This is a genomic window from Emticicia fluvialis (genome assembly GCF_024793945.1).
GTDB classification, from domain to species: domain Bacteria; phylum Bacteroidota; class Bacteroidia; order Cytophagales; family Spirosomataceae; genus Emticicia; species Emticicia fluvialis.
Genome location: NZ_JANUSD010000004.1, coordinates 1 through 56,533 on the forward strand (window position 1 = coordinate 1; position 56,533 = coordinate 56,533).

Sequence of the window (56,533 nt, forward strand, 5' to 3'; positions counted from 1 at the left end):
AATGCCAAGGTAAAGGCTTTCAGAAGCCAATTCAGAGGTGTGAAAAACATCCCATTCTTTTTATATAGACTTACCCAAATCTATGCTTAGATATAACTACCCCACAGGTTTTAGCCTTGATCCCTATTCTGCTTTTGTAGTTTTTTTAACAAAAATCCACTGATAAATATCTGAGAATAAATCGGGCTGAAAGCCCAGCCCCAGGCTATAATACAGCCCATTGTAGTTGTTTTGAATGTTTCTTGAAACAAGCGCATACCGGTACCCGGCCTGAACTGATATACCCACCCAACGTGTGGCTTTCCATTTGGCATATAAACCAGTCTGAACCGGCATGAAAAAATCTTTCCGGTTCCATATCTGTATCTCCGTAAACAAATTTGTACCTTGATTTTTGGTAGCGCCTATGCCAACTTCAACCGGCATACTTACTCTCCACCGCTTGTTTTCGATAAAGTTTTTCCAGTACATCAGGCTGAAAAAGTATAGGTCTGTTTTGGTGTAGTAGTCGAGATTAACTCTTCTGGAAGCTGTTCGGCGAAAATCCAGCAGGCGTAGATAAGAGTTGAAATTGAGCCAGTAATAACCAACTGTAACCTGATTTCTTTTTTTTCCGAATATAATTCCGGAATTAACACCCCATATATTTACCCGCTGCTGTTTGATAATTGAGTTGCGGGCGTCCCAGTTAAGCGCAAATCCCACACTTTTTCTTGGGGCTTCGGTTGGCTTAACAAGTACCGAATCAGGTAATTCAAGAGTACTTTGGGCAAAAGATTCAGCCATTGGCAACCAGACAGGAATAACAATCATCATGATGCAATTCCTTATAATTCGGCTATTTTTTATGGCAAGGCTGAAGCACATCTATTCACATTACGTACACTTTATATGGCTGTCTTTACTGTCTCGATTTTTTCTTTACATCTTCTTTTTTGTCGATGTAAGCCTTATACTGTTCGGGCGTAAGTATTTTCTCTAACTCTTTGTTCTGTTTTTCGTCAAGTGCAGCCATTTTGGCTTTGGCATCTATTATTTGCTGCGGGGTGGGTTTGGTTTGCCCAAAATCTTTTTTTATCCGCTCATACATATCCTTTCTCTGATAAGCATAGTCTTCATTCAGCGACGATACCAGAACTTCCTGCTCTTCTGTTAATTTCAGCTTTTTTACCATCCATTTGGTTTCTTCTTTGGCCACTTCGTCAGGGTCAAGCGGAGCCTTAGGTTTGGGATTATCAAAATCATTGCCGAATCTGCTAAATCCGCCACCATATCCCGAGTTTCGTCCGTACCCCGGATAATACTGTGCTTCAGCATAAGAAGCAGAGAACAATAAAAAAACAACCAGAAAGAGAGCGAAATTTATGGTTTTTGAAGCGCTAGACATCATAGAATAAGGTTTTAAAGAATACAAAATTAAGAGTTTTTAGTAAAACGCAATCTTTAGCCACCGTATTTTATAACAATTGTCCTTTATAAGCTGGTAGTATGTGCAACCTCAGCAGGCAATTGGTACGTCTATCTTGATGCTACGATTGTTGTGTTTTTTAAAATCCGTACAACCTTATAAGCATAAGGCATGAAATATCCTCTATTTACAACGTTATGTCTTTTGATTTTTTTTTATAAATCTGCCACGGCACAGTTTTCAACCAGAAAAAGCGCATCGAATGCTTTTTATATAGAGGCCCTCGGCATGGGCGGCTATGGGTCAATTAATTATGAGCGTTTACTTTTCAATAAAAAGCAATGGCATGTGGGTGTAAGGCTTGGGGCCGGCACTTACCGCCTCAGAGATTTTGAAACTAATCTGAATCCTGATATCACCATCCCCTTGGCTTTTAATGCCTATTATGGTTATGTGCATCACTTTGAGATAGGTTTGGGCCAGACAATTACAAGTATTGTTAAGGCCAGCCCTGTGAATTTTAAAGTGATGAGAGAGAATTCTGTCAGTTCTAATTTTAATATCGGATACCGCTATCAGAAAAACGCCGGAGGCCTCGTTTTCAGGGTTAACTATAACCCGATAATTTCAAGAGACAGACTTTTCAAAAACTGGTATGGCGTATCTTTTGGTTATGCTTTCTGACACCCAAACTTAAGGTTATGAAGAAAATCTGCACAATGCTGTTCATGCTGAACCTTGTTTCATGTAAGGACGACCACGTTATTTTTGAAATTGACAACCTGAACCGTGACATGATTACGGTTTTAGGCCACGGAGGCATGGGGATTGGGTCTACTTATCCAATGAATACCTTTGAGTCAATAATTAACTGTATAAATCTGGGGAGTGACGGTTCTGAAATAGATGTGCAAATGACAAGCGACGGAGTATTGGTGGCTTTTCATGATTTTGACTTATCGGTAAAGACTAATCTGCAAGGGGTTGTTAATGCCCATACCTGGGAAGAACTCAGGAATGGATACTATAATGAAACGCCGTATATGAGGTATGCACTGGTGTCGCTCGACCAGATTTTTAGTAACATTGAAAACGTAGAAAATTATAAATTTACATTTGACTGCAAGTTGTACAGAGAAACAACAGCCGATGATGCCTATTTTGCCAGGTTTGCTGATGCCATTATTGCCATTGCCGAAAAGTATGGGTTGCAGCGCAGAATTTGTATTGAGTCGAACGATAAGAACTTTCTTGGTATTATACAGCAGAGGGCTGTCCGCTACAAGCTGTTTATTTATCCTGACGATTTTAATGAAGGGCTGGCTATTGCCAAATCAATGGAGTTGTATGGTATAACGGTTTCTACCAATCAGATTTCGGCCGAAGACGTGAAAGTGGCGCATGAGGCAGGTGTAAGAGTAGCGGTGTGGGATGCCCGGAGCGAACAAGAAAACCGGGATGCAGTGCAGAAGAACCCGGATTTTATTCAGACTGACAACGTAAAGTATCTGGTGAATTTGCTCGGCCCGACAATTGACCTGGCACTGGAAAGAAAAGCCGCCAGACAAGACTCATTACTTAACAGAAAAAAACTGACACCGGCAGATACTTCAAGCCAGATTATCAGCATGCAGCCCATTCTTTAGCCTGCTTTTTTTTCTATAAACTCCTTAAAGGCTTTTCGGTAGGTATCACTAATAGGCAGAAAGCTACGGGCAGGGCTGCCTGTCTGGTATAAAACGGGTAGAATCTGCACTTTTTCTTTTTCTATGGCCTCAATGGCATCAAAAGACACAATATATGAATTATGAATACGAATAAACTGGTCGGCCGGTAATTGGCTCTCAAACGATTTCAGCGTTTGAAGCGGTACAATTCGTTTGTCTTTCGTATAAATAATTATATAGTCTTTAAGACCTTCTACATACACAATTTCGCTTAGTTTTATTTTTACCAGTTTGGTTCTGTCTTTAACAAAAATAAACTGCCGGGTAGTGGGTGTATTGTCCGGCACGGTAAGTCTGGCGGTTTGCAGCCGGTTTTCGGCTTTTTCAATTGCCTGCAAAAATCTTTCAAAGGTTACGGGTTTCAGCAAGTAATCCATTACATCAAGCTCATAACCTTCCAGCGCATACTCCGGATACGCCGTCGTGAGTATTATCAACGGTTTTACAGGTAGTACTTTCAAAAGGCTTATGCCGGTCAGCTCCGGCATCTGAATATCAGAAATCAGTAAATCAATGGTATTACCTCTCAAAAAAGCAAGCGCTTCCAGAGGGCTGGCAAAAGACTGCACTAGCTCCAGGTAAGAAATTTTTTGTACATATTGCTCCAGCAAGTGCCGGGCAAGGGGTTCGTCTTCTACTATTATGCACCTAATTGTCATCACAAATCAATCTTTAGCTGAATACTATGCATTTTGTTTTTATTTTCAACACTTAGCTTATGCTTGCCCGGGTAACTCAACTCAAGGCGCCTTCTCAGATTCTGCAGGCCAATGCCAGAACTCTCCTTTATTGTATTAATGGAATGCAGCCTGCTGTTTTCAACGGTATAAATGCAGGTATTCCCTTCAATTTGTAATAATACTTTTACCCATGAGCTCGGGTCGTTGCCGTTTACGCCATGTTTAAAAGCATTTTCAAGGAAAGTAATCAATACCAAAGGTACAATCATAACCTGGCTTGTGTTGCCTTCAACAATAAAATCAATAGGTATCTGCTGGTTTAGCCTGAGTTTTTCAAGGCTGATATAGTTTTCTATATATTCTATTTCTTTGGTGAGCGGCACCTGTGCATGGTTGGAGTCATACAACATATACCGCATCATTTTTGATAATTTAGCTATAACCTCAGTTGTATTAGGCGAATTTGAAAAAGCCAGTGAATAAAGATTATTAAGCGTGTTGAACAAGAAGTGAGGGTTGATCTGTGCTTTTAAAAACCTTAATTCGGTAACCAGTTTTTCATTTTCTACCTCTTTTTTCTGGCCTTCCAGTTTAAACCAGTCTTCCAGAAACTTAAGCATACCAACAAAAATAACTATGAATATGGCGCTGATAAAACTCTTTACAAAAAACTTTGAGCTATTGACTACCTCAATTCTGCGGATGTCGCCGCTATCGGCATAAATTTCTCGTTTAATGTAAATCAGAAAAATATGCAGAAATATAAACGGAATAATAAACTCAATGATATAACGCCAGAAGTTTTTATGTTTCAGAAACCGCGGCAAAAAGTAAAAGTAATTCATATAACTGGCTGCAGCAATAACCGACACATGCGCTATGGCATCGGCCAGCAGGCGCAGATAACTCCCTTGTTCGTCGTCCTGAAAACTGATCTGGTAAAAGAAAAATGAGAAATAAGCACACCAAAAAGCCAGATGGACTATCAGGATTCGATGACGTTGTACAAAAGACTGAAAGGGCATGTTATTTTGCTAAAATTTAAACGAAATAAATGCTTATTCATTAATTATCAAACGCAATTGCCTGCTTTAGCGCATCCTTTTATATAGTTGAGCCACAATAAACGACCTACTGTAAAAAAAACTCGATAAAATTGCTCACTTGTCGACCAAATCTGCCCAATGGTATAATATGTGTTTGAACATACACTTAATGTTATTTTTTTTGTCCCAGAGTTAAGAGTAAATCAACTTTCAAAAAAATTAAATAGTTATTAAAACTTAATTCAGTTGAAACCTGTTTAAGTATTTTTGCGTCTTTATAAGAAATCAGATGGCGTGGGCCAACTGAGTGTGATACTTTTTAATGAGATTTTCCGTGTCTTTTTCTTAAAAACAGGATAAAGATTTTTAATATAAAATTAGGTTAATAAAAAGGCTTGTTGCTTTGCGACAAGCTTCTTTTTTGTAATTTTGATTACAGTGCTATTGACTTTCTTCCACACGTACCGAATCCGATTGTGATTCAGTTTTTACTTCAGATTGACTTTATTCAATTCAAAAATTAAACAAAACTTTTATGAATCAGGAGATTATTAATTTGTTTGATGAATACACCCACAAGCCCCTTAGCCGTGAGGTTTTTATGAAGCGCCTGGCAAAACTGACTGGCAGCACTGCCGCGGCTTTGGCCGTATTGCCATTGCTGGAGGTAAACTATGGACACGCTGCCACCGTGAGTGAAAATGAAGAAGATTTAATAATTGAAAATATTACCTACACCGGCGAAGATGCCACTATGAGGGGTTATATGGCAAAACCTAAAGCAACCAATAGTAAGCTAGGTGCCGTGGTGGTTATTCATGAAAACAGAGGGTTAAATCCGCACATAAAAGATGTGGCCCGGCGTGTAGCCAAAGCCGGTTACCTGGCAATGGCTATTGATGCTTTGTCGCCTTTTGGGGGTACTCCGCCCAACGAAGATGAGGCACGGGCATTGTTTGCAAAATTAGATAATCAGAAAAATATTAGTAATTTTTTAAAAGGGCTGGAGTACCTGCGTGCAAGACCAGAAAGCATCGGGAAAGTTGCTTGTGTAGGTTTTTGCTGGGGTGGCGGATTAGCCAATCAACTGGCTGTGCACGACCCAAAGCTGAATGCCGCGGTTGCCTATTACGGCAGGCAGGCTGATGCCGCCGATGTACCTAAAATTAAAGCCAGACTACAGTTGCATTATGGTGGATTGGATGAAAGAGTGAATGCCGGAATACCTGCCTACGAAACTGCTCTGAAAGCAGCGGGTACCCAATATGAGCTTTACGTATATGAAGGGGCGAATCATGCCTTTAATAATGATACCGCACCTACGCGGTATAGCCCCGAAGCTGCGAAACTTGCCTGGGAACGAACGCTGAGACTATTTAAAGAGACCTTGTAATGAAATGCCTTACAGGGTTTTGAGCGAAGATTCGCGGATAAGTAATTCAGGGGGGAGTATGATTTTTTCAAATCTTGCTTCCCCATCTTTTTCTACGTTTTGTGTATTCAGAAAAAGTTGGGCGGCTTCTCTGCCAATTTCGAAGCTTGGCTGCGAAATAGTGGTGAGCGAAGGCGTAATATAGGCAGAGGAAGGGTCGTTATCAAAACCAACCACGGCGATATCACCGGGAATTTGTAACCCTGCGGAGCGGATAACCGAGATGGCGCCAATAGCCGCACGGTCGTTTACGGCAAAGATGCCGTCAGGCCGATTGGGGTTGTCTAATAGCGTTTTTGTAGGAAAAATGGCCCGGTCTGACAGAAAACCTGCCGTTTGTATCAGGTCTTCATCAATGGGTATGTTATGGTTTTTTAGGGCGTCAAGATAACCGGCAAGTCTTTTCTCTGAAACCGAGGTGCCACTTGGGCCTTTCAGATGGGCAATTCTTTTACAACCCATTTTTATCAGGTGCTCAACTGCAATGTAGGCGCCTTTGTAATCGTCAATCACAACACGGCTCGACTTAAAACCCTCGTAGTCGCGGTCTATAAAAATCAGACTTTTGTTGGCATTTATGATTTTGTCGAAATGCCCGTAAAAGCCCAAGTTATAGGTCTCCTGGCTCACAGACAGAAAAATGGCATCTACCCGGCTTGCCAGCAACTGCTCAACATTCTGGGCTTCAATTTCATGGCTTTCCTGCGATATAAAAATACTGATGCTATATCCCAGCGGTTGTAATACAGACTGAAGCCCCTCAATAACTGAGGCTTCAAGGTTACTATATTTAAGCGAGGGGATAATTACACCTAAGGAGTAGGTCTTTTTGTTGAGAAGGCTTAGCGAAACCTGATTCCGCTGATAATTCATTTTTTTTGCGTATTCCTGAATGGTTTTACGCGTTTCAATATTGATGGCGTCGTGGTCATTCAGCGCCCTCGACACGGTCGAGGGCGAACATTTGAATTTTCTGGCAATATCTTTAATGGTAATTTGAGACTGTCCACTCATATACCGAGGTTCTTTTTTATGTAATTTCTTGCAATCAGGGCATACTCTAAAGGATTGGCCTTGGCAGGGTCTTGTTCAGCCTCTACTATTGCCCAGCCTTTATAGTTATTCTCTTGCAAGATAGAGAATATTGCCGGAAAATTAATACATCCTTCAATATCTCCCGGCACAGTGAACACACCGTTTTTAACAGCCGTCAGAAAACTCCACTTTTCATCATGAACCTGCTGTAATACTTTTGGGCGGATGTCTTTCAGGTGCACGTGGCCTACACGACCAATATACTTCTTCAGTGCTGTAACGGGGTCTTCACCTGCAAAGTAAAAGTGTCCGCAATCATAATTCAGATGCACGTAGTCAGGATTGGTATTTTCAAGAAATTTATCTGTTTCATCAATTGTCTGAATAATAGTACCCATGTGATGATGAAAAGATAGCTTAAAGCCTCTGTCTGATGCTATCTTGCCCAGCTCGTTCATATTTTCGCCGTATTTTTTCCAGTCGGCTGCCGAATGGAGCATGCCTTTACCTTCAAAAACAGGCACATTTTTACCCTGGCAGCTATTGCCTGTTTCTCCACCACCTACAATGGTGCAACCCATTGCTGCTAGAAAATCAAGCAGTTTATTGAATTCAACCACGTTTTCCTGTAACGATCTGGTGGTGAGTTCATAACTGAACCACTGGTTGGCAATCTGCAGATTACGCAGATTCAGCGCTTTTTTAAGCACTTCTGTATCGCGCGGGTATTTATTGCCGACTTCGCAGCCCTCAAAGCCTGCAAGGGCCATTTCGCTGATACACTGTTCAAATGTATTTTCTGCGCCCAACTCAGGCAAATCGTCGTTGGTCCAGTTAATGGGGGCTACTCCTAATTTTATGTTACTGTTACTCATTGCCTTTACAGATTATTACGTTGAGCTGCAACGTTTAATGGTTTTATAAATAAATTTTCTGGGTCTTTTTGTTGGTTTGGTAGGTCTCATACGCCTTTTGAACGCTTTCAGACTCCGACACCTCTGCAATCGGTACTTCCCACCAGGCGTTATAACCTTTCACGGTTCTGTAAAGGCTGGTTTCAATGTATATAACTGTTACCCTGTCTTGCGTTTTTGAATCTGCCAACGCTTTTTCTAAAGAGGCCTTATCGGTTGCTTTAATAACAACTGCACCCAGGCTTTCTGCATTCTTGGCTAAGTCAACCGGAAGAAAATCACCAGCCAACTGGCCAGAGTGTTCATCGCGATAAACATATCTTGTACCGAAGCGCTCGCCACCAATACTTTCAGACAAACCACCAATGCTGGCAAACCCATTATTGTTTAATAATAAAATTGTGAAACGATACCCCTCCTGAATGGCAGTGATAATCTCGTGGTTATTCATCAGATAACCGCCATCGCCGCACAGAACATAAATCTCACGCGAGGTATCGGCCATCTTGGCACCCAAACCGGCGGCAATTTCATAGCCCATAGTTGAGTAACCGTATTCCAGGTGGAAGTTTTTCGGGTCTGTAGCACGCCATAGTTTATGTAAGTCGCCTGGAGCAGAGCCAGAGGCATTAATCATGATGTCGCGGTCTTCCATAAAACTATTCAGAGTGCCTATTACCACTGCCTGATCAATTGGCGGCACAGTACCGTTACCTTCGGCATAAATCTGGGTTACTTCTTCATCCCATGCCTTGTTCATTTGGGCAATGCGCTCTCTGTATGTGGCCTCAACTTCGTAATCACCGAGTAAATCTGCCAGTTCTTCCAATGTTACTTTGGCGTCGCCTACCAAAGGCAAGGCAGCATGCTTGAAAGCATCAAAATCAGAAATATTAATGTTAATAAATTGTACCTCAGGGTTCTGGAAAATAGATTTAGAAGCCGTGGTGAAGTCGCTGTAACGGGTACCTATACCAATTACAACATCGGCTTCATTGGCAATCTCAATGGCATATTTGGTGCCGGTTGCGCCTAAACCTCCTAATGCGTAAGGAGCATCGTAACGCACTGCCCCTTTGCCTGCAAAGGTTTCGCCTACGGGTATGCCTGTTATGGTAGCAAACTGGTGCAAAACTGCATTGGCATCGCTGTAAGTAGCACCACCACCAGCCACTATCACTGGGGCTTTGGCATTTTTAATCAGCTCTGCCGCTTTTTGCAAGGCGGTTTTATCTGGTCTTGGGCGTGCAATGTGCCATATTCGCTTTTTGAACAGTTCTTCCGGATAATCGTAGGCGTGCGTCTGAATATCCTGCGGCATAGAAAGGGTAACCGTGCCCATTTCTGCCTGAGAGGTAAGCACACGCATTACTTCAGGTAATGAGTAAATCAATTGCTCTGGTCTGCTGATTCTGTCCCAGTATTTAGAAACCGGTTTAAAACAATCATTTACCGAAATATCCTGCGTGCTAGTGCTTTCTAATTGTTGTAAAACCGGATTTGGTTCTCGGGTTGCAAAGATATCGCCGGGTAATAAAAGCACCGGCAGACGATTGATGGTTGCTAAAGCTGCGCCCGTAAGCATATTGGTAGCGCCCGGCCCGATAGAACTGGTGCAAACCATAGCGCCCAGGCGGTTTTTGACTTTGGCATAAGCCACAGCGGTATGCACCATCGACTGCTCGTTTCGACACTGATAATACCTGAAATCAGGATTTTGGTGCAAAGCCTGACCTAATCCGGCTACGTTTCCATGTCCGAAAATGCCGAAACAGCCGCCAAAGTAGGGTTGCTCAACGCCGTCTCTTTCTATGTATTGATTCTTTAAGAATTTTATAGTTGCCTGGGCAACGGTTAGTTTAATAGTATTTGCCATGTCTGTAATTAATTAGTGATTGAGTGAATTAGTGATTGAGTGATTATTTTTTATCGCACAATTATCTAATTCCAAAATCTACACCTTTGCCTGTGGTGCCAAAATCGTCAAATTTATTCAGCATGAATTTTACGTATTCTTCCATTAACACTTTACCCGGTGTTGTAGGAGCAAACTGGTCGGGGGTGTCTCTGAAAAACTCTCTTACTACCCTTGTCCATAGCAAACGGGTATCAGTTGCAATGTTAATTTTACAAACGCCCAACGTTATGGCTTTCTGAATTTCGGCCATTGATACACCCTGTGCATCATCTTTCAGGGCGCCACCAGCGTTATTAATACGACGGATTTCATCAGGGTTAACAGAAGAACCACCGTGCAATACCAGCGGAAACTCCGGCAGGCGTCTTTGTATTTCTTCCAGAATATAAAATTGAATGCCTTGTTTGCCTTTAAACTTATAGGCGCCGTGGCTGGTGCCAACCGCAATGGCCAGGCAGTCGCAGTCGGTCGCATTTACAAACCTTTCTACATCGTAAGGGTTGGTGTACGAAGATTTACCGGCTTCAACAATAAGGTCATCTTCAATACCTGCCAATACACCCAACTCTGCTTCTACGCTAATGCCTTTGGCGTGGGCTCTTTCCACCACCGCCTGTGTTCGGGCTACGTTGGTATCAAAATCATCGTGCGAGGCATCTATCATTACAGAAGTGTAGCCTCCGCTGTCAATGGCATCGTAAATATGGTCTTCCACGCCGTGGTCTACGTGCACGGCATACACTACTTTAGGGTATATTCTGGCTGCGGCCTCTATCATGGCCAGCAACATTTTGGGGTGCGCGTAGTCGCGGGCAAAAGGGGTGGTTTGCACAATAAAAGGCGCATTGGCTTTTTCGGCAGCTGCAAAGAGGCCGTGGACTTCTTCCATAAAAAACACGTTTACGGCCGGAATCCCGTATTTGCCATAGCTCTTCCTGAATATCTCTTTGGTTGTCAGAAGCATTGTAATAATATTTAATTGTGGGGCAAACTGTCAATTCGCCTATTGTAAATAGATCAATCTTACCAGAAAGCGGTGTATAAAGCTGTTAAAACACCGCAAATAATAACACTGTAAATGATAAAGCCAACTGTAAAGTCTGGTTTGGGAATACCTACATCCATGCCTTTTGAGTTGTCTTTATTTTTAGACATCAGGCTAAGAATAACCATGATGGCTACGAGTATCAGAAATATGATTCCCATGCGGTCAAGGAACGGGATTTCTTCAAACCAGATTTTAGAAGCCAGCGATAAAGGGATAGTCAGCAAAGCAGCAACCAATGCAGCTGTACCGGTGGTGCGTTTCCAGAATAAACCTAAAAAGAAAATGGCAAAAACGCCCGGAGTTATAAAGCTGGAATACTCCTGCACAAACTGATAGGCCTGGTCTAGTACCCTGAGTTGGGGCGCAATAAGCACGGCTATACCCATGGCTACCCAAACTGCTATGCGGCCCACCCGAACCAGGTGTTTATCTGTGGCATCGGGCTTGATATAAATCTTATAAATATCTAAAGAGAAAATGGTTGAAATACTATTGGCTTTACCGGCCAGTGAAGCCACAATGGCAGCGGTAAGAGCCGCAAAGGCAATGCCTTTTAAGCCGGAAGGTAGCAGGTTCAACAATACAGGGTAGGCGTGGTCTGGTTTTACTACGCCTGCTGCATCGAGCATTTCTTTCTGAAAAACGCCGTTCTGGTACAGCACAAATGCGGCAATACCCGGTATTACTACAATTAACGGAATCAGTAATTTCAGAAAGGCGGCAAAGACAATACCCTGACGGGCCGTTTTTAGGTCGGCTCCTAAGGTACGCTGCACAATGTATTGGTTACAGCCCCAGTAATTGAGGTTGTTAATCCACATGGCACCTATAATTACAGTTAAACCCGGAAGATCTTTATAATAAGGGCTTGATTTGGGCAGAATCATGTGAAAGTGCGAGTCTGCCTGAGTTTTTAAGGTACCAAACGCACTTAAAAGATTGGGTGTGTTGAAATGCTTGGCCACCATATCCATAGCCAGGTAAGTAGTAATTAAACCACCTAGCACCAGCACCACTACCTGAATAACATCTGTATACCCAATTACTTTCATGCCACCAATAGTAATAACAATGGCGAACACTGCCAGTGCAACGATTGACACATTAAAATTAACCCCTGCGGTTACTTCCAACGCCAAAGCACCCAGATAAAGAATTGAGGTAAGGTTTACAAAAACATACAGCAACAACCAGAAAATGGCCATGGTAGTGGCTACCAGCGGATTATATCTCTGGCGCAGAAACTGCGGCATTGTGAATATTTTGTTTTTAAGATACACGGGTAGAAAGAAAACAGCCACTACCAGCAGGGTAGCAGCCGACATCCATTCATAAGAGGAAATGGCGAGGCCAATGGCAAAGCCAGACCCCGACATACCTATAAAGTGTTCTGCAGAAATGTTTGACGCAATCAGCGATGCCCCAATGGCCCAGAACGTGAGCGACCCTTCAGCCAGGAAGTATCCGTTTGCGGTGTTGTTATCAGCGCTTTTTTTACGATACACCCAGTAGCCATAGCCACTTATCAGCACAAAGTAAAAAAAGAAAACCACGTAATCGAGCGTATGCAAGCCGGGAGATTCCATTCGAATAATAGTAAAGGTTTAGGGGTGAATCAGGTGATTGGTGTTCTTCAGAATTAAGCCGTAATGGCGCTTAGTATCTCTTCTATTTTTACGGGTCTGTCTTCCATATAAGATTGCTTGGCAGCCATGGCAATAGCGGTGGCCATCAGGCCATCATGTGCATTAACCGGCACGTTTTCGCCTGCCAAAACGCTAGAAACAAACACATTTATTTCATTTACATAGGCCTCGGCATATCTTTCAAGAAAGAAATTCAACGGCAACGATAAATGACCACCTTTGTCGTTGTAGTATTCGTGGGTATCTGGTGTGTTATTCTTGGTTTGTGTCATACCGCCCGAGCCGAAAACCTCAATACGCTGGTCGTATCCATAAACGGCTTTTCGGCTGTTATCAATAACACCTATTGCCCCATTGGCAAAGGTTAGTGTGGTAATGGCCGTGTCGATATCACCCTCTGCGCCAATGCGTGGGTCTACCAGCACCTTTGCTTTGGCGTAAACCTCGGTCACTTCGCTATTCATTACATAACGGGCCATGTCAAAATCATGAATGGCCATATCAAGAAAAAGTCCGCCCGAAGACTTTACATATTCAATTTGCGGCGGGTTAGGGTCACGGCTGGTTATTTTAAGAATGTGAGGGTCGCCCACCAAACCTTCGTGCACCATTTCTTTTACTTTCAGAAAATTGGCATCAAATCGTCTGTTGAAGCCCAGCATTAACTGAACGTTAGCCAACTCAACGGCTTCTTTTGCTACCAGAATCTGTTCAATGCTCAGGTCAAGCGGTTTTTCACAAAAAATATGCTTGCCGTGTTGTGCTGCCAGTATGGTGTAAGGCACATGGGTAGGGGTAGGTGTACAGATAACCACGGCCTCTACATCCGGATGGGTCAATACATACTCAGGGTTGGTAGATACATTCTCAACGCCATGTCTTCTGGCAAAATCTAACAGACTCTCGGTTATATCGGCAGCAGCAACTACTTCTGCGTTTTTTACCCGGGTGGCAATATTGGCTAAATGGATTTGCCCGATACGACCCAGACCTACGATGCCGATTTTTAAGGTATTCTTCATTCAGTTTTAATAGGTAAGTATATGAATAGTAAAGTTTTATAATATAAAATCAGAATTTACGTGTCCATTCTTTCAGCCATCGTTCAATTACTACCTTGGTTTGGGTAAAGAACTCAACCGAGTGCATACCTTGGCCGTGCAGGTCTCCGAAGAAGCTGTCTTTCCAGCCTGAGAACGGAAACTGCGCCATTGGAGCCGCTACGCCAATATTGATACCGATGTTTCCGGCATCTGCATCATGTCTGAATTTTCTGGCACTGGCGCCACTACTGGTAAAGATACAGGCCGCATTGCCGTAGTTGCCGCTATTAATAAACCGGATAGCCTCGTCTACATCATTGATGTGCATTAATGACATAACAGGGCCAAAAATTTCGGTTTGTGCCACATGGCTGGTCAGCGGTATATCTTCAATAATGGTAGGCAAAATAAAGTTACCGTTTTCATAACCGGCCACTTTTGCATGGCTGCCGTCTACCAACAGGCGGCCACCATCCTGCACACTTTGCTGAATCAGCTGTTCAATACGGTTTTTGCTTTCAGGGGTTATAACTGGACCCATCAGGCTTTTATCATCCAGTCCAAAACCGGTGGTGCGTGCTTTGGCGGCTTCAACCAGACTCTCGGTAATATCTTTGTGGTCTCCGACAGTAATGATGGTCGACGCCGCCAGGCAGCGTTGGCCTGCACAGCCATATACACTGTCGGTAATAATCTGAGTGGTCATTTCAATATCGGCATCAGGCAGTACCAGTACCGGGTTTTTTGCCCCGCCCTGTGCCTGCACTCTTTTGCCATACAAGGCCCCTTGCGAATATACGTAGCGCGCTACATTACTTGAGCCAACAAAGCTGATGGCTCTGATAACCGGATGCTGCAACAGGCCATCTACTACTTCTTTTGTACCATTTACAAGGTTAACCACTCCGTTCGGCAAGTCCAGCTTTTCCATTAGTTCTACAACTTTGGTCATGGTAAGTGGTACTTTCTCAGAAGGTTTAATGATATAAGTATTACCGCAGGCAATGGCATAAGGCAGAAACCAGAAAGGAATCATACCCGGAAAATTAAATGGTGCAATACAGGCACAAACCCCTACCGGCTGGCGAATCATGAATTCGTCTACCCCTCTGGCTATATCTTCCGAGAAACTGCCCTGCATCATAGTTGGTATGCCGCAGGCGTTTTCAACGTTTTCAATAGCACGCTGCATTTCTGCTTTGGCTTCGCCGAAAGTCTTGCCACTTTCTAATACTATAGTTTTTGAGATGTCGTCAATGTTATCTTCAAGCAGGGTTTTCAGCTTGAACAAATATTGCACGCGACGATGCGCCGGAACGTTTCTCCATTCAGGAAAAGCCTTCGCTGCGGCTTCAGCAGCTTGTTGCACATCCTGCACCGAACCTTGCGGTACTAGCGCTATTACCTCCTGGCTGGCAGGGTTTACTACATTCAGTGTGGCATCTGAGCTGCTGTTTACCCACTGTCCGTTTATATAGTTCCTTAATTTTGTCATTATGTTTTAATAGAATTTTTCTGATTATTATAAACCTCCTTTGCTGTCGGCGAAAGCCATCGCTTCTTCAAGTGTTGCCATAAAGTTGGCGCACCCATGTTTGGTTACCATTATGGCCCCGGTGGCGTTGGCCATACGAACTGCTTTGTACAAACTCCAGCCTTGCAGGTAGCCGTACATAAATCCGGCTGCAAAAGAATCTCCTGCCCCCAGCACATTAATTACCTCAACAGGAAAACCTGGTACTTTCACTTCTTCCTTACCAGGTTCAAAAATAGAAGCACCATCGGCTCCTCGTTTTACTATCAGGGTTTTTACCCCTTTGTTCAGAATCTCCTGAATGGCGTTGTCTATATTACCTCTGATTTCAGGCGCTGAAATCTGCTGATGTTTAATTTCTAATTGTTTTGGGTCGGTCATAAACGCAGCCAGTATCTCTTCTTCAGTGCCCAATACATAGTCCATGTAAGGCAGGGCGGCTCTGATGGTTACACCAAAGGCGAGTGGATCAAACCACTGGTCGGCTCTGAAGTCAATATCTAGTGCAGTTACGGCATTGTTCTTTTTTGCCTCTTCAATGGCATAAAACATGGCTGTGCGGCTGGGGTCTTTGCTAAAGGCTGTACCTGAAAACATTACCGAGCGATATTGTGAAATACCGGCCTGCCGGATATGCTCCAGATTAATGTTGATATCGGCACAATTATCACGGTAATAAACCAGCGGGAATCTGTCCGGAGGTTCAATGCCCAGAATAACTGCCGAACTTCGCGGGCCTGTTAAAGTTGGAATGACGGAGGTATCTATACCTTCTTTTTCCAGAAAATGAAGAATAAATTTACCAACCTGGTCATTACCAACGGCTGTCAGAAAACGGGTTTTCAGGCCGAGCCTCTGGCAACCTACTGCAATATTTAAAGGCGAGCCGCCAACAAATGCACCAAACGAATTGATATCAACAAAAGGAGAACCAATATCGTTAGAATACAAATCAATTGACGAACGCCCGATTGTCAGAATATCATATTTTTTAATAGTATCTTGCATGTAGAGCTTGGTTAAACGTTCATGTCGGCGGTTACAAGTGGTAGCCTGGTATCCTGTGTTTTCCAGGTGCCGTAAATCCACTCGTGGTCAGGGTCGTTGGTAGCAGTCAGAACCTGGTCGCTTCCTGCCAGAAAATTAAGGTAATAGGCATGGTAGCCATGACACGCAGCCACCGGATGGTAACCCTTCGGAACCAGAACGGCTTCGTTGTTTTTTGCTCTTACAATTTCATCAAGGCTGCGGTCATAGGTATAAACCTGCTGAATAGCGTACGCCTGTGGCGACTGAAACTTGTAAAAATAAATTTCTTCCAGTTCGGCCTCTATTAATTTGCCGTCTGCATCAATAATCCTTTCGTCATGCTTGTGAGCAGGGAAAGAACTCCAGTTGCCTGAAGGGGTGTACACCTCAACACAAACAATTTTATCGCAGGCAAAACCGGGCTGGATAAGACTGTTTATCTGCCGATTGGCGTTATCGCCTCCGCGAAGCTCAATGGCTGCTTCATGCGGTTGTTTCAGGTAAGGCGGAAAATCTCTTTCACTTGCTACCCATGAGTAAGCAATATCTAATGTTTCGCTGGTAGCAGTAAGTGTGAATTTAGTATGACGGGATAAGTAAAGCGTATGAGCAATACCACTGAAAACATCTTTGCGCCCGTTGGTTATTTCCCAGTTGCCTTTGTCAGATTCAACCCTGAAATTACCGCCAAGCACGACTATGGCCATTTCATGTTCTGTGGTATCAAATTGCCAGGTTTCACCTTTCTGCATCAGGCGGGCACCAAAGTTGAGGTGTTTCCAGCCGGCTTCTTCTGCAGTAAAATTCTGATATACCGGGTTTTGTTGCGGTTTAACTAAAAGGTTGCTGATTTTCATACTCCACACTACAGCTAAGAAAATTATTAAGATTATATTATAAGAACTTGTATAGACAAGTGGCGCTAAATTTAATGTATCTGCCTTGTATAGACAAGCGACTGCACCAGAATAATTGTTACCATTACAAATGCCTGATGCAATAGTATTATATAAAGACTTAATATAAAAATATTTATTTTTGCAAACGTTTCAAATTGTCATGCAAACGTTTTAAATTGTTAAAAATAAAAGCTCCTCTATTGTTGGTATGTGTCAGATTTCTGGTGGCAGGCTTTTAAACATATCTTTAAAGCCATAATCTTCGTATTATTGAAAAATGCCGAGAAAATTTTGGTTTATGTCTACTCATTTTTTTCTGTCACAGATTGCATTACATATTTGTCTGGCCAAGGGCTTGTTTATTGTTATGTTAATTCAGTAAAAATCCCTTGCAGATAAAATAAATGTATATACATTTGTTATAATCAATTCACTATTATTAATTTAATCATTTAAGACTAATGAAAAAAGCAGTTGTTTTGGTACTATGCCTATTTGTTTCAATAGGTTCATTTGCACAAAAGTGGGTAGCAGACAAAGCCCACGCAAAAGTGAACTTTACTGTAACACACTTAATGTTGTCTGAAGTGGATGGCACTTTCAGAAATTTTGATGCCAGCATTACCTCTTCTAAAGAGGATTTTTCTGATGCAGTATTTGAATTGACAATTGACGCCAAAAGCGTAAATACTAATCAGGATAACAGAGATGCACACTTGCAAAAAGCTGATATGTTTGATACTGAAAAGTACCCGACCATTACCTTTAAAAGCACATCTATTAAAAGTGTAGGGGCTAAAAAATACCAATTGGGTGGTAACCTTACTATGAAAGGTGTAACCAAGCCGGTTACCATTGACCTGACTTTAATTGGAACAACCACTAACCGTCAGGGTAAAAAAGTAGTAGGTTTCAAAGCCGCAGGTACCATCAACCGTACTGACTTTGGTGTGGGCGCTATGCCGTCAGCCGTGGTGAGCGAAGAAGTTGAACTAAGAGCCAGTGGCGAATTTGTAGCTAACTGATACCGATAAATTTTAAAAGAGACTTTCTGAATACCGGAAAGTCTCTTTTTTATTACATTTACTTTTAGAATAATAAATCTATTACAAACATCTATAACAATGAAAAAAACATCTTTACTAGTTTCACTACTGACAATGCTTGTCTTTAGTTTCAGCAGTGCCTTTGCACTTGATAAAGACCAGATGCTGAAAGAATGGGAGCGGGCCAAAGCCTATACCAAAGTATATCTGGAAACCATGCCGGAAGACGGATACGACTTTAAGGCTTCTCCGGATATCCGTTCTTTTGCACAACAATTGTTGCACCTGGCCGACGCCAACTATAGTTTTGGCTCTTTGGCCAGTGGCGTAAAAAGCCCGGTAGAAAGAGGCGCCTGCGAAAAAGCAGAAGATAAATCGAAAGCGGCCACTACCAAAATGGTTTTAGACAGCTACGACTTTGTTATCAATGCCCTTAAAGGTATGACAGACGCACAGCTGAAAGAAATGGTAACCTTTGGCAACAGAGGTGAAATGAGCAAAGAACTGGTATTTGCCAAGGCGTTTGAGCACCAGACTCATCATCGCGGACAAACCACCATTTACATCCGTCTGAAAGGTATAAAACCACCAAATGAAATGTTGTTTTAACGATTAGCGAACCCGTTCAGAATCAAGCCTGAACGGGTTTTGTTTTTTTAAGATGCCCGAATAATTCTAAATATTGCTGAACAAAAACGGCTTTCCGGGCGTTCTGTTATTAGAAAAATACAAAACGGCTTCGGCTATTGATATACTATGGAACCTAATATTCCGGATACTTCTCAGAAACGCATCGTAATTGTAGGCGCTGGTTTTGGAGGCCTGGCATTGGCACAGAAACTCGAAAAAAACGATGTTCAAATCGTATTAATTGACAAAAATAATTACCACCAGTTTCAACCTCTCTTTTACCAGGTGGCTATGGCAGGGTTAGAGCCCAGCTCTATATCTTTTCCTCTCCGGAAAATATTCCAGAAGAAAAAAAACATTCATATCCGTATTACAAGCGTAACAAGAGTAGTGCCGTCAGAGCAGAAGATAGAAACAGAACTGGGCGATGTGCATTACGATTACCTGGTTTTGGCAATGGGTGCAGGTACCAATTTTTTTGGTATGCAAAACATGATAAACAATGCCATACCCATGAAATCGGTGTCGGAGGCAATCTACTTAAGAAACCGGGTATTGCAGAATTTTGAAGATGCCTTAACCGCCGAAGACGCCGAAACCCGTGAAGGCCTGATGAACATGGTGGTGGTAGGTGGCGGCCCGACAGGTGTGGAGGTATCCGGGACATTGGCAGAAATGAAAAAAATGATTTTGCCAAAAGATTATCCCGAGCTTGATTTCAACATGATGAAAATCTATCTGTTTGAGTCTTCGCCTCATGTATTAGAAGTGATGTCTGACGAGGCCTCGGTTAAAGGAAAAGAATATCTTGAGCGGTTAGGTGTAATTGTAAGGGCTGGTGAAAGAATTGTAGATTTTGACGGTCAATTTGCTTACACGAGTAACAATGAGAAAATCAGAACCCATAATGTGGTTTGGGCTGCGGGTGTAAAAGGCAATACTATTGAAGGTTTTGCTCCGGAAGTGTATGGAAGAGGCGGGAGAATGAAAGTTAATCAGTTTAACCAGGTAGACGGCTATCAGAATATTTTTGCGGTGGGCGATATTGCTTTAATGAGCGGAGATGAGAAATTTCCGAACGGGCACCCACAGGTAGCGCAACCGGCTATTCAACAAGGTAAACTACTGGCAAAGAATATACTTAACCTGATGAAAGGCGAAGATTTGAAATCATTCAGTTATAAAGACCTAGGTTCAATGGCAACAGTGGGCAGAAACCTGGCTGTGGTAGATTTACCTTTCTGGAAGTTCCAGGGGGCATTTGCCTGGTACGTCTGGATGTTTGTGCATCTGATGTCTATTCTCGGCGTTAAGAACAAAGTGATGGTATTCATTAATTGGGTTTGGAGCTATATTACTTATGATCAGTCGCTGCGATTAATCATCAGGCCTAAAACCAAAGTCAGTAATTAGCGAATCATCAGATATCACAAGGGAGAATGAGAATTCTCTCTTTTTTTATTATAAATTTGCTTTAATCGGAAGGCGCAAAGATGTTAAGGTTTAAGGCATTATGAAAATAAACAGATATTCCATAACTTTCAAACTCATATTCAACGATATAACCTGTCTAAAACTACCTATGATGAGAAAGACGTTTCTACTGCTTTTTTTGAGCGTATTTGCATTCGCTCAAAAAAATACTTCTTTGCCCAGAAGCACCCCTGAAGCTGAAGGGGTTTCAAGCGAGGGCATTATTCAGTTTCTGGAAGCCGCCGGAAAAAGCAAACTTGAGTTTCACAGCTATATGATTCTACGTCATGGGAAAGTGGTGGCTGAGGGCTGGTGGAATCCTTACAGAGCAGACTTAAAACATACCATGTATTCGTGCAGCAAAAGTTTTACAGCCACCGCTGTAGGTTTTGCAGTTGCCGAGAAACGGTTAACGGTTGACGATAAAGTGATTTCCTTCTTCCCGGATGATTTGCCAAAAACAATAAGCCCTAATCTGGCTGAGCTACGCGTAAAAGACCTGCTAAGCATGAGTGCCGGACAAGCCCCAGACCCCACCGGCCCTGTTGCAATCAGCGACAATTGGGTAAAAACTTTTCTCAGTAGTCCTATTGTTAATAAGCCCGGTACTAAGTTTCTGTACAACTCTGTAGCAACTTACATGCTCTCAGCCATTGTACAGAAAGTGACAGGGGAAAAAATAGTAGATTACCTGAAACCCAGGTTGTTTGACCCGCTTGGTATTGAGGGCATTGACTGGGAGGTTGACCCGCACGGAATTAATACCGGTGGTTGGGGATTAAGATTAAAAACTGAAGACATGGCCAAATTCGGCCAGATGTTTCTGCAAAAAGGCAAATGGAAAGGCAAACAGATTTTACCCGCAGCCTGGGTAGAGGAAGCCTCAACCATGAAAATAATGCAAGACCCTGATGCCCCTCAGGCCAAAAAAGATTCAAGCGACTGGCTGCAGGGCTATTGCTACCAGATGTGGCGTTGCCGTAATAATGCTTATCGTGGAGACGGCGCTAATGGTCAGTTTATAATAGTTATGCCTGATCAGGATGCAGTAGTTTTACTAACAGCAGAAGCACCCGATATGCAGTCAGAAATCAACCTGGTCTGGAAATACATTCTTCCGGCATTCAAGCCTGAAAAATTGCCTGCCAATGCCAAAGCGCTTGCATTGTTAAAAGAAAAATCGAAACAACTGGCATTGCCTATTCCTCAAAAGAACGCAGGTTCAGCTTTAGAATCTAAGATTTCAGGCAGAACTTTTGGCGTAATAGCCAAAGACAAATCACTTGCCAGTGTCGAGTTTGAGTTTAAGAACAATATTTGTTATCTAAGTTTAGAAACTGACTCAGTAACTCACCGGATTCCGTTTGGTGCAGGCAAATGGGAGTATAGCGAAACCACCAAATTTGGGCCCTATCTGGTTGCAAGGGCTAAAGCCAATCGTTCTAATATACCTACTTTTAAAGTGGCAGGCAGCTATACCTGGAATGGCGATGATAACCTGGAATTAACCCTGAGATACATTGAAAGCCCTCATACAGAAACCCTGAAATTTTCCTTTAATGGCGACAATGTGGGTATTGAAATAGCCAGTATTTTCGCTAAGATTAATAAAAAAGGTGTTTTAAGAAACACAAGAAACAATGCACCTCAATTGATTGTGCGAGGTGACGACATGGGCTATTCTCATTCTGGCAATGAGGCTTTAATCAAATGCTTTAGAGAAGGAATAGAGACATCAATAGAGGTTATCGCGCCATCGCCCTGGTTCCCGGAGGCGGTAAAATTATTAGACCAAAATAAAGGTATTGACGCAGGTCTGCATTTTGCCATTACCAGCGAATGGGACAATGTAAAGTGGAGACCATTGACAGACGCCCCTAGCTTAAGAGATAAAGACGGCTATTTTTATCCGATGTTATTCCATAATAACAATTACCCGCAACAGGCAGTGATGGACAATGCCTGGAAACTTGCTGATATTGAGAAAGAGCTTCGCGCGCAGATACAGTTAGCGCTGAAATATATTCCTCGGTTAAGCCATATATCAGGCCACATGGGTAGTGTGGCGTTTACGCCTGAGGTAAAAGAAATGGCCAAAAGAGTGGCTAAAGAATATAATCTGGCTTTGGTAGATGCCGATAGTCAGAAAGATTTTGGTATCAGCTACACCGGTTTTGATTTCAGAAATAAAACTACTACCGAACGAATAGATGCATTTATCAGCATGCTTGATAAATTGGAAGAAGGCAAAACCTATGTGTACGTAGAGCATCCTGGTCTGGATAATGATGAACTGAAAGCCATTCACCATATCGGTTATGAAGATGTATCACAGGGCCGGCAGGATGTAACCCATATTTTTACCAGCGAAAAAGTTAAAGAAGCCATTGAACGCAAAGGCATTAAACTGGTAAGCTACAAAGAGGTTATTCAGCCAAAGAAATAACCATACAGGTTGCAACAATAGCCAATGCTGTTTTCAGTGTTGGCTATTGTTTTTTGATTTATCAGTGCTCTTACATTCGTTTTTTCTGAAATTCAATTAAATTGGTATTCAAATCAATCAACAATACTATTTTGTGCCAATGAAAAAACTTCTACTACCAGCGGCCTGTCTGGCGTCGCTTATGCTTGGCGCTTTTATAACAAAACTGACCGATAACCGCCCCATTACGGTTGCGGCAATTAACGAAGCAGAGAAAATTCTGGGTATTGACTTTACTGAAGCAGAGGCTGACTCCATGATTAGTGATTTGAATGATAACCGAAAAGATTTTGAGAGCATCAGAAAAATTCCGTTAAACAACAGTGTAGCGCCGGCTTTATACTTTAATCCTCTGCCGGTGGGTTTTAAATTTGAGAAGAAATATGAACCGTTCAGTGTCTCACAAATTGGCAACGTCAGCTTACCAGCCAATAGAGAAGAACTGGCTTATTATTCGGTAAGAGCATTGGCAGAGTTAATCAGAACAAAGAAAATCTCTTCTGTTGATCTGACAAAGTTCTTTCTCGACAGGCTCAAAAAATATGATGCCCGACTGCATTGTGCCATAACCATAACCGAGGCGCTGGCCTTGAAGCAGGCCCTACAAGCCGATACAGAAATAAAAGCTGGTAAATACCGTGGCTTGCTGCATGGCATACCCTATGGCGCCAAAGATTTATTGGCTGTAAAAGGTTATAAAACAACCTGGGGTTCTGTACCATATAAAGAACAGGTAATCGACCAGGATGCTGAGGTTATTAAGAGATTAGAAAAGGCAGGAGCCATTCTTTGTGCTAAACTTACTTTGGGAGAACTGGCCATGGGTGATGTATGGTTTGGTGGTAAAACCCTTAATCCGTGGGATTTGAACCGGGGTTCAAGCGGCTCCTCTGCCGGGTCGGCATCTTCAGTGGCAGCCGGATTATTGCCATTTGCCATTGGTACTGAAACGCTGGGCTCAATTGTGTCGCCTTCTACCGAATGCGGAACAACCGGGCTAAGACCCACATTCGGAAGAGTACCACGTACTGGTGCCATGGCTTTAAGCTGGAGCATGGATAAACTTGGGCCCATTTGCAGAACTGTGGAAGATTGTGCCATTGTGTTTAATGCCATTCAGGGGCCTGATGGGCAAGACTTTACCTGTATGCTGGCCCCGTTTAATTATGATGGCGCCAAAGGCTTAAAAGGAATAAGGATAGCCTACCTGAAAAGCGACTTTGAGCGAAAATATCCAACCCGAACAATGGATTCGCTTACATTAATAACTCTGAAAAAATTAGGTGCAGAGCTGATACCGATGGAGCTACCCAACCTGCCATCTAACGATATCAGTTTTTTATTGAGTGTTGAAGCCGCCGCCGCCTTTGATGAACTCACCCTTTCAGGCAGAGACGATTTGATGGTAAGGCAGAACAAAAATGCCTGGCCCAATGCTTTTCGCTCTGCTCGTTTTATACCGGCTGTTGAGTACTTACAGGCCAACAGACACAGAACATTGCTTATTCAGGAAATGGAAAATAAACTTAAAGGTATTGATGTGTATCTTTCTCCGTCTTTTGGCAGAAACCTGACATTAACCAACCTGACCGGCCACCCTTGTGTAGTATTACCTAACGGTTTCAGAGCTGAGGGCAGGCCAACCAGTATTACATTTATGGGCAAATTGTTTGGTGAGGCCAAATTACTTCAGGTAGCAAAGGCTTATCAGGATGCCACCAGTTTCCACAAGAAGCACCCGAACTTATAGCCTATTTTCCTGAGCGTTTCCAACTGAACAGGTACAGGCAACCCATTATCATACAGATTATCAGGAAGTTTGAAATGTTCTTGAAAACTTCCTGATAATTGGTTTGCATCAAAGAGGTATCGAGCCTGTCAATGCCAGCAAATATATCTTCCGATTCGCCCGATTCCTTGTCATGAATGGCTTTCCCCAATACCTTTATTTTTATTTTAGACTTAAGGGTGTCATAAGCCTTGTTTTTGGTATTGAAATATATCCAGTAAAAATATTTATCCAGTGCCTGCTGGCCCGAATCTTTAGGTACTACGCGGTACCTGAATTCTTTTTCCTGCAAGGTAAAGTCGCGGTTATGCTCTTCCTTAACATCAGGCGGGTAGAAATCAAAGAAACTATCATTAGCAGGAGACGAAACATTAATAGTCGAGAAATTGCCTCTGCCAACAATCTTAAAACTATAATTGAAGCTTTTGCCAGTGTTTATCTTTCGGGTTTCAATTTCTTCAACCAAATCAAAATTACCTGCTACTACTTTATCTTTCAGTGGGTGGTCGGGCAGGGCAATTACTTTTACTGTAAATGGTTTACTTATAAAGCCTATGCTTTCTTTGTCTTCACTTTTTCTTTTTTGCTGATCCATTTTTAATTCCACCGATGGAATTACCACGGGCTGTGAATTAAGCGGAAAATAAATGGCCTCAAAAAATTTATAAACCAGAAATTTCTTATCGTCAATTGTTCTGTGTTCTTCAACAATATTGGTAATATTGATTCTTTCTTCCAGGCAGTAGGCCGATTTTATTTTCTTGGCAATGGCATCTACCTGTGCATTCAGATTATCAGGGAAACTTATCTGCATGGTATTGGTTTCGGCAATATAAAACGCCAGCGATACCCTGAAACCCTCACTTACATAAACAGTGCTTTTATCGATAGTCAAGGCCAGAAAGGCATTGTCTTTTAAGCTTTCAAAACTGATAACCTCTTTATTTTCTTCCTCATCTTCATCCGGCGCCGCTACTGTAATCATCACAGGTTCAGACTCATAAATTTTCCCATTAACAGTCAGTTCAAAGGAAGATACGCGGTAAGAACCCTCTTTAATGGGCGTATAATTTTGCGTAATGGTATGCTGCTGTCCTTTGGCGTGGGTTATTTTTCTGTCAGTTTTGGTAAAACCCGGTATATCCGGAAAATTGCTTACCACAGATTTGTCGCTTCCTTTAATGATTACATTCACAACCAGGGGTTCGTCAATCATCAGATTCTTCTTCCCGAATTCTATCTTAACATCGTCTTGCGCTGAAGCGAAAAAGCTGATGGGAAAAAAGAAAAGAGTTGAAAGAAATATGTACATTCGTTGCTTCATTTTACAAAAATATACCTCTATTCTGAATGATTGATATGATTAACTTTATTTTTAAGAAAAAACGTTTTTGCCTTTTAATAATTCTATCGGTCAGCACTGCTCAGGCACAATGGGTTAAGCAGAACGCCGGTACAGATGCGTCGTTCCGTTCTATTTCTGCTGCAAGCAGCAAAGTTGTTTGGGCTGGTGGCACCAAAGGCACCATACTGAAAACAATTAACGGTGGGGCAGCCTGGCAGGTAATAAAAGTAGCAGGTGCCGAAACCCTCGATTTCAGAGATATACACGGCGTGAATGAAAAAACGGCCTTTGCCATGAGCGCAGGTGAAGCAGATAAAGGCGCAGCAAAAATATTTAAAACCACCGACGGCGGTGCAAACTGGCGCGTTGTTTTTCAGACTACCGAAAAGGGAGCCTTTTTTGATTCTTTTGATTTCTGGAATGAGAAAGAGGGAATACTGATTGGTGACCCCGTAGATGATAAACCCTACATATTGCGAACGCTGGATGGCGAAAAATGGGATCGGGTATCGCCTGAAAAACTGCCTGCTATTAAGCCCAAAGAAGCTTCTTTTGCGGCCAGCGGCACTTGTGTAAACACCAGAAACAAAAAACTGGCCTGGATAAACACCCAAAGCAGAGTTTTTTACACTACCGATAAAGGCGAAACCTGGCAGGTGGCTGAAACCCCTTTTAAACAAGGTGAAACCTCAGGTATATTCGGCTTACATTTTTATACCGATAAAGATGGCATTGCTACCGGTGGAGATTACAAAGACGACAAGAAAGCCACAGATAATGTAGCTATTACTCATGATGGCGGAAAAACCTGGGCACTGCTTACGCAGGCGAAACCAGATGGACTAAAGGAGTCTGCCTGGATGCTGCCAGACAAAAGCCTGATAGTAGTGGGTACATCAGGCACAGGGGTATCAGCCGATAACGGAAAAACATGGAAAGCCATCGATACCGAGTCTTTCCACGCTGTTTCGTGTTATAAAAATAGCTGTTGGGCCATTGGTGGCAAAGGTAATTTAGCTAAGTGGACAGGCCGTTAAGGCCCGTCTATATTAACTATTCTTTGTTATTGCGGTCTAGCTGCAATTGTATATAGTAAGATACAAGCAGCCCCAAGCCACCAAAGACTAGAATCAGAGCCGGGTAAAGTGCTTCGGCGTCTTCTTTAACACTATCTATCATATTAGCTATAAAAATACCTAAACCTACACCCATAAACAAACAGCCCCAACGTAAAGCAGAGGCAGGGTTAACTTTGGTGCCTTGCTTTTGGGGTGGTGTAAGCCCTTTTTCAATCATAGCCATTTTTTCGTCGTTGTCAAATTTTCTTAATACAACCAGCAGTCCAACGAGTCCAAGAATGGCTGTTACCGGAATTGCAATGGCAACTAATGCTTTGGCGGAATCCATAATAATGTATGTTTTAAAAGTTAAATAATAATTTGGCAATAGGATGCAGGCAATTTAAGTGAGGTTACAGGCTGATATGAAAATAAAATATTTCAGAACAAGTGTAACGTTTAGCAAAATGGCGCATCAAATGTGCTAGTGAACAACGAACATAAAGATATTACCCTACTGAAGCGTATGCAGGCAGGTGATAGGTTAGCTTATAAAGAGTTAATCAATCGCCATAAAGACTATGCATTTACCGTAGCGTACCGGATTCTGAACAGCAGGGAAGACGCCGAAGAGGTTGCTCAGGATGCCTTTCTGCAGGTATATAAACATATCAATGACTTTAACTATGAATCTAAGTTTACTACCTGGTTTTATAGAATAGTGTTTAATGCTGCTCTAATGCAGAAACGGAAAAACCGTGTCTTTACCGAAGACATTGAGACGTCAACCCAGGCTATGATGGTAAGAGCTCAGGCTGATACCACCGAACATATCAGAAGCCAGGAGCGGAGCAAGGCTATTCACAAGGCCTTGCAGAATCTGTCGTCAGATGATGCCTTACTTATAACTTTGTTTTATCTGAAAGAACAAACTCTTGAAGAAATTGCAGAAATTTTAACAATAAGTGCCGAAACCGCCAAGGTAAAGTTGTTCAGAGCCAGAAAGCGGCTGGCCGATGAAATAAAGAAAAAACTAAAAGAAGAGGTGCGAAGCCTTTTGTAAAAGAATAAATACAAAGCAGCTATAAAACGCTTATTTTTACGTTTAGATAAAAAGCAATGTTTGCTTAAACTGGCGTGGAGAGATTGGTTCCACAATAAATATTAAGAATAGAGATGCTGAAAGACGAACAAATATTTGATATTCTGGATGGCACTGCAACTGAAGCTATTTTGCAGCTACATGCCTGCGAGATGAAGCGTTCTGAAAATTACCGGGCGTATTTTATGGAAATGAAAGCCTTGCACCTGGATATGCTGAATATGCCGCTGGAGAAACCATCTGCCAGCTTTACTGAAAGTGTTATGGCTGCAGTTCCTGTTCATCAGCCGGTTTTTGTGGTTGTAAGAAGAAAATCATGGGCAGCCAGGTTACCGCAAGTTATTCTGGGTGTACTTGCCCTGGCAATAATAACTACTATTGCCCTGGCCATGATTTATGCACCAGGCAATAGTGTTAACAATATTGTGGCTATTCCGCGCATGCAGGAGTTACGAGATTTTCTGACGGGAGATTTCATCCGGATTGTTGCCCTGCTGAATCTGATTGTATTGCTGGCAGTTTTTGACAAAAAGGTGCTGAAGCCCTACTTTAATGAGAGAAAAGTAAAATTAGGGTAAGTTTATCAGAAAACTGAATCCATGCTTATTGAAACCCAAGGATTCGTAAAACTGGTGAGCCTGTTCTCTGCGAAGGTTGCTTGAGAGCGACATCTTGTAGCAACCTTTTTCTTTGGCATATTGCAGCGCAAATGCCATCATTTTTTTGCCAATGCCTTGCCCCTGAGCTTCAGGCAGAACACCTACATCTTCAATCACAGCCGAAGGGCTGCCCATGTGTGCCATGTTTTCCATTACCAGCAAGGCAAATGTACCAACGGCTGTTCCGTTGTTTTCAGCTACAAAAACGTGGTAGTCAGGGTACTGGCTTTGTTTTATGAAAATCTCTTTGGCAGCCTCTACCGATAGCACCTTATGATTATCTAATGCCTGTGCATAAATATTTAATAGACTGGGTACGTCGTCAATAGTAGCTATGCGGATGACTAATTCCATGGTTTAATGAACGTTTATTTGACCTTTTAAGTTAATCAACCAACAGAATATATCAAAATTGGGAGGTCAGAAAAATAGTAAAGGCAAAACTGTTTCATCTGTGTTTGCAGAAGAAGATTACTATTTTGAAGGTGGATTTATGGTTTTTACCGAAGTTTACCACAAAAAGAGGGGCTATTGTTGCAAAAATGGCTGTAGGCACTGCCCGTTTGGTTTCAAAAAAAGGTAAATTTGTTTTTTTATTTGAGAAATAATTACGAATTTTGCACTCCCGTTTAAGGAATTCCATTTTTTCATAGAAAATATTATAATACAATGGCAAAGGTTTGTCAAATTACTGGTAAGAGAACACAAGTCGGTAACAACGTATCGCACGCTAACAATAAAACAAAGCGTAAATTTTTCCCGAATCTGAAAACCAAGAAATTTTTCCTGGAGTCAGAAGGTGTATGGGTATCATTGAAAGTTTCGACTTCAGCCCTTCGTACTATCAACAAAAAAGGCTTGGAAGCTACTTTGATTGATGCAGCCCGCAAAGGTACATTGGCGTTGTAAGATATATTCTCGTTCGTAGATAAAAAGCATGGCTGTAGCAGTCATGCTTTTTGTTTTTATTTAGTACCTTGCCTATCTAATAAACTTTCATTGGCAAATGCTTAACCATATTCAGGAGGCCTCAGATTACATCCAGTCACAGACAGACCACTTCAAACCGCAGTTTGGTATCATTCTCGGAACCGGCCTTGGCAAACTGACCGATGACATGGCTATTGAGTTTTCGCTTAACTATTCTGACATACCTTATTTCCCGATATCCACAGTTGAGTCGCATAAAGGTAAATTGTTGTTCGGAACACTCAATGGCAAAAAGGTGGTTTGTATGCAGGGCAGGTTTCATTATTATGAAGGTTACAGTATGCAGCAGGTTACTTTTCCGGTGCGTGTAATGAAATGGCTGGGCATTGAGCGCCTGATAGTATCTAATGCTGCTGGCGGGTTGAATCCGGGATTTAAAGAAAGCGACCTGATGATAATAGAAGACCACATCGGTCTGTTTTTACCTGATAACCCGCTGAGAGGAGAAAATATAATGGGCGACAGGTTTCCGGATATGAGCGAACCTTATGAAATAGAAATGATTGAGAAAGCTTTATTATTAGCCACTCAGAATGGGATAGAAGGTTTGCACAAAGGCGTTTATGTGAGTGTGCCGGGGCCGAACCTGGAAACCAGGGCCGAATACAGAATGCTGAGGCTGTCGGGTGCAGATGCCGTAGGGATGAGTACTGTGCCAGAGGTGATTGTAGCCCGCCAGATGGATATACCGGTTTTTGGTATTTCTGTAATTACTGATATGTGCGTGCCGGAGCTTTTGAAAAAAGCTGAACTTCCGAGAATACTGGAAGCCGCCCGCAAAGCAGAACCAACCATGACACTGATCATTAAAGAGTTAATTGGCAGTTTATAGGCAAACACAGCAAGAAACTAAAAACAGAAAGGGGCTTTGTTGCTTAGCAACCAGCCCCTTTACTGATTAAAACTATTATTTTCAGGCAAATACCAGATTCTTCATATAGGCTGCATTAGCTTCGGCAGCTTTCAAAGGTGTTGTACCATCAAAACGTTCTTGTTCAACAATAAAATAATTTACGCCGTTCTGAGAAGCCACATTTAACAAATGAGGGAAATCAATTCTGCCACTACCAATGGTTGTTGAGAACGAGAACAACGGGTCTTTTACTTTCTCTTTTTCTGTTATTTCTTTTACTTTAGCCTCGCTCAGAATGTCTTTCACATGCACCAGGCGGAAACGGTTTTTATATTTGGTAAGCCATTCTTCGGGATTTTCTCCGGCCGAAACCACCCAGTACAAGTCGGCTTCAAAATCTACCAGAGCAGGGTCTGTGCCTTCAAGCAGAATGGTTTCAGGCATGGTGCCATCTGCAAATTTCTTAAATTCAAAATTATGGTTATGATAAGCTACTCGCAGCCCTGCTTTGGCTGCAATTTCTCCCTGACGGTTCAACCCCTCTGCTGCTTTTTTCCATTCGTCAGCTTTGGTAAGGCTTCCCAAAAATGGATTTATCAGGTATTTCATGCCTATACTTGCGGCGTCGTCAACCAGTTTTTTAAATTCACTTTCAGTCTCCTTTTTCATGGTGTAGTCCGGATTGCAGTGGGTGCTTACCAGGCTACTTCCGATATCGTCCATGAGTGTTTTAAATTCTTTGGCAGTCATTCCCCAGAAAACGCCCTTGTCACCCTGAAAACTTTCAATTTGTTTATATCCATAACTTGCCAGTGCTTTCAATACACCTTTCGGGTCTTTGGCTAAGTCTTCCTTCACGGTCCAGAGTTGTATCCCGAATTGTTTAACTGATGGTTCTGCCGTCATGGCGGAAGTGGCAGTTGAATCGGTGGTTTTTTCTTCAGTTTTTGATGATGGAGTACATGACCATAATTGATTGGCAAGTAGTGGTGCTGCGGCTAGCAGGCTGGTGTTTCTCAGGAAATTTCGACGGTCTATTTTCATAGTGCGTATTTGAATTTTTAAAAGGGTAAGAATCAAATTAACTATCTATTGAAAGCGAAGTAAAAGTAAATATAAAAATGCAAAAACGTTTTCTTTGGCCTTGTATATTTTCTTATTTTGTATCTGAAACGGAACGAAAAAGAAGATATGTACGCAAAAGTTTTTTTACAGGGCGGAAAAGAGCAGGTAGTGAAGCGGCTGCACCCCTGGGTTTTCTCTGGTGCCATTGCCAGAACAGAAGGGCAGCCACAAGACGGAGACATTGTTGAAGTGTGCGATAAAAAAGGTAATTATCTGGCCACAGGCCATTTTTATAATGGCAGTATTACGATCAAGATTTTTTCGTACGAGCCGGGTATAATTGATGAAGATTTCTGGTTGAAAAAGCTCAGAACAGCTTATTCCATCAGGCAGACCGTGCAAAGTGAAAGTACTACCTGTTACAGGCTTACGCATGGAGAGGGCGACGGGTTTCCAGGATTAATACTTGATTATTATCAACGTGTAATTGTTTTTCAGGCCCATACGATTGGTATGTGGCGCGAGAAAGAAAAAATAGTAAGTGCGCTAAAAAGCATTTATGGCGATGCCCTGTTGGCCATTTACGATAAAAGTGCCGAAACATTGCCCGACGAATTTGGCAAAACCATTAAAAACGGATATTTGTTTTCATCAGGCTCTTCAGAAAACCTTTTGCCTCATGAGGTTTTGGAAAACGGAAACAAATTTCTTATTGACTGGGAAACGGGTCAGAAAACAGGTTTCTTTCTTGACCAGCGCGACAACCGCGCCTTGTTAGCCCATTATGCCAAAGACAAAAAAGTCCTGAATGCCTTTTGTTATTCGGGTGGGTTTTCTATTTACGCATTGAGGGCTGGTGCGCAACGCGTAGAATCTGTTGATGTTTCAAAGAAAGCCATAGAACTGGTAAACCAGAATGTGGCTGCCAATTTTGGCGATGCAGACAACCACCAGGCAGTAGCCGAAGATGTAATGAGTTTTTTGAAACAAAACGACCAGATTTATGACCTGATAGTGCTAGACCCGCCAGCCTATGCAAAAAGTATAGCCAAAAGGCATCAGGCAGTACAAGGTTACAAACGGTTGAATATGGAGGGTATTAAGCGGCTGGCCAGTGGGGGTATCTTGTTTACATTTTCCTGCTCGCAAGTGGTAGACAGAGAACTATTTTATAATACTGTTGTGTCGGCAGCGCTAGAGGTTGGCAGGCAGGTAAGAGTGCTGCATCACCTTACACAAGGGGCCGACCACCCTGTAAATCTGTTTCATCCCGAGGGTAGCTACCTGAAAGGCCTGGTTTTGTATGTTGAATAACAAAAAGAAAGCCTTTTGAAATTTCTCAAAAGGCTTTCCGGTTATATCAACGACCAAAATCATCCTGAACGCGAACGATGTCATCTTCATCAGACGGATTCTCAGGGTCAGTATGTTGCCAGATTTCAGCAATAATGCCCCATTGGCTCAAACCAATCAGACGGTGTCTTTCGCCTTGTTTCAGATTAATTATGTCTCCAAGGTTTAGTGTTTGCAATTCATTTTCCTCATCCGTATCGCTTGTCACAACACCTGCTATTCCTCCCACTACTTTCCAGATTTCAGCTCTACGGAAATGATACTGCCATGAAAGACGTTTGTCTGGTGCAACTACCAGAATTTTCGGGCTCAGCTTGCGGCCAACACCAAAATCTTCAATGCTTAAATGCGGAAAATACGTTTCTATAAATTTCGGCGCTTGTGATTCATCAAGAACAAAGAAACCACCCCAAGGGCGTGTCTGGTCCTGATTAGCAATAGTAAATCCTAGGTCGGTTATTACTTTTTCTACTTCTGTAAAAACTGTGCTTTTTTCTGTTTCAGCCGAAAAATTCATGGGAGTAATGTTTTTGAGAAATGTTTTACAATTAGTTTTGCAGGTAAAAATAAATACATATCTACAACAAATAATAATATGATTGGAAAAATCATATAATGTCATGATTCATGTCAAAAAAATAGATACATTTACCGGACATCGGGATTGTATATACGCATTGGAGAGGTCTGGAGAGAACCATCGGTTTTTTTCGGCAGCAGGTGACGGATACGTTGTAAGATGGAATCTTGAAAAACCGGATGTTGGAGAATTAATTGCGAAAGTAAAAAATTCTGTATATTCGCTTGCCTATTTACCTCAGGCCAATCAACTTTGGGTAGCCCAGAACCAGGAGGGTATTCATGTGATTGACCTTGAAACCAAACAAGAACTGCGCTCATTAAAATTATCACCGGCATATTATTTTGATATTCAGTTTTACGACGGAAACGCGTTTATAGCCGACAGCGCCGGAGTCATTTCTGTTATTGATGCCGAAACTATCAGTTTTCGTAAACACATAAAAGCGGCGGGCGTAAGTGTCCGGTGCCTGGCCGTTAACCCGGTAGAGCGGGAATTGGCCGCCGGCTACAGCGATAACTCTATTAAGATTTTCGACCTGAAAACCTATGAGTTGAAACGCGTAATAGAGGCTCATAGCAACTCGGTTTTTACTATCAGGTACACACCCGACTTTACAAAGCTGATATCGGGCAGCAGAGATGCCCGCCTGAAAGTCTGGAATGTTGAGACCGGCTATAAACTTGAAGAAGAAGTTGCGGCGCATACATTTGCCATTAATCATCTGGCATTTAGCCCTGACGGCCTACAATTTGTTACCGGCAGCATGGATAAGTCTGTAAAAGTATGGGACACAGGGTCGCTCCGGTTATTGAAAGTGATTGACCGCGCCCGACATGCCGGGCATGGTACATCAGTAAACAAGGTTTTGTGGACAACCTACAAAAACCAGATAGTTTCTGGTAGTGATGACCGAACCATTTCGGTATGGGAACTGGATACAGACAACTGAAAATCAAATAAATTATTGATTTTTGAGTTATAAAAAACAGAGGTTAAAATACCTGATAACCTGATGTTTACCACTGGTTGGTGCTCCTGTGCAAATTGAAGAAAATAAATGAAATAGGGAGTACCGACAGTTTTTTTGTTAATTTTGCCATAAAATCTATATAAAAACATTGAAGAAATGAAAATTACACCGCTCGAAATACGCCAGCATGAATTTGAAAAAACTTTCAGAGGCTACAATATCGAAGAAGTTGATAATTTTTTAGCAAATCTCTCGCAGGAATGGGAACGCATATTGAATGAAAGTAAAATGCTTAGAATGCAGCTTGAAATGGCTGAAAAAGAAGCTAGTAAACTTCGGGAGATTGAAATGACCCTCTTTAAAACGCTTAAAACTGCAGAAGATACCAGTACCATGATTACCGAGCAGGCTAATCAACAGGCTGATAAGAATATACAAGATGCCAGACAGAAAAGCCAGGAGATATTACGTGATGCGCAACTTGAGGCTGACAAAGTTATTCAGGAAGCACAAGACCGTGCCAGATACATAAAAGAAGAAGTGCTGGGAGAAGTAAAAGAACTTGAAAAAGATTTCAAGATGATGTATCAGTACAAGACAGACCTGCTGGTTCAGATGCGCAGTTTGTCTATGTCGACCTTAGAGCATGTGCAGAGATTGGAGGAGAAATTTAAGAATGAAAATGTTGATGAGAAAATTCAGGAAGCCTTCAATACTTTTGTAGATGAAAAGAGCGCAATACCTACCTTCAATATTCAGGAAGAACTCTCTTACTTTGAATCTAAAACCGCACAAGTAACTGAAGAAAAGCTTGTATATAATATCAGCAAAGTTGAAGATACAAGCGATCATATCCCTGAGGAGGTTACCGCCGCACAGCCTGCCAGCGCAGCGCCAATTTCAGAAACGCCGGCGCCTGAGGCAGCTACACTGGCTGAAGACGAGGAAGGCAGGTCTGATGAACTGGGCATAATTGAGGGTATAGGCCCAAAAATTGCCATGCTGCTTTATGACTCGGGTATATTTACGTTCAGAGGCCTGGCTACAACCCCGGTAGAGCGTATCAAAGAAATACTAGATAATGCCGGGCCTGCCTATGCCATGCATGACCCAACCACCTGGGTAGAACAGGCACTTCTGGCCGCTGAGGGACGATTTGATGAGCTGGAAGAAATGAAGAGCCTGCTTGTTGGTGGCAAAGCAGAAGAAGATGTAGAAGAAAAAGGCATTGATAACAGTGTGTCTATGCCGGAGGCAGCATTGCCAGAAATAACTCAGGAAAAAACAAGTATCCCAGAGCCTGTGGCTCCAAAGGCGGCACCGGTTGCAAGTAACCTGGATTCAGTAACCGAAGAAATGCTTGAAAAAGTGAATAAGGTGAAAGAGGCTGTCAGGAAAGCGATGGTAGAAAAAGAAGAAAAAAATATAAAAGATAACACGCCGTTACCAAAAGTAAACGAGATTTTGGCAAAGAACTCTGATATTGGCGGAGGGTCGTTTTTTGATAATATCTGATATCCGGCAAAAGGCTGCTAAATGCTAAAATAATACTCCACAAATATTTTAAGACGATTGACACCCATGGGAATAATCTCACTTGAAGGTTTAGAATTTTTTGCTTATCATGGTTATTACGATGAAGAGCAAAAAATTGGAAATAAGTACTCGATTGATATTGCTATCACAGCAGATTTGAATCGGGCAGCGCAGGAAGATAAGTTGAGACTTACCGTCAATTATGAAGTGGTATACACCCTGATAGCCAACGTTATGAAAGAGAAACATCGGCTATTAGAGCATATAGCGTATAAAATTATTGAGGCTGTAAAGCAACAATTTGCTGAAATACAGCAAATTACAGTGAGCGTTTCTAAGTTCAACCCACCAATCGGTGGTGTTTGCGAGCGCTCAAAAGTAACAATTACTTCGCCGTTCAGCCTTCCTCTGGCAGAGGAAGGCTGAGCAGACAGCCATTTAATTGGCTGTCTGGCTACTATATTTTGCAGGTTTCCACAGGTTGTTTTTGGTGTTTACTTCTGGTAATTTTCCGTCAGGGTCAATGGTTACCGACTCAATGGCAGACGTAGACGGATGTTTGAAACTCCAGGTACTGCCTCTTTGCCAGATTTCAACCGGCAACTCCACTCGTTTGGTTGTTCCGTTCGATTCTTTAATTTCAACCGTAACCGGCATTGGCATCTTCTCAAGGTTTTCAATGGTAATTACAGCTCCTTTGGTTACGTCCTGCTGTATATAGCTAACTTCTTTTACCCCCTGGTCAATCTTCCAGTCGTTTACATACCAGCCTTTCCAGAACCAACCCAGGTCTTCGCCGGCTGCGTCTTCCATCGTTCTGAAAAAATCCAGCGGAGTAGGGTGTTTAAATGCCCAGCGATGAACGTATTCTTTAAAGGCGTAGTCAAACCGTTTTTCTCCAAGCACCAGTTCTCTTAGCATAGTTAAGCCAACGCCTGGTTTAAGATAGGCAGCCACCCCCAGATTATTATTCTGTATAACGTCTGGTATGTTCATTATCGGGTCTCTGTCATAAAAATAGGGGGCATACTGGCGTATATTCTCCGGCTGATAATATTCGCCGTTATTAAAGCTCTTTGTTGAAAGCGTATTGATAAATGTATTGAAGCCTTCGTCCATCCAGCCATATTTTCTTTCGTTTGAACCCACAATCATAGGGAACCAGTTATGCCCGAACTCATGGTCTGTTACACCCCAAAGGCTTTCGTTTTTGTCGCTGTAACTACAAAATACAATTCCCGGATACTCCATACCCGCCACAATACCCGCCACGTTGGTAGCCGACGGATAGGTGTATTCAAATATGTATTTAGAATAAAACTCAATGCAGGCTTTAACATATTCAGTTGAGCGGTTCCAGCTGTCATTAGTTGCGCTTTCAACCGGATACACCGATTGCGCCACTGAAGTTTTACCACTAGGCAGGTTAATACGGGCTGCATCCCAAACAAATGCCTTAGAAGAGGCCCAGGCAACATCACGCGCCTGTTTGCATCTGAACTTCCAGGTCAGAGTACCACTCTGGCGGGGTCTGCTTTGGGCATCTGTTACTTCTTCTTTGCCTCTTATTATAACGGTCTTGTCGCTGTTTTTGGCTTCGTTAAATCTTTTAATCTGCTCGGGTGTCATTACTTCGCCCGGGTTCAATAACTCACCCGAACCAGCTACAATGTGGTCCCAAGGTACGGTTATGTTATATTCAAAATCTCCGTATTCAAGGTAAAACTCACCTGCGCCCAGGTAAGGCAGGGTGTTCCAGCCTTCAATGTCATCATAAACTGCCATACGGGGGTACCATTGGGCCATTTCATAAATTATGCCGTTTACGGTTTCCTGTTTGCCCATGCGGTCTGAGCCGTATCGCGGAATCTGGAACGAATAGCTGATTTTTATTTTTAACTCTTCTCCGGTAGCCAATGGCTCAGTTAACCGTATCTGCATCCGTGTGTCGTTAATCAGGTGTTCGGCATATACCGGGCGATAGGTTGCCTTTTTACCGGATACATTTTTTTTCTCAGCACTTACCAATTGAATTTGGTACCCCCCTTCAAAGCCGGTAGAACCAAAACGCCCACCTGAAATTGTGGTTGTTTTAGTGCCTCTTGAATTATCATTAAACTGGTTCTGGTCAAACTGCAGCCAAACAAAAGCCAGTTTTTCCGGGCTGTTATTTTTATAAGTAATTTCGGTTTCTCCGGTCAGTTTATTTGCTGCTTCATCAAGTGTGGCGGCAATTTTGTAATCTGCTCTGTTTTGCCAGTACAAAGGGCCTGGCGAGCCTGACCCACTTCTGTACGCTGTACCCGGCATAAAATTAAACAATGGGTTAAAAGCCTCGCGGTGGTCATATTTTGAAGCCGACGGTACCTGAGCCAACACTGTATTGACTGTGAGTAATAATGCTGCATAAAGCAGTTTTTGAAATTTCATGGTATTGCAATTATTTGAATTTTTAGAACTTTTGCCCCTTTGCTTGTACTGATTCTATTGGTTTATATAAATTAAAACAACCTAAGCTGCGATGGGTAAATATACATACATATTAATTTATAAAACAGAAATGTTTAACACATAAACGGTCTTTTTAACAGTTTTTGTGTAATATTGGCAAACAAAATCAACCTATACTATTAACATGACTCAATTTAAAACCCAAATCAGAATATGGTTGGCCGGGGCATTACTGGTTTATGCCGGCTTGGCCTGCCAATCAAAAAATAACCAAAAAAAGATGGAAACAACAAAATCGGAGGCTTCAATTACAAAACAAGAATGGGGGCAACTGCCAGACGGACGTAAAGTAGAATTGTATACATTAAGAAATGCCAGAGGCATGGAAATTAAAATAAGCGATTACGGCGGATTGATAACACATTGGACTGCCCCTGATAAAAACGGAAATTATGAAGACGTAGTATTGGGTTATGATTCGCTATCGGGTTATCTGAAGGCCAGTCCTTTCTTCGGCGCTTTAGTGGGTAGGTACGGCAACCGTATAGCCGGAGCCAAGTTTACTTTAGATGGCCAGACTTATAATCTTTTGCAGAATAATGGCCCCAACCACCTGCACGGCGGGAAAGTTGGTTTTGATAAAGTTATCTGGAAAACTGAAGAACTAAAAGACGGCAGAAACGGCTTGAAACTGAATTATGTTAGCAAAGACGGAGAAGAGGGGTATCCCGGGAATCTTGACGCAGAGGTAACTTATGTTTTAACAGATGATAACGCGCTGGAGATTACCTACACCGCTACTACCGATAAACCTACCGTAATTAATCTTACTCAACATTCTTATTTTAATCTGACCGGTGGAAAAACTGACCACCTGGGGCATGAGGTTACAATTAACGCCGACCGATTTGTACCTGTTGATAAAACGCTGATACCCACCGGTGAACTTAAACCCGTTAAAGGTACTGTTTTTGATTTTACCAAACCCATAGCAATAGGCAAGGGAATAGATGATACCACAGACGAGCAAATAAAGCTGGGTGGCGGTTATGACCACTGCTGGGTGCTTAACCAACCAGCAAAAGACTCGCTTGTATTGGCGGCAACTGCGTATGAGCCAGGTTCAGGCCGCTTCATGGAGGTTTTTACAACAGAGCCCGGTGTACAATTCTATACAGGAAATTTTCTTGATGGCAGCATAACCGGTAAAAATGGTATCGTTTACAAAAAACGCCAAGGATTTTGCTTTGAAACAGAACACTTCCCTGATTCGCCGAACCAGAAGTCTTTCCCAACGGTTGTTCTGAGACCCGGTGAAACCTATAAAACCACTACTATCTATAAATTTTCGGGCAAATAAAGTTTTAAAGCCGGATATACAGGCCATTACCGGTAATATATAAACGAGAAAACAATATTTAATTCATAATGCGATTAATGTCATTTGTTTTTCAATTATAAATTACCATTTTTGCGCTCGTAGTCTTTCCGGCTATTTTTACTTATTGCACCCTTATCAGATTAACCTCACAGAACCTGAATTGATGGTACAGTTTTTTTACGGGAAAACTGTAAATATCACTTTATTCAAATAATTTACTTTTTTGTCCTTAACGGACAAAGAATTTTCAGACACTTAAAAATTAAAAAAAATGAAAGCTTCTTCATTTAGAATTCTCGCGCTTGCGGTAATGATGTTACCAGCAGTTGGGTTTTCTCAACAAAACCCGGCACCTAATCAGCAGTCTTCTCCATGTAATTCTTTGCCTTATAAAGTTTTTCAGGGCAACGCCGACAGAACCCCTGTAGTGCTAAATAGATTAGGGACTAGTCCTCAATTTGGGGAAATACCTAAACACACTGCAAAATCAGCTTTCGACCATCTGAAGAGAGTGTACAAAAAGAACCAGAAAGGCATTAAAAAAGAAATGGACGATTTGCTGGCTGCTTTGGGTTACACCGGTATTAACGACCCTGCGTTTACGGTAGGTAGTTTAACGCCTGAAATCCTACCTAAAGGTTCAACCGGTTGGATGGGCGCCTATGCCAAAGGCCACAAATACAGCTGGTCTATTTTAGGCAATAACTTTGAAACCTTTAAGCTGAAAGCAAAAACCGGCGATTGCTTCATTTATATTATGAAAAAATGCGGTAACGCTTTTTATATACCTGTTTACATACCAGCAGGGCCGGTTGTAGAACCCACCAGGGTTGTTGACCAGCAGGTAAGTATCAGCGCGAAAGGTGAAATTGCCAGCGGAGACGTAATGAATGCCAGCAAAACAATGGAAATTGTAGCAGTTAATGGTAATAAAGGTGTTTCTCTTGGCACTTATCCGGTTAAATACCGTGCTACTTATGATTACAGCGTAAAAGGTGAAATGGCTTATTCTAAAACCATTCCGGTATGTGTTACTGGTAATGAAACAGTTGCCCCTGTAAATCTGATGTTGCCTTTGGCACTAGATTATAAAATTACCAAATCTGATGTTACCGTTGGTGAAGGTGATAAAATCTACCTGAATGTTGATGAGAAACAATTCAAAAATCTGAGCAAAGCATATAAAACCATGGATGTTACTCCTGCAACATCAACTACGCCTCAGTCTATTGAAAAGAAAGTTTTATCAGCAACCACAGCAAATGATGCTACTATCGGAACCACAGGCGCGTCTCAATGTGCTGACCAACGCGTTAATTTTATAGGCAAATCTGAAATTCAGGATGGAAGTATCAAAACCGCAAATCCAAATGTAACAATTATTGGTGTTTATAAGAAAACAGGTAAGCTTGCAGTTGGCGAAACTCCAGAAAAATACCTTTGCCTGGGTTCATTCCCGGTTCCGGTAAAGTCTGGTTATGAGGTAGTAACAACGGGCTCAAGCAGTGTTTCTAAAGCGTTCAGAGTGGCTAATGCCAGCGCAACTACATTGCCTGATGTGGATGTTAATATCCCGGTATCATTAACCTATAGCTTTACCAAACAGGATGTAACTGTTGGAGACTACAACAAAATTTATGTAACCTTGGATGAAGGGCAATACAAGAAACTATTGAAAAAATATAGCCGTTGTTGCAACGATGGCTCTTGTATAATCAAAAAATAATTTTGTTGAATTAAGATTCCTAAATTATTGATTATCTAAAAAAAGAAGATCTTCCAACGACATTTAAGTTTTTGGAAGATTTTTTATTTTTGAAAGATACTCTATTTGATGTGCCTTAAAAATAAAAAAGTCAGACTCTACGTATTGCCCAATCTACTGAGGCATTTTCTTTATAAATAACTTTACATTTCTGGGTAATAACTATAGAGTCTGGCGGTACATCAAAATTGACAAATGCATTTGGGGCTATTAAAGAGTTATCGCCGATGGTGATATTTCCTACTACTACCGAATTAGGCTGCATGGCAACATTATTACCGATTTTAGGAACTCCAAAGTTATCTCCTCCATCAATTCCAATGGTACATCCCTGCGTAATATTAAAGTTTTCTCCAATAATCGCCTCTGGGTTGATAACAATATTATTAAAGTGCAAAATTCTTAAACCTCTGCCTATTTTTGTCTGATACGGAATCTGTATGCCATATTTATGAGAATAATGAAAGAGCATTACTCTGTAAAACGGGAACAATAGATTTTTCTTCTGGCACTTTCTGAAGAAGAAAATATATCTGAAAGCAGGAGTAAACAATACATACCTGATGAGACTTTTAAATGACCTGTTGCCTGTATATCTATAAAGGTCATCATAAATAATAGAGTTTTTGTTCATAAAAAGTACAGCTTGTTTTGCTTTTTTTGATAAAATACAGGGTAATAAAATTCCAAATTTATAAAATTAATTGCTGATTTTTCAGAAGTTAAAATTTCACCAGCCAATGTAACCTATCGGAGTAATACCGTTTAGCCTTAGATAACAAATGGCTTGTCCGCGATGGTGTATTATATGATTTTCTAAAGCATAAAATAGCCGCCAGACAGGTATTTTATCGCCGGCGTAAGGCTCTAACTGGTTTAGCTTTTCGGGTTTAGTTTCAAAAATTGTTTTTTCAACCCATGCGTAAAAGCCTTTTATCTCGTTTTCCAGCTCAATTTTAGAAAGTTTGGCCCAATATCCGTTTTGCTTTTCTTTTTCGTCATAAGGGTTGGGTATATTCAGTCTTCCGCACAACTGGGCAGTGGTAAACGTAATACAGTGCACAAACTGTGTTCTGAAACTAAAAGACTCAGGCGTATACTTATATTCCAGCTTGTCATCCGGCATTTGATTAAAAATTTTGAGTGTATACTCCAAAGAGCTTTTCCAGGCAATGGCAAACTCTTCCTTAAAGCCGGTAAGGTCTTTTTTTTGACTCTCCCCTTTAGCCAGGGCAGGCAGGCCTATTATTGAGCCAAATAAAGATTTCAGCGCGCTTTTTCTTGTTATTTTCATTGTTTTCAGACATTAAAGCCGGGAGCCAGCAGATGTTTGTAAGTTTTGTAGTTTTTACGCATATAAGCTGCCATAAATGGGCATAAAGGCATTATTTTAAGGTTGTTTTCTTCGGCATATTTAAGGGCATTTTTGGCCAGCATGCTGCCAATACCTTTACCTTCCATAGCTTTAGGTACTTCTGTATGCGTAATTACCAGGTCTGTATTGGTTTGAATATATTCCTGAAAAGCCATGTCTTCTTCCAGTTTTATTACAAATAATTTATCTTCTGGAATATGCTTTACTTCTGGTATATCAGCCATTTTATATAATTGTTTATTGAAAAAAAATGTATCAGTAAAAATACAATTTTTCTTTTGATGAAAATGTAAAGAATACAAATTAAAGGTTTTTGATACTATGCTGCTACAATATAGTTTCTGATTGTTGGCTGTTCATCCATTTTGTATGCCCCATTTTTTTAAATTTATTGGTGCTTTTTTTCTACATATAGCGGGTTTCTTTCAGTGCTTTTTTACATGGCGGCAATATTAACAGTGGTGGCATAATTATTTTATTATTTAAGTCGGAAATACACTGCGTATTCGACAACATTATAGCTTAAGAAGAATATATGAAAGACATAAATTATACATCCATGAAAACTAACTTTCCTATGAATCCATCATTAACTTTACGCTTCCTGGTAGGGGGTAAGTCTAAGTTTGTACGCCCGGAAGAGGTTATTTTTTTAGAGAGTAAAATCAATTATACCATTTTGTATTTAACCAATGGCAGAACCTACCTGAGTGCCAGAAATTTACAGGTTTATGAGAATAAACTTATGGTATTACCTTATTTTTTCAGGATACATCGCGGTATAATCATCAATATGATGCATGTAGAGAAAATTAAACTTGATAAACTTTCAGGGTCTGTTTTGCTGCAGTCAGGCGAAGAGTTATGCATTTCAAGAAGAAGAATAAAAGATTTTGAAGCAAGATATAATGCTATTTAAATAAAAAGGCATTTAAAATGCCTGATAAAGCCTCTTTCCATACCATTTATTTTCGGTATTGAAAGAGGCTTTTCTTATTATGTGATGTTTCGTTTGTTATACATCAGCAAGCACCTATTGTGGTATTTTTACCTCTTTAATTTAGTGTTGAAGAAGTTATGAAAATGTGGGGAATTTGCCTTAAACATCATTGGTTTGGGGAATATAGTGTTCATTATGTGGAAATATTTCCCCTTTTTCGAAATTGTGTCAATGTTGTTCAAATCAGGCAGGAAATTAAAATTTATTAATAGTAGAATATAAACCCCATGAATTGCTTCAATTTTTGTGGTATGTGTTTTTTGCAGATAAAGGCATAACTAAATCCTGATTATATCATGAAAAACAAAGGCGTTTTATTAAGTTTGGCCGTTGCCGTAATGTTGGGAATGGCTTCATGTAATTCTGGCAGCACCGACTCCAAAGATTCAACTGAGGCAATAAATAATGAGGCAATAGATGCCACTGCCTCTACTGATTCTATGGCCCGGGCTCAAAAACAAGATGTAGATGATGTAATAGAAATTGCAAGTGCAGGTATGATGGAGGTAGAATTAGCAAAAATTGCTGTAAACAAAGCCACATCGCCGCAAGTGAAAAAATTTGCGCAAATGATGATTGACGACCACACCAAAGCCAATGACGAGCTAAAAAGCCTGGCCGAGAGTAAAAGCATTGTTTTGCCAACGACCCTGATTGACAAACATCAGAAAATGGTAAACGAGGTGTCTGAAGAAACCGGAAAAAAATTCGATAAGAAATATATGGACACCATGGTTGAAGATCATCGGGAAGATGTTGACAAATTTAAAAAGATAGCTGATAATGCCAATGATGCAGATATTAAGGCTTTTGCAGCCAAGATATTGCCAACTTTAATGCATCATAGAGAAGAAGCAGAAAAACTTGAAAAGATTACCGATAAAATGTAAAGTAAAATTTCAGTAATATGCCCTGGACAAAATCTGATTATCCGCAATCTCTGAAAAACTTTCAGGCACCGGTCAGAAACAAGGCTATTGAAATTGCAAATGCTTTGATTGAAGACGGTAGAGACGAAGGCACAGCCATTGCCATTGCAACATCAAAAGCAGAGGAGTGGGCAAAAAACAGAGGGAAAAAAGTGAAGAAAAACAACACTTGACTTTTACAAAAGCGAAGAAGGCAGTCTGAATTTGCCTTCTTCGCTTATTTTGTATCAGGTTTTAAGTTTCTTTTTCTTGGCAGCCGGAAACAATAAATTATTTAGAATAAGCCTGTAGCCTGCAGATGTTGGATGCAGGTTAAGATCAGTAGGCTCTTCACCTACATAATGTTGGTAATCTTCGGGGTCATGCCCTCCGTAAAATGTCCAGAATCCTTTACCTGCCGTACCATGAATATAACGCGCTTCCCCCAGCGAACGGTTTTCGGCCATAATAATTACATCTGGTTTTATGTATTGTTTCTTAAAGGCCGTGGTTTGGCCCATAAAACCTTTAATAAGATTTACATGATTCTGCGTTAGCATGGTGGGGATGGGGTCCCATTTGGCAGAGAACTGAAACAATGAAAAATAATCGTTGGTTTCGCTTACTCCTCTTTCGTCCTGTTGGCTGTCAATCGTCGAAAACTCCAGTTCATAGGGGTTCAGTACCAGTCTGAAGTTCTGAAAAGCAAAACAATTATCAAAATTCAGTTTTTTATCTGCATTGGCGTCTGCGCCATCGCCGTCATAAGGCGTTTCTACAATGTCTATTCCATCTGCTGCCAGAGCAATATCAAAGGTATCGGTTGCATTACACATGGCAAACATATAGCCTCCGCCATTCACAAAGTCCCTTATTTTTTTAGAAACGGCCAGTTTCAGCTCAGAGGTTTTCTGAAAATTAAACTTACGTGCTATTGCTTCGGCCTCATGTTTTTGTTCCTGATACCAGGCCTGCCCACGCATACGTAAAAATTTACCAAACTGCCCTGTAAAATCTTCATGGTGCAAATGTAGCCAGTCGTATTCAGGTAATTTGTTTTCCAGTACCTCTTCATCAAAAACCTTGTCGTATGGAATCTCAGCATAAGTAAGCACCAGCGTAACGGCGTCGTCCCAGGGCTGGGTGGTTTTAGGAGAATAAACTGCTATTTTGGGCGCTTTATTTAGTTTTACTGCATCCATATTTGCTTCGGGTGATGCAATTTGTGCTAATATTGATTGTGCCTCTGCGTCTGAAATAACTTCATAACTTACGCCACGTATCACACATTCATTTATAAAATTCTGAGAAGCACTAAACATAAAACTACCGCCCCTGAAATTCAACAGCCATTCAACTTCGGTTTCGTGTTCTTTAAGCAGCCAGAACGTAATACCATAAGCTTTTAAATGGTTCCTCTGGCTTTCGTCCATTGGTATTAATATTTTATTGGCCAATACTTCTGAACACAAAGAAAACGCCAGTACAACTAAAATAAGTAATTTCTTCATAGGTAAAAACCAAATTAATTTCTCATATTTCCTTGCCCAATATACAGTTAACGTAAAAAGCCAAAGTATATTGAAACTGGCTTCACTCACCATTATAGCAATTTAAAAAAAAATATTCATTGTTTGTCCAATTCTCTCAATCTGATTCGTCAACAGGTTGAAATAAATTTTATAAACATTTAAAACTCTAAAAATCATGGAAAAATTCATGCTTATTTTCCGTAACGAAATTGAAGTTGAACACATGTACCAAAATTTTTCGCCTGAAGAGATGCAGGCAGAACTTGAAAAGTGGACTGCCTGGATTGGCGGTATAGCTGCTCAAGGCAAACTGGTTGCAACAGACGCCCTTCAGCCGGTAGGTAAAATTGTAAAAGGCTCGGCCCATGTGGTAACAGATGGCCCTTATACCGAATCTAAGGAGATTGTAAGCGGATTTTTACTTTTAAACGCCGATTCGATGGAAGAAGCCATTGAGTTATCGAAGGGTTGCCCGATGTATGAGTATGATAGTGTAGTAGAAATAAGACCTATTCAAAACTATCAATAGACTTGTCTGAAGAATCAGGATACGAACAGGTAAACCAATTGGTCAGTCATCTTTTCAGGCACGAGGCTGGAAAGATGACTGCTGTTTTGGCGCGTATGTTTGGGTTTGGTCGTATTGAGCTGGCCGAAGATATTGTTCAGGATACGCTTATGAAGGCTCTAAGCGAATGGCGCATAAAAATGCCTGATAGCCCGGCTGCGTGGCTATACAAAGTGGCAAAAAACCAGGCGCTGGATGTAATAAGAAGAGAAAAACTATTTGCTGAATTAAGCGCCGAACTAGCCTACCTTAAAGAACCGGAAGAAAGACTTGGGCAAATGTTTATGCCCCACGAAATAGAAGACAGCCAGCTGCGGATGCTGTTTGCCTGTTGTCATCCGGCTATTGCGCTGGAGTCTCAGATTACGCTAAGCCTGAAAACACTGGGTGGCTTGCATGCCGCTGAAATTGCCAGAGCGTTTTTAACGTCTGAGGATACCATTAACAAACGACTTTACCGGGCAAAGGAAAAAATAAGAGTAGAGCATGTTAGTCTTGATGTGCCTGTAGCAGAAGAACTAACAACAAGGCTGGATGCAGTGCTTAAGATAATATATCTGATTTTCAGTGAGGGTTATAGTTCGTCGCATCCAAACGAGTTAATCAGAAAAGATTTATGTGAAGAGGCCATCAGGCTGGGCTTGTTATTGACAAAGAATCCGCTCACCAATTTACCCAAAACTAATGCACTTTTGGCGTTGATGTGTTTTCAGACGGCAAGATTTCCGGCCAGGATAGATGCCAACGGCACTGTTGTGCTGCTAAAAGACCAGAACCGGAATCTATGGGATAGTTTTATGATATCAAGAGCCTATGAGTTTTTCAGGCAGTCTGCCATTGGAAACGAAATAAGCGAGTATCACCTGGAAGCCTCCATTGCCTCTTATCACGCCTCTGCGCAAAGCTTTGAGAAAACCAACTGGGACGTTATTCTGAGATTATATAATATGCTGGCCGACTTAAAGCCATCGCCGTTTATACAATTGAACAGAGCAATTGTGAAAGGTTATGTAAGTGGCCCTGAGGTGGCACTGAAAGATTTGAATGAACTGGAAAGCCTGCACATGAATTATACTTATCAAACTGCTAAAGGAGATTTGTATGCTGAACTGGCTGATTCCGTAAATGCGATACACTGTTATGAAAAGGCTCTTCAACTGGTGAAATCAGACCCTGAAAAGCGATTAATTGAGAAAAAACTGGCAAAAATAAAGGGTCTCTGATGAAGACCAAAGACCCTTAAAAGATATAAAATATTAATCTAAACCGCCTTTTCTGTTCGGGCTTCGTTTAGCCGGCCAGGCAGAAGGTTCACCTTTTTCGTTCAATGGCAGAACACTTTTTTCGGTTGATGTTCTGGTCGGGTCTTCACTTGCCTGATACGCAAGAATAGCAGCCAGAATAGCGTTGTTACGTACATCATCAAACACTATTTTGTCGTAAGTATCGCGGTTGGTGTGCCAGGTATAGGTGCCATAAGACCAGTTTAATGAGCTAAGCGAAAAGCCAGGCGCACCAGCAGCTACAAAAGAGGCAAAGTCTGAACCGCCTGCTCCCGGAGCACCCGGAAAACGGGTTTCCAGTCCTTTTTTATACTCGCCAGGTACTTTGGCTAGCCATCTGCCAATATAATCATAAGCATGCAGGTAGCCCTGGCCAGAGATATTAATTACCCGGCCTGTACCGTTATCCTGATTAAACAGCGCCTGCAGATTTGATACAATTTCAGGATGGTCTTCAACAAATGCTCTTGAGCCGTTCAATCCCTGCTCTTCGCTTCCCCAATGGCCAACCAGAATAGTTCTTTTCGGGTTCGGGTAAAACTTCTTCAAGAGGCGCATGGCTTCCATCATTACAATGGTGCCTGTGCCGTTATCGGTTGCACCTGTGCCACCATCCCAAGAGTCAAAGTGGGCAGATAACATGACATACTCGTTAGGTTTTTCTGTGCCTTTAATTTCGGCAATGGTATTGAAGGTCGGCACAACTCCCAGCTCTTTTGAGTCGGCACGGACACTGATTTTAGGTTTAATGCCAGATTCCGTCAAACGATAAAGAAGACCATAATCTTCCAACGAAATATCAACAGTCGGGATAGTTTTTGTATTGGCACCAAAAATCTTGTTGGCTCCAAAACCTCTTGACCAGTAGCTCATTACAATGCCCGCTGCTCCGGCTTTTTCTAATGCAAGCGGAAGCGCCTTTGCACTTCCGGCAAGACCCGTTTTGCTGATTCGCCTGGCCCAGGCTTCTGTTTGAGCGGTTCGGGCAGCTTTCATTTTTTCAACAGATTCTTTTGTTCCAAATTCTTCCCAGTTGTAATCCGGGCGCCCGGTTGGTTGGTTCATGTTTATCAACACAAATTTGCCCTTTACGTTGGGTAGCCATTTTTTGAATTCTACTGAATCGGCCACATCAGGAATGATAATGGTTTCGCCTACAACTGATTGCCCTTTGGTGCTGGGGCTCCAGGCCAGTTGCATACCTTCTAAAGATTTAACCCGTGGATACACCATATCTATATGCGATACACCTCTTTCCCATCCGCGCCATTCGCCCCATTTTTCATTTTTGGCACTGATGCCCCATTGTTTGTATTTTTCAATGGCCCAATCGTGCGCCTGTTTCATTTGAGGTGAGCCTACGAGACGCGGGCCGATACCGTCCATTAATTCGGTTGCTAATTTTTCAAGTTGAGAGTTGTCGTTGGCTTCTTTAATGATACCTGCAATTACGGGGTCTTTTGGGGTATCTTTGGTTTGCGCAAAACCCAGGCCGAGAGATAAGCTAAATGCGGCAACAACAAGAAAGGTGGTTTTTTTCATAAACGAGATTTTGTTTGCTGAGGTTAATTGAAAGGTCTAAATTAGACAAATAACAGGTGATGTACCGTAAATTTGATTTAAAAGTAAAAGACCACAACCTCTTTTGGATAAAAAAGAGACGATTCGTTTAAAAATAATGATAAACGGCTGATTCAGTTATTCCATTGGTTTGCTGGTTTCAAAACTCTTAATGAACTTTGTCATTATAAATTTTGATAGAAATATCTTATACTTCTCTCTGCAAATCAAGCTTTGATTAAATGAATTTACAAGAAAATGTTCGTGAAGGACTCCGGTCTATACAAGGCAATATGCTTCGCACAGTGCTTACAGCGTTAATTATTGCAATTGGTATTACCTCATTAGTGGGTATTCTTACTGCCATAGATGGCATGCAGAGCTCAGTAGACAATAGTTTTGCCGGGCTTGGGGCAAACTCTTTCGATATCATTGGCCCAAGGCCCTGGCGACGCAGAAGCGGCGGGGTAGAGGAGAAGGACGTACCACCAATTGACTACCGGCAGGCCAAATTCTATAAAGAACTTTTTCAGGGTAAAACCTCGGCAACTATCAGTATTTATACAAATGTGGCAGGTGCAGCCCAGTTGAAATATAAATCTATTAAAACAAACCCCAATACCCAGATAAGAGGTATCGACGAAGATTTTCTGACAATAAAAGGTTATAAACTGCAGGCTGGTAGAGATATTAATAAAAATGATATTGATTTTACCAATAACGTTGTGATTCTTGGCAATGAGTTGTCTACTTTATTGTTTCCGAAAGAGAACCCTATTGATAAAGACATAACCCTGATGGGATTAAGATTTAAGGTAATAGGTGTTTTGGAGAAAAAAGGAAGTATAAACGGGGGCGGAGACGACCGCGTGGCACTTGTGCCGCTGGAAACAGGCCGGCAGATTGCCGGAAACAGAACCCTTACTTTTGATATTACAACCTCTGTGCCTAACGTTTCGGATATGGACTACATTATGGGGGAAGCCGAGGCCGTGATGCGACGCTTAAGAAGAGACCCTGTAAGCAAGCCGAAATCTTTTGAGATGGAACGCGCTGATGCACTGGCCAAAGACTTTGAAGAGGTAACCGGGTATTTGCGGGTAGGGGGGTTTGGTATCGGCATTATTACACTTCTTGGTGCATCTATTGCGCTTATGAACATCATGATGGTTTCGGTTACTGAGCGTACCAGAGAGATTGGCATCAGAAAAGCCATTGGTGCCACGCCTTTCAAAATCAGATTGCAGTTTTTAATGGAAGCCATTACTATCTGTATTTTAGGTGGGCTTGGCGGTATTGTGCTGGGTATTTCGGTTGGTAATGTAATTGCCAGGGTAATCAGCGATAAGAGCAGCTTTATTGTGCCATGGGGCTGGATGATCATGGGTATTATTGTATGCGTAATTGTAGGTATTATTTCGGGCATATACCCGGCCTACAAGGCTTCAAAACTAGACCCGATTGAATCATTGAGATACGAATAACGACCATTGTCTGCTATCAGATCCATATCTATTTTTAAGACTTTATGTGGGGGTAAACCTTTCGTGTTTCAGTTATAAAAGCAAAATTTTGTTACATTTACTTAGTTGCTGTCAGAGCAGCTAAGTTTTTTTTGTTTATACTCAAACGGCACACCTTATGGCTCGTATTCAGATTATTACTATTGTTATCAATTTTGCATTTCTTCTATCTATTGCCTGGTTGATTTTAAAGGGTAAGCTACGTGAAGAATATGCCATTGTGTGGTTGGTTTGCACGGTTCTTTTGGGCGTATTTGCTATTTGGAGAGACGGGCTGGAAGTAATGGCCCGCTTGTTTGGGGTTTACGAAGCGCCTAATCTTGTTTTTACGGGTTTTATATTTCTTATTCTGATTTATCTGTTGCATTTGTCGATAGTCAACTCTAAACTGCAAAAGAACGTAACCAGGTTAGCACAGGAAATAGCGCTTTTAAAACAGGAAAACGAAGAGAAAGCAAACAAAGAGCAGAGTAAGGAATAAAGGACGAACATAAAAAAGCCTGACAAGCAAATGCTTATCAGGCTTTTTCAGTACATTAATATGATTATTTCTGCGGTTGAGAAGGTGTTGTATTGGCTGGTGTTGTGTTAGCAGGTGTCTGCGTTGGGGCAGGTGCCGGAGCAGTAGCCGGACGAGACTGGGCTTTCTCAACATTAAGACCGTTGTCTTGTGCATCAGCACCGGTTTTGTCTACAAAAATACCTGAAACAAGGGCTCCTACTATTATAAAAACAAAGAAGCCCCAGGTCAATTGTTCCAAAAGGTCTCCTGTACGTTGTACGCCAAACATTTGTGAACCGGCACCACTAAACTCGCTTGATATGCCACCACCTTTTGGATTTTGAATTAAAATAATTAAAACTAACAGAATGGCAACAATAACCATCAAAACTAAGATTGTAGTGTACATTTTTTCAATTAAAATTAACTATGAACAATGATTTTTATAAGTCAGGCTCCGATGTCAGAGTCTCTTTTTTTCTAATTCCGTAATTTTTTCTGCAAAGTAAGTATTTTTTCCGGGATTTTTAGCAATAAGTTTTTTATAAACTTCTATGGCTTGTTCAAAACGCCCCTGCCGGGCTAATATTTTGGCGTAGCTTTCTGTCAGAAGCGGGCCCTGAAGGGTCGTACTCACTTCGCTCAGGTCTTCAACTTCTTCGCCGGCCGCCACTGTTCTGATGGGCTGAATACGCGGCTCTTTTTTTATAAATTGCTCAATAATAGCCAGTTGTTCTTCCTGTATGTTTCTTAAGGCAGGCTTGGCGATTGATTCTATCAGCTCTTCTTCCAGTTTTTCACGATTCAGCTCTTCTTCTATTGAATCCTGTGAGAATCTGGCCTCTGCCGGGCTTTCATTGAAACGCATGGAGGAAGTAATGTTCCAGTCCATATCGTTTTCAATTACTTTTCTGAGTGCGTTTCTGCTTAATGCATAAATGGCAGCCTTACGGATGGCGTCATGCGCAATTTCAGGGGCTTTCAGGTAAATGCCCTTGGCAATCATTGTATACCCCAACTGAAAATAAGGATACTTTTTGGTGGCATTTTCCAGAAACATGGTATCGTTAAGGCTCAGTGATTGCGGGTTGTTAAGTAGGTCTATAAAGTTATTTTTATCAAGCATAGGAATGCACCGTTAGTTATAAACAATCAGGTAGTAAAATTGAACCGGTGTAATCCGGTTTGTTAATCAAATATAAACATAAAACAGCAATTATTTTTTTATTGTGTTTTATAATCCGACCATAGAAAAGAAAATCTCGCAGCGCTATAACTGCGAGATTTCTGAATGTATGCGAAAGCCTTACAACTTTAAGCCATTAAATGCTTAGCGTGCTTAGTACATTATTCATGTTTCTAACGGCATCGGCCGATTTGGCAAATGCAGCTTGTTCTTCTTTGTTCAGGCGGTAGTTGATTATTTTCTCCCAACCATTTCTGCCTAAAACTACTGGTACACCCAGACAGATGTCTTTCTGGCCATACTCTCCATTTAATGAAACTGAGGCTGGCACTACGCGTTTTTCGTCACGGATGATGGCCTCAACCATTGAGCACGCAGCTATACCCGGAGCGTACCAGGCTGAGGTGCCAAGCAGGCCTGTCAGGGTAGCTCCACCCACCATTGTATCGGCTGCAACTTTGGCCAATGCTTCTTTAGACAAAGAGCGGCTTACAGGAATACCATTCCAAGTAGCCAGACGTGTCAACGGAATCATGGTAGTATCACCGTGGCCACCAATTACATTAGCGTGCAGGTCGCCCTGAGAAACACCCATTGCCTGCGACAGGTAATAACGGAAACGAGATGAGTCTAACGCACCACCCATACCTATTACGCGTTTTTTATTTACCCCTAATGACTGAGCCACCTGCAAAGCAAGGTAGGTCATGGTATCCATCGGGTTTGAAACAATCAATAAAATGGCTTTTGGCGAGTAAGTAAGAATCTGCGTTACTACGCCTTTCACAATACCGGCATTAATGCCTATCAGTTCTTCGCGGGTCATACCCGGTTTACGTGGTAAGCCGGAGGTAATCACCACCACGTCAGACTTGGCAGTTTTGGCGTAGTCATTAGTTGAGCCTATGATTTTAGTGTCAAATCCTTCCAGAGAAGCGGTTTGCATTAAATCCATAGCTTTTCCTTCGGCTACTCCTTGTTTAATATCTAACAATACTACTTCATCGACAATCTGCTTACGAGCGATGTTATCGGCTGTGGTTGCACCAACAGCGCCTGCTCCAACTACGGTTACTTTCATTTCGGTAATTATACCCCTAAAATGCTCTGTAAAAAAGCTTGTTTGTTAGAAACATGTCATGCCCAGGGGTGAAATTTAGCAACATGAAGTTTCATAAAATATGTAAAAAAATGAATGTAAAAGGTTACCCGAAAAACCCCGATTGAGTGTAAATACATATATTTTTAGGTTATCTGCCCTGCATGTACAATCAATAAAAGGTAAACAGGAAATTTTGCTCAAATTTATTGGACAAAACTAATATAATACAACGTTTTTAAGTGTTTTTTTTGTATTTTTTCTCAACGCCTTACCTTTTTTGGTATTTATTGCGTTTATTAACCGTATAATAGCTATTTAAAACCTGCATGGCATCAGAGACAAACCAATTGATTTCGAAAGTACTGGAATCGGTATTTTATAAAACTGCACTGAGAAGAGCACCAAGACTTGCAAAAAATGCGCACAGTCTGCTTAAACTATTAAGGAATGCGCTTGTCAAAGTACAAAGCCTGGGTGTTGGCACTACGGTTGATATATTGCGCGACAAGGTTGTGTTGTTGGGTGGATTGATAAAGTCGTACGCCACAGGAGAATACAGGAACATCGAGATTCAGAATCTCTTGAAAGTGATAGCGGGGTTTATCTATTTTGTTTCGCCAATAGATATTCTGCCCGATTTTCTGCCTTTTGTCGGGTTAACCGACGACGTTGCTTTGCTGATGTTTATTATCAAAAGCATCAGCGATGAAATCGAGAAATTTGAGCAGTGGAAAAAGAAAGTGCCACTATCTGTGTAATGCATTTTAAGTGCAATTTAATTTTTTAATTGTTCAAATTTCGTTTATATTTGTATTAAATTATTGTAGAAAACTTTAAACTTATTACATCATGTTTGGTCTTGGAACAACTGAGATGGTTTTGATTTTAGTCGTTGTCCTATTCTTCTTCGGAGCGAAAAAACTTCCTGAGTTGGCTCGTGGTTTAGGAAAAGGTATCCGTGAATTCAAAGATGCTTCTCGCGAAGTAAAAGAAAATATCGAAAAGGCTGCAACTGAAGAAAAATAATATTTTTTCCTTCTTTCAGCCCTAAACTATAAAACAATAGCATTCATGTTTTTCATGTTATGTTATTGTTTTTTTGTTTTTAGGTTAACCCTCATCCGGATTTTCAAACTCTACATTTTTAGCTCCTGCCTTTTACATTCCTCTTTAGGCTCATACAGCATTTTCTCTTTCGGTTTATTTTACTGCTTTACAACTTAATCAGTTTTTATCGAGTTTATTATTGCTTGTTTAATTTAGTTGTAAGCCAATATAGCTGAGTTTCTTCAAATAATATTGATAAAGTTATATTTCCTGCGCCGCTGATTTGTGATTCGATTTAACCTAGTTTTTGAGTTTTTTGAATTTTTTGTCTGAAATTTATCTGTTTCGAAACCTAGATTTGCTGATTTGAGAAAATAATTATTGTATTATTCTAATATTAAAAGATACATAATTTAGTCTGTTGTCCGAATTATATTTTGTTATAATCAAGAAATGCAAAATTTATTTAAAAATACTTGACACAGACTTAATAATTATTTTACATTTGTGTACTTAAACAACAAAATCATGAGAAATAACATAGACAAAGAAACTTACACCTGGACAATCAAAGTATTTACTCTTCTTGGAATCCTACTTTTATTGGTAAATGTCTTCCTGTTTTTCTCGCAGAATCCGGCGCATGCTATGGCGTTTAAGTTTTCAAGCGCGGTTATGTTTTTGTTGCTGGCGGTTGTGGTATGGTTAAGGCTGGAGTACCTGAAAGTTTTTAAAGTAGCAGTTTACAAAGCGCGTCGCGTACCTATGTGGGCATCTATTTTTGTATTTGTTGCAGTTGCATTCTCAAGGATCTTCTAACAAACTATAAATCAAATAAGTAAAATTAAGCAAGGCCCTGTGCCTTGCTTTTTTTATTCAGTGTTTTTGTAAACAGCGGTTACACTGTCAATCTTCTCTATTTTGTTCAGAACCTGATTCAGCATGGCCTTTCTCACTTCAACAGTAAGTGTGCAACGGTTATCATAAACCTGATTACTGATTTTAAGCGAAAATTCTTTCACTACCTTCATTACATCGTTCATATACTCGAAGT

At 41.4% G+C, this 56,533-nt stretch carries 58 protein-coding genes (1 of these 58 cut by a window edge); 30 read left to right on the top strand and 28 right to left on the bottom strand.

Features of this window, described 5'->3' with window-relative positions; translation table 11 throughout:
* Positions 1-123 precede the first annotated feature (123 nt).
* Positions 124-816, bottom strand: coding sequence for a hypothetical protein (locus NZ848_RS05500; protein WP_253534323.1), 693 nt, complete (start codon positions 814-816; stop codon positions 124-126).
* Between the two features lie 85 nt (positions 817-901).
* The gene (locus NZ848_RS05505) at positions 902-1,390 is read right to left on the bottom strand and encodes a DUF4890 domain-containing protein (protein ID WP_259014680.1); all 489 of its coding nucleotides are present in this window, start codon (positions 1,388-1,390) and stop codon (positions 902-904) included.
* A gap of 222 nt (positions 1,391-1,612) precedes the next feature.
* Here NZ848_RS05505 and NZ848_RS05510 point away from each other — a divergent pair, with 222 nt between their 5' ends.
* Positions 1,613-2,092: a hypothetical protein gene (locus NZ848_RS05510; protein WP_259014681.1), complete on the top strand. Its 480-nt coding sequence runs from the start codon at positions 1,613-1,615 to the stop codon at positions 2,090-2,092.
* 17 nt (positions 2,093-2,109) lie between these two features.
* Complete coding sequence (locus tag NZ848_RS05515) at positions 2,110-3,054, top strand: glycerophosphodiester phosphodiesterase (RefSeq protein ID WP_259014682.1); 945 nt, start codon at positions 2,110-2,112, stop codon at positions 3,052-3,054.
* On the opposite strand, the gene NZ848_RS05520 is transcribed toward NZ848_RS05515, so the two are convergent.
* Together NZ848_RS05520 and NZ848_RS05525 are read right to left on the bottom strand one after the other, a co-directional pair.
* The gene (locus tag NZ848_RS05520) at positions 3,051-3,794 is read right to left on the bottom strand and encodes a LytR/AlgR family response regulator transcription factor (protein WP_253534327.1); all 744 of its coding nucleotides are present in this window, start codon (positions 3,792-3,794) and stop codon (positions 3,051-3,053) included. The two genes, NZ848_RS05515 and NZ848_RS05520, sit on opposite strands and share 4 nt — an antisense overlap.
* Positions 3,794-4,840: a sensor histidine kinase gene (locus NZ848_RS05525; RefSeq protein ID WP_259014683.1), complete on the bottom strand. Its 1,047-nt coding sequence runs from the start codon at positions 4,838-4,840 to the stop codon at positions 3,794-3,796. Before NZ848_RS05525 ends, NZ848_RS05520 begins: the two co-directional genes overlap by 1 nt.
* Before the next feature lie 556 nt (positions 4,841-5,396).
* On the opposite strand from NZ848_RS05525, the gene NZ848_RS05530 reads away from it, so the two are divergent.
* On the top strand, positions 5,397-6,254 hold the full coding sequence (locus tag NZ848_RS05530) for a dienelactone hydrolase family protein (RefSeq protein ID WP_259014684.1): 858 nt from the start codon (positions 5,397-5,399) through the stop codon (positions 6,252-6,254).
* Between the two features lie 9 nt (positions 6,255-6,263).
* On the opposite strand, the gene NZ848_RS05535 is transcribed toward NZ848_RS05530, so the two are convergent.
* From NZ848_RS05535 to iolB, 9 genes are all read right to left on the bottom strand, one after another.
* On the bottom strand, positions 6,264-7,307 hold the full coding sequence (locus tag NZ848_RS05535; RefSeq protein ID WP_259014685.1) for a LacI family DNA-binding transcriptional regulator: 1,044 nt from the start codon (positions 7,305-7,307) through the stop codon (positions 6,264-6,266).
* The gene (gene iolE, locus NZ848_RS05540; protein WP_259014686.1) at positions 7,304-8,203 is read right to left on the bottom strand and encodes a myo-inosose-2 dehydratase; all 900 of its coding nucleotides are present in this window, start codon (positions 8,201-8,203) and stop codon (positions 7,304-7,306) included. Before iolE ends, NZ848_RS05535 begins: the two co-directional genes overlap by 4 nt.
* Before the next feature lie 43 nt (positions 8,204-8,246).
* Positions 8,247-10,118 carry a 3D-(3,5/4)-trihydroxycyclohexane-1,2-dione acylhydrolase (decyclizing) gene (iolD, locus tag NZ848_RS05545; protein ID WP_259014688.1) on the bottom strand — a complete coding sequence of 624 codons (1,872 nt, stop codon included), beginning with the start codon at positions 10,116-10,118 and terminating at the stop codon, positions 8,247-8,249.
* A gap of 61 nt (positions 10,119-10,179) precedes the next feature.
* On the bottom strand, positions 10,180-11,124 hold the full coding sequence (locus NZ848_RS05550) for a class II fructose-bisphosphate aldolase (protein WP_259014689.1): 945 nt from the start codon (positions 11,122-11,124) through the stop codon (positions 10,180-10,182).
* 59 nt (positions 11,125-11,183) lie between these two features.
* A complete protein-coding gene (locus NZ848_RS05555) occupies positions 11,184-12,794 on the bottom strand; it encodes a sodium/sugar symporter (RefSeq protein WP_259014690.1) in 1,611 nt (536 codons plus the stop codon).
* 53 nt (positions 12,795-12,847) lie between these two features.
* Positions 12,848-13,876: an inositol 2-dehydrogenase gene (gene iolG / locus NZ848_RS05560; RefSeq protein WP_253534342.1), complete on the bottom strand. Its 1,029-nt coding sequence runs from the start codon at positions 13,874-13,876 to the stop codon at positions 12,848-12,850.
* A gap of 49 nt (positions 13,877-13,925) precedes the next feature.
* Positions 13,926-15,392, bottom strand: a complete 1,467-nt coding sequence (locus tag NZ848_RS05565) for a CoA-acylating methylmalonate-semialdehyde dehydrogenase (RefSeq protein ID WP_259014691.1) — start codon at positions 15,390-15,392, stop codon at positions 13,926-13,928.
* 27 nt (positions 15,393-15,419) lie between these two features.
* Positions 15,420-16,439: a 5-dehydro-2-deoxygluconokinase gene (iolC, locus tag NZ848_RS05570; protein ID WP_259014692.1), complete on the bottom strand. Its 1,020-nt coding sequence runs from the start codon at positions 16,437-16,439 to the stop codon at positions 15,420-15,422.
* An 11-nt stretch (positions 16,440-16,450) separates the two neighbouring features.
* Positions 16,451-17,317, bottom strand: coding sequence for a 5-deoxy-glucuronate isomerase (gene iolB / locus NZ848_RS05575; RefSeq protein WP_259014693.1), 867 nt, complete (start codon positions 17,315-17,317; stop codon positions 16,451-16,453).
* Positions 17,318-17,820: 503 nt separating this feature from the next.
* Here iolB and NZ848_RS05580 point away from each other — a divergent pair.
* The 5 genes from NZ848_RS05580 to NZ848_RS05600 all read left to right on the top strand — a co-directional run bounded on the left by NZ848_RS05580 (position 17,821) and on the right by NZ848_RS05600 (position 24,743).
* Positions 17,821-18,384 carry a YceI family protein gene (locus NZ848_RS05580; protein WP_253534347.1) on the top strand — a complete coding sequence of 188 codons (564 nt, stop codon included), beginning with the start codon at positions 17,821-17,823 and terminating at the stop codon, positions 18,382-18,384.
* A gap of 135 nt (positions 18,385-18,519) precedes the next feature.
* Positions 18,520-19,014 (top strand): DinB family protein, encoded by a 495-nt coding sequence (locus tag NZ848_RS05585; protein ID WP_390890863.1) that lies wholly within the window; start codon positions 18,520-18,522, stop codon positions 19,012-19,014.
* Between the two features lie 147 nt (positions 19,015-19,161).
* A complete protein-coding gene (locus tag NZ848_RS05590) occupies positions 19,162-20,448 on the top strand; it encodes an NAD(P)/FAD-dependent oxidoreductase (protein WP_259014695.1) in 1,287 nt (428 codons plus the stop codon).
* Between the two features lie 172 nt (positions 20,449-20,620).
* A complete protein-coding gene (locus NZ848_RS05595; RefSeq protein ID WP_259014696.1) occupies positions 20,621-22,954 on the top strand; it encodes a ChbG/HpnK family deacetylase in 2,334 nt (777 codons plus the stop codon).
* A gap of 139 nt (positions 22,955-23,093) precedes the next feature.
* Positions 23,094-24,743 carry an amidase gene (locus tag NZ848_RS05600; RefSeq protein WP_259014697.1) on the top strand — a complete coding sequence of 550 codons (1,650 nt, stop codon included), beginning with the start codon at positions 23,094-23,096 and terminating at the stop codon, positions 24,741-24,743.
* 1 nt (position 24,744) lies between these two features.
* Here NZ848_RS05600 and NZ848_RS05605 read toward each other — a convergent pair whose 3' ends face one another.
* On the bottom strand, positions 24,745-26,094 hold the full coding sequence (locus tag NZ848_RS05605; RefSeq protein ID WP_259014699.1) for a BatD family protein: 1,350 nt from the start codon (positions 26,092-26,094) through the stop codon (positions 24,745-24,747).
* Between the two features lie 38 nt (positions 26,095-26,132).
* Between NZ848_RS05605 and NZ848_RS05610 the strand changes: the two genes are divergently transcribed.
* A complete protein-coding gene (locus tag NZ848_RS05610; RefSeq protein WP_259014700.1) occupies positions 26,133-27,164 on the top strand; it encodes a WD40/YVTN/BNR-like repeat-containing protein in 1,032 nt (343 codons plus the stop codon).
* A 16-nt stretch (positions 27,165-27,180) separates the two neighbouring features.
* On the opposite strand, the gene NZ848_RS05615 is transcribed toward NZ848_RS05610, so the two are convergent.
* Positions 27,181-27,534 carry a DUF6249 domain-containing protein gene (locus tag NZ848_RS05615; protein ID WP_253534358.1) on the bottom strand — a complete coding sequence of 118 codons (354 nt, stop codon included), beginning with the start codon at positions 27,532-27,534 and terminating at the stop codon, positions 27,181-27,183.
* A gap of 138 nt (positions 27,535-27,672) precedes the next feature.
* Between NZ848_RS05615 and NZ848_RS05620 the strand changes: the two genes are divergently transcribed.
* Positions 27,673-28,248 (top strand): RNA polymerase sigma factor, encoded by a 576-nt coding sequence (locus NZ848_RS05620; protein ID WP_253534359.1) that lies wholly within the window; start codon positions 27,673-27,675, stop codon positions 28,246-28,248.
* A gap of 113 nt (positions 28,249-28,361) precedes the next feature.
* Entirely contained in the window at positions 28,362-28,865 is a 504-nt protein-coding gene (locus NZ848_RS05625) for a hypothetical protein (RefSeq protein ID WP_259014701.1), read from the top strand.
* On the opposite strand, the gene NZ848_RS05630 is transcribed toward NZ848_RS05625, so the two are convergent.
* Positions 28,857-29,300, bottom strand: coding sequence for a GNAT family N-acetyltransferase (locus NZ848_RS05630; RefSeq protein WP_253534361.1), 444 nt, complete (start codon positions 29,298-29,300; stop codon positions 28,857-28,859). The genes NZ848_RS05625 and NZ848_RS05630 overlap by 9 nt on opposite strands.
* A gap of 100 nt (positions 29,301-29,400) precedes the next feature.
* Between NZ848_RS05630 and NZ848_RS05635 the strand changes: the two genes are divergently transcribed.
* From NZ848_RS05635 to NZ848_RS05645, 3 genes are all read left to right on the top strand, one after another.
* Positions 29,401-29,529, top strand: a complete 129-nt coding sequence (locus NZ848_RS05635; protein WP_255408940.1) for a DUF5522 domain-containing protein — start codon at positions 29,401-29,403, stop codon at positions 29,527-29,529.
* Positions 29,530-29,615: 86 nt separating this feature from the next.
* Positions 29,616-29,855: a 50S ribosomal protein L28 gene (rpmB, locus tag NZ848_RS05640; RefSeq protein ID WP_101725064.1), complete on the top strand. Its 240-nt coding sequence runs from the start codon at positions 29,616-29,618 to the stop codon at positions 29,853-29,855.
* 97 nt (positions 29,856-29,952) lie between these two features.
* Positions 29,953-30,768: a purine-nucleoside phosphorylase gene (locus NZ848_RS05645; protein WP_259014702.1), complete on the top strand. Its 816-nt coding sequence runs from the start codon at positions 29,953-29,955 to the stop codon at positions 30,766-30,768.
* A gap of 81 nt (positions 30,769-30,849) precedes the next feature.
* On the opposite strand, the gene NZ848_RS05650 is transcribed toward NZ848_RS05645, so the two are convergent.
* A complete protein-coding gene (locus NZ848_RS05650; RefSeq protein ID WP_259014703.1) occupies positions 30,850-31,833 on the bottom strand; it encodes a sugar phosphate isomerase/epimerase family protein in 984 nt (327 codons plus the stop codon).
* A 147-nt stretch (positions 31,834-31,980) separates the two neighbouring features.
* On the opposite strand from NZ848_RS05650, the gene NZ848_RS05655 reads away from it, so the two are divergent.
* Positions 31,981-33,168: a class I SAM-dependent rRNA methyltransferase gene (locus NZ848_RS05655; protein ID WP_259014704.1), complete on the top strand. Its 1,188-nt coding sequence runs from the start codon at positions 31,981-31,983 to the stop codon at positions 33,166-33,168.
* Positions 33,169-33,214: 46 nt separating this feature from the next.
* Here NZ848_RS05655 and NZ848_RS05660 read toward each other — a convergent pair whose 3' ends face one another.
* Positions 33,215-33,724: a phosphoheptose isomerase gene (locus NZ848_RS05660; protein WP_259014705.1), complete on the bottom strand. Its 510-nt coding sequence runs from the start codon at positions 33,722-33,724 to the stop codon at positions 33,215-33,217.
* Between the two features lie 103 nt (positions 33,725-33,827).
* On the opposite strand from NZ848_RS05660, the gene NZ848_RS05665 reads away from it, so the two are divergent.
* The 3 genes from NZ848_RS05665 to folB all read left to right on the top strand — a co-directional run bounded on the left by NZ848_RS05665 (position 33,828) and on the right by folB (position 36,722).
* Positions 33,828-34,739, top strand: coding sequence for a WD40 repeat domain-containing protein (locus NZ848_RS05665; RefSeq protein WP_259014706.1), 912 nt, complete (start codon positions 33,828-33,830; stop codon positions 34,737-34,739).
* Between the two features lie 177 nt (positions 34,740-34,916).
* The gene (locus NZ848_RS05670; protein WP_259014707.1) at positions 34,917-36,275 is read left to right on the top strand and encodes a DivIVA domain-containing protein; all 1,359 of its coding nucleotides are present in this window, start codon (positions 34,917-34,919) and stop codon (positions 36,273-36,275) included.
* A 66-nt stretch (positions 36,276-36,341) separates the two neighbouring features.
* Positions 36,342-36,722, top strand: coding sequence for a dihydroneopterin aldolase (gene folB / locus NZ848_RS05675; RefSeq protein WP_253534376.1), 381 nt, complete (start codon positions 36,342-36,344; stop codon positions 36,720-36,722).
* A 12-nt stretch (positions 36,723-36,734) separates the two neighbouring features.
* Here folB and NZ848_RS05680 read toward each other — a convergent pair whose 3' ends face one another.
* Entirely contained in the window at positions 36,735-38,726 is a 1,992-nt protein-coding gene (locus NZ848_RS05680; protein ID WP_259014708.1) for a M1 family metallopeptidase, read from the bottom strand.
* Positions 38,727-39,027: 301 nt separating this feature from the next.
* On the opposite strand from NZ848_RS05680, the gene NZ848_RS05685 reads away from it, so the two are divergent.
* Positions 39,028-40,107 carry an aldose epimerase family protein gene (locus NZ848_RS05685; protein WP_259014709.1) on the top strand — a complete coding sequence of 360 codons (1,080 nt, stop codon included), beginning with the start codon at positions 39,028-39,030 and terminating at the stop codon, positions 40,105-40,107.
* Between the two features lie 292 nt (positions 40,108-40,399).
* Positions 40,400-41,854: a hypothetical protein gene (locus tag NZ848_RS05690; protein ID WP_259014710.1), complete on the top strand. Its 1,455-nt coding sequence runs from the start codon at positions 40,400-40,402 to the stop codon at positions 41,852-41,854.
* Positions 41,855-41,984: 130 nt separating this feature from the next.
* Here the strand turns inward: NZ848_RS05690 and NZ848_RS05695 are convergent, their stop codons facing one another.
* From NZ848_RS05695 to NZ848_RS05705, 3 genes are all read right to left on the bottom strand, one after another.
* Complete coding sequence (locus NZ848_RS05695) at positions 41,985-42,527, bottom strand: serine O-acetyltransferase (protein WP_259014711.1); 543 nt, start codon at positions 42,525-42,527, stop codon at positions 41,985-41,987.
* 96 nt (positions 42,528-42,623) lie between these two features.
* Positions 42,624-43,187, bottom strand: a complete 564-nt coding sequence (locus NZ848_RS05700) for a DinB family protein (RefSeq protein WP_259014712.1) — start codon at positions 43,185-43,187, stop codon at positions 42,624-42,626.
* Between the two features lie 5 nt (positions 43,188-43,192).
* Positions 43,193-43,492: a GNAT family N-acetyltransferase gene (locus tag NZ848_RS05705; protein WP_259014713.1), complete on the bottom strand. Its 300-nt coding sequence runs from the start codon at positions 43,490-43,492 to the stop codon at positions 43,193-43,195.
* Positions 43,493-43,827: 335 nt separating this feature from the next.
* Here NZ848_RS05705 and NZ848_RS05710 point away from each other — a divergent pair, with 335 nt between their 5' ends.
* From NZ848_RS05710 to NZ848_RS05720, 3 genes are all read left to right on the top strand, one after another.
* Complete coding sequence (locus NZ848_RS05710) at positions 43,828-44,187, top strand: LytR/AlgR family response regulator transcription factor (RefSeq protein ID WP_259014714.1); 360 nt, start codon at positions 43,828-43,830, stop codon at positions 44,185-44,187.
* Positions 44,188-44,564: 377 nt separating this feature from the next.
* Complete coding sequence (locus NZ848_RS05715) at positions 44,565-45,158, top strand: DUF4142 domain-containing protein (protein WP_259014715.1); 594 nt, start codon at positions 44,565-44,567, stop codon at positions 45,156-45,158.
* 17 nt (positions 45,159-45,175) lie between these two features.
* Entirely contained in the window at positions 45,176-45,370 is a 195-nt protein-coding gene (locus tag NZ848_RS05720; protein WP_259014716.1) for a DUF2188 domain-containing protein, read from the top strand.
* A gap of 54 nt (positions 45,371-45,424) precedes the next feature.
* Here the strand turns inward: NZ848_RS05720 and NZ848_RS05725 are convergent, their stop codons facing one another.
* Complete coding sequence (locus NZ848_RS05725; RefSeq protein ID WP_253534394.1) at positions 45,425-46,687, bottom strand: asparagine synthetase B; 1,263 nt, start codon at positions 46,685-46,687, stop codon at positions 45,425-45,427.
* A 196-nt stretch (positions 46,688-46,883) separates the two neighbouring features.
* Between NZ848_RS05725 and NZ848_RS05730 the strand changes: the two genes are divergently transcribed.
* Both NZ848_RS05730 and NZ848_RS05735 read left to right on the top strand, forming a co-directional pair.
* Positions 46,884-47,237, top strand: coding sequence for a YciI family protein (locus NZ848_RS05730; protein WP_259014717.1), 354 nt, complete (start codon positions 46,884-46,886; stop codon positions 47,235-47,237).
* Positions 47,238-47,239: 2 nt separating this feature from the next.
* On the top strand, positions 47,240-48,499 hold the full coding sequence (locus NZ848_RS05735; RefSeq protein ID WP_259014718.1) for an RNA polymerase sigma factor: 1,260 nt from the start codon (positions 47,240-47,242) through the stop codon (positions 48,497-48,499).
* A 33-nt stretch (positions 48,500-48,532) separates the two neighbouring features.
* Here the strand turns inward: NZ848_RS05735 and NZ848_RS05740 are convergent, their stop codons facing one another.
* On the bottom strand, positions 48,533-50,101 hold the full coding sequence (locus NZ848_RS05740; protein WP_259014719.1) for a M20/M25/M40 family metallo-hydrolase: 1,569 nt from the start codon (positions 50,099-50,101) through the stop codon (positions 48,533-48,535).
* Between the two features lie 260 nt (positions 50,102-50,361).
* Between NZ848_RS05740 and NZ848_RS05745 the strand changes: the two genes are divergently transcribed.
* Together NZ848_RS05745 and NZ848_RS05750 are read left to right on the top strand one after the other, a co-directional pair.
* Positions 50,362-51,603: an ABC transporter permease gene (locus NZ848_RS05745; RefSeq protein ID WP_259014720.1), complete on the top strand. Its 1,242-nt coding sequence runs from the start codon at positions 50,362-50,364 to the stop codon at positions 51,601-51,603.
* Positions 51,604-51,760: 157 nt separating this feature from the next.
* On the top strand, positions 51,761-52,123 hold the full coding sequence (locus tag NZ848_RS05750) for a DUF2304 domain-containing protein (RefSeq protein ID WP_259014721.1): 363 nt from the start codon (positions 51,761-51,763) through the stop codon (positions 52,121-52,123).
* Between the two features lie 64 nt (positions 52,124-52,187).
* Here NZ848_RS05750 and secG read toward each other — a convergent pair whose 3' ends face one another.
* The 3 genes from secG to NZ848_RS05765 form a co-directional block, all read right to left on the bottom strand.
* Positions 52,188-52,553: a preprotein translocase subunit SecG gene (secG, locus tag NZ848_RS05755; protein ID WP_259014722.1), complete on the bottom strand. Its 366-nt coding sequence runs from the start codon at positions 52,551-52,553 to the stop codon at positions 52,188-52,190.
* 54 nt (positions 52,554-52,607) lie between these two features.
* Positions 52,608-53,270 (bottom strand): hypothetical protein, encoded by a 663-nt coding sequence (locus tag NZ848_RS05760; protein ID WP_101728448.1) that lies wholly within the window; start codon positions 53,268-53,270, stop codon positions 52,608-52,610.
* A 196-nt stretch (positions 53,271-53,466) separates the two neighbouring features.
* On the bottom strand, positions 53,467-54,411 hold the full coding sequence (locus tag NZ848_RS05765; RefSeq protein ID WP_101728449.1) for a malate dehydrogenase: 945 nt from the start codon (positions 54,409-54,411) through the stop codon (positions 53,467-53,469).
* A gap of 347 nt (positions 54,412-54,758) precedes the next feature.
* On the opposite strand from NZ848_RS05765, the gene NZ848_RS05770 reads away from it, so the two are divergent.
* The 3 genes from NZ848_RS05770 to NZ848_RS05780 all read left to right on the top strand — a co-directional run bounded on the left by NZ848_RS05770 (position 54,759) and on the right by NZ848_RS05780 (position 56,298).
* On the top strand, positions 54,759-55,190 hold the full coding sequence (locus tag NZ848_RS05770; RefSeq protein WP_259014723.1) for a YkvA family protein: 432 nt from the start codon (positions 54,759-54,761) through the stop codon (positions 55,188-55,190).
* Between the two features lie 91 nt (positions 55,191-55,281).
* A complete protein-coding gene (locus NZ848_RS05775; protein WP_101728451.1) occupies positions 55,282-55,458 on the top strand; it encodes a Sec-independent protein translocase subunit TatA/TatB in 177 nt (58 codons plus the stop codon).
* A 549-nt stretch (positions 55,459-56,007) separates the two neighbouring features.
* The gene (locus NZ848_RS05780; RefSeq protein ID WP_253534403.1) at positions 56,008-56,298 is read left to right on the top strand and encodes a hypothetical protein; all 291 of its coding nucleotides are present in this window, start codon (positions 56,008-56,010) and stop codon (positions 56,296-56,298) included.
* A gap of 53 nt (positions 56,299-56,351) precedes the next feature.
* Here the strand turns inward: NZ848_RS05780 and NZ848_RS05785 are convergent, their stop codons facing one another.
* Positions 56,352-56,533: the end of an IMPACT family protein gene (locus NZ848_RS05785; RefSeq protein ID WP_259014724.1), read on the bottom strand. The gene runs 433 nt beyond the window's last position; the window shows 182 of its 615 coding nt (coding positions 434-615); the start codon falls outside the window, past its right edge — the gene reads right to left on this strand; the stop codon is at positions 56,352-56,354.

Excerpts from the sequence above, each read along its gene's own strand:
- NZ848_RS05670 (WP_259014707.1), top strand. The coding sequence starts at position 34,917 with ATGAAAATTACACCGCTCGAAATACGCCAGCATGAATTTGAAAAAACT.
- NZ848_RS05725 (WP_253534394.1), bottom strand. The coding sequence starts at position 46,687 with ATGAAGAAATTACTTATTTTAGTTGTACTGGCGTTTTCTTTGTGTTCA.
- NZ848_RS05520 (WP_253534327.1), bottom strand. The coding sequence starts at position 3,794 with ATGACAATTAGGTGCATAATAGTAGAAGACGAACCCCTTGCCCGGCAC.
- NZ848_RS05750 (WP_259014721.1), top strand. The coding sequence starts at position 51,761 with ATGGCTCGTATTCAGATTATTACTATTGTTATCAATTTTGCATTTCTT.
- NZ848_RS05775 (WP_101728451.1), top strand. The coding sequence starts at position 55,282 with ATGTTTGGTCTTGGAACAACTGAGATGGTTTTGATTTTAGTCGTTGTC.
- NZ848_RS05610 (WP_259014700.1), top strand. The coding sequence starts at position 26,133 with ATGATTGATATGATTAACTTTATTTTTAAGAAAAAACGTTTTTGCCTT.
- NZ848_RS05630 (WP_253534361.1), bottom strand. The coding sequence starts at position 29,300 with ATGGAATTAGTCATCCGCATAGCTACTATTGACGACGTACCCAGTCTA.
- NZ848_RS05685 (WP_259014709.1), top strand. The coding sequence starts at position 39,028 with ATGGAAACAACAAAATCGGAGGCTTCAATTACAAAACAAGAATGGGGG.
- NZ848_RS05590 (WP_259014695.1), top strand. The coding sequence starts at position 19,162 with ATGGAACCTAATATTCCGGATACTTCTCAGAAACGCATCGTAATTGTA.
- NZ848_RS05710 (WP_259014714.1), top strand. The coding sequence starts at position 43,828 with ATGAAAACTAACTTTCCTATGAATCCATCATTAACTTTACGCTTCCTG.
- iolE (WP_259014686.1), bottom strand. The coding sequence starts at position 8,203 with ATGAGTAACAGTAACATAAAATTAGGAGTAGCCCCCATTAACTGGACC.
- NZ848_RS05745 (WP_259014720.1), top strand. The coding sequence starts at position 50,362 with ATGAATTTACAAGAAAATGTTCGTGAAGGACTCCGGTCTATACAAGGC.
- NZ848_RS05600 (WP_259014697.1), top strand. The coding sequence starts at position 23,094 with ATGAAAAAACTTCTACTACCAGCGGCCTGTCTGGCGTCGCTTATGCTT.
- NZ848_RS05625 (WP_259014701.1), top strand. The coding sequence starts at position 28,362 with ATGCTGAAAGACGAACAAATATTTGATATTCTGGATGGCACTGCAACT.
- NZ848_RS05650 (WP_259014703.1), bottom strand. The coding sequence starts at position 31,833 with ATGAAAATAGACCGTCGAAATTTCCTGAGAAACACCAGCCTGCTAGCC.
- NZ848_RS05530 (WP_259014684.1), top strand. The coding sequence starts at position 5,397 with ATGAATCAGGAGATTATTAATTTGTTTGATGAATACACCCACAAGCCC.
- NZ848_RS05580 (WP_253534347.1), top strand. The coding sequence starts at position 17,821 with ATGAAAAAAGCAGTTGTTTTGGTACTATGCCTATTTGTTTCAATAGGT.
- NZ848_RS05780 (WP_253534403.1), top strand. The coding sequence starts at position 56,008 with ATGAGAAATAACATAGACAAAGAAACTTACACCTGGACAATCAAAGTA.
- NZ848_RS05615 (WP_253534358.1), bottom strand. The coding sequence starts at position 27,534 with ATGGATTCCGCCAAAGCATTAGTTGCCATTGCAATTCCGGTAACAGCC.
- iolC (WP_259014692.1), bottom strand. The coding sequence starts at position 16,439 with ATGCAAGATACTATTAAAAAATATGATATTCTGACAATCGGGCGTTCG.
- folB (WP_253534376.1), top strand. The coding sequence starts at position 36,342 with ATGGGAATAATCTCACTTGAAGGTTTAGAATTTTTTGCTTATCATGGT.
- NZ848_RS05550 (WP_259014689.1), bottom strand. The coding sequence starts at position 11,124 with ATGCTTCTGACAACCAAAGAGATATTCAGGAAGAGCTATGGCAAATAC.
- NZ848_RS05645 (WP_259014702.1), top strand. The coding sequence starts at position 29,953 with ATGCTTAACCATATTCAGGAGGCCTCAGATTACATCCAGTCACAGACA.
- iolG (WP_253534342.1), bottom strand. The coding sequence starts at position 13,876 with ATGAAGAATACCTTAAAAATCGGCATCGTAGGTCTGGGTCGTATCGGG.
- NZ848_RS05595 (WP_259014696.1), top strand. The coding sequence starts at position 20,621 with ATGAGAAAGACGTTTCTACTGCTTTTTTTGAGCGTATTTGCATTCGCT.
- NZ848_RS05770 (WP_259014723.1), top strand. The coding sequence starts at position 54,759 with ATGGCATCAGAGACAAACCAATTGATTTCGAAAGTACTGGAATCGGTA.
- NZ848_RS05665 (WP_259014706.1), top strand. The coding sequence starts at position 33,828 with ATGATTCATGTCAAAAAAATAGATACATTTACCGGACATCGGGATTGT.
- NZ848_RS05700 (WP_259014712.1), bottom strand. The coding sequence starts at position 43,187 with ATGAAAATAACAAGAAAAAGCGCGCTGAAATCTTTATTTGGCTCAATA.
- NZ848_RS05515 (WP_259014682.1), top strand. The coding sequence starts at position 2,110 with ATGAAGAAAATCTGCACAATGCTGTTCATGCTGAACCTTGTTTCATGT.
- NZ848_RS05720 (WP_259014716.1), top strand. The coding sequence starts at position 45,176 with ATGCCCTGGACAAAATCTGATTATCCGCAATCTCTGAAAAACTTTCAG.
- NZ848_RS05535 (WP_259014685.1), bottom strand. The coding sequence starts at position 7,307 with ATGAGTGGACAGTCTCAAATTACCATTAAAGATATTGCCAGAAAATTC.
- NZ848_RS05695 (WP_259014711.1), bottom strand. The coding sequence starts at position 42,527 with ATGAACAAAAACTCTATTATTTATGATGACCTTTATAGATATACAGGC.
- NZ848_RS05500 (WP_253534323.1), bottom strand. The coding sequence starts at position 816 with ATGATGATTGTTATTCCTGTCTGGTTGCCAATGGCTGAATCTTTTGCC.
- NZ848_RS05730 (WP_259014717.1), top strand. The coding sequence starts at position 46,884 with ATGGAAAAATTCATGCTTATTTTCCGTAACGAAATTGAAGTTGAACAC.
- NZ848_RS05765 (WP_101728449.1), bottom strand. The coding sequence starts at position 54,411 with ATGAAAGTAACCGTAGTTGGAGCAGGCGCTGTTGGTGCAACCACAGCC.
- NZ848_RS05740 (WP_259014719.1), bottom strand. The coding sequence starts at position 50,101 with ATGAAAAAAACCACCTTTCTTGTTGTTGCCGCATTTAGCTTATCTCTC.
- NZ848_RS05585 (WP_390890863.1), top strand. The coding sequence starts at position 18,520 with ATGCTTGTCTTTAGTTTCAGCAGTGCCTTTGCACTTGATAAAGACCAG.
- NZ848_RS05715 (WP_259014715.1), top strand. The coding sequence starts at position 44,565 with ATGAAAAACAAAGGCGTTTTATTAAGTTTGGCCGTTGCCGTAATGTTG.
- rpmB (WP_101725064.1), top strand. The coding sequence starts at position 29,616 with ATGGCAAAGGTTTGTCAAATTACTGGTAAGAGAACACAAGTCGGTAAC.
- NZ848_RS05555 (WP_259014690.1), bottom strand. The coding sequence starts at position 12,794 with ATGGAATCTCCCGGCTTGCATACGCTCGATTACGTGGTTTTCTTTTTT.
- secG (WP_259014722.1), bottom strand. The coding sequence starts at position 52,553 with ATGTACACTACAATCTTAGTTTTGATGGTTATTGTTGCCATTCTGTTA.
- iolB (WP_259014693.1), bottom strand. The coding sequence starts at position 17,317 with ATGAAAATCAGCAACCTTTTAGTTAAACCGCAACAAAACCCGGTATAT.
- iolD (WP_259014688.1), bottom strand. The coding sequence starts at position 10,118 with ATGGCAAATACTATTAAACTAACCGTTGCCCAGGCAACTATAAAATTC.
- NZ848_RS05760 (WP_101728448.1), bottom strand. The coding sequence starts at position 53,270 with ATGCTTGATAAAAATAACTTTATAGACCTACTTAACAACCCGCAATCA.
- NZ848_RS05655 (WP_259014704.1), top strand. The coding sequence starts at position 31,981 with ATGTACGCAAAAGTTTTTTTACAGGGCGGAAAAGAGCAGGTAGTGAAG.
- NZ848_RS05680 (WP_259014708.1), bottom strand. The coding sequence starts at position 38,726 with ATGAAATTTCAAAAACTGCTTTATGCAGCATTATTACTCACAGTCAAT.
- NZ848_RS05605 (WP_259014699.1), bottom strand. The coding sequence starts at position 26,094 with ATGTACATATTTCTTTCAACTCTTTTCTTTTTTCCCATCAGCTTTTTC.
- NZ848_RS05525 (WP_259014683.1), bottom strand. The coding sequence starts at position 4,840 with ATGCCCTTTCAGTCTTTTGTACAACGTCATCGAATCCTGATAGTCCAT.
- NZ848_RS05660 (WP_259014705.1), bottom strand. The coding sequence starts at position 33,724 with ATGAATTTTTCGGCTGAAACAGAAAAAAGCACAGTTTTTACAGAAGTA.
- NZ848_RS05565 (WP_259014691.1), bottom strand. The coding sequence starts at position 15,392 with ATGACAAAATTAAGGAACTATATAAACGGACAGTGGGTAAACAGCAGC.
- NZ848_RS05705 (WP_259014713.1), bottom strand. The coding sequence starts at position 43,492 with ATGGCTGATATACCAGAAGTAAAGCATATTCCAGAAGATAAATTATTT.
- NZ848_RS05690 (WP_259014710.1), top strand. The coding sequence starts at position 40,400 with ATGAAAGCTTCTTCATTTAGAATTCTCGCGCTTGCGGTAATGATGTTA.
- NZ848_RS05505 (WP_259014680.1), bottom strand. The coding sequence starts at position 1,390 with ATGATGTCTAGCGCTTCAAAAACCATAAATTTCGCTCTCTTTCTGGTT.